The sequence below is a fragment of the Streptomyces tyrfis genome (assembly GCF_037034285.1).
Classification (GTDB): Bacteria; Actinomycetota; Actinomycetes; order Streptomycetales; family Streptomycetaceae; genus Streptomyces.
This window is the reverse complement of sequence record NZ_JBAGJZ010000014.1, coordinates 57,672-115,342: the sequence shown is the minus strand read 5'-3', so window position 1 is coordinate 115,342 and position 57,671 is coordinate 57,672. Positions and strand designations below refer to the sequence as shown.

Sequence of the window (57,671 nt, the reverse complement as noted above, 5' to 3'; positions counted from 1 at the left end):
AGGACGCGCCGGCTCAGGAGCCCGGTGAGTCCGGTGAGCGGGGCGTGCCCGTCGGGGCCCGCGGGGCCGTGGACCGGAAGGTAGAGCGGGAGCACGGCGTCCGGATCGTCGCCGCCGAAGATCTCGCCGCAGACCCGCGTCATCTCGTCGAACGAGGTGCGGGCCGTGTCCAGGTGGGTGACGACGATGGCGCGCGGCATGCCGACCGCCGCGCACTCGTCCCACGCGGCCCGGGCGGTGGCGGCCACGGCGTCGGCCTCCTGCGCGGCCGACACGACGAACAGGGCCCCGTCCGCCGCCCGCAGACCGGCCCTGAGCTCCCCGACGAAGTCGGCGTACCCGGGGGCGTCCAGCAGGTTGATCCGGTACCCGCCCCAGTCGACGGGGACCAGCGAGAGCTGCACGGAACGCTGCCGCCGGTGCTCGATCTCGTCGTAGTCGGAGACGGTCGCGCCGTCCTCGACCCGGCCCGGCCGGTTGACCGCGCCCGCCGTCTGCGCCAGGGCCTCGACGAGGGTGGTCTTGCCGGAGCCGCTGTGGCCGGCCAGCACCACGTTGCGGAGGGACGAGGGCCGGTCGGCCGTCGTCACCCCGCCCGCGGCCCCGGCGTGTGCGTGTGTCCTGTCGCCCATGATGGCCTGCCTCCCGGATCGATGACGCGGAGCGGGGGTGGGGAACCGGCGCCCTCTTCGGAGGAGCGGGACGCGGATCCGGCGCGTTCCCCCGGGAGCGGGGGCGTCCTCCGGGGCCGGGACGCCGCGGGGAGGGCCCTCGGCCGAGGGGGACGCGGGGGAGCGGGAAGGGCGCACCGGGCCCCCGTGGAGACGACGCGGCGGCCGCCGCGACGCCCGCGGTAATTCGAGCTTTCCACTCGCGCCGGGCCGCGTCCATCCGTCACATGCCCGGCGCGCGGCCGGGTGCCCGGAGGCCGACCTCCGCCCGGCGTGACTACGATGGGCCAGCCGGTGGCCGAAGGGGCCGCCCGGCCACAGACCCTCGGGAAGGCCATGCTGAACAAGTACGCGCGTGCCTTTTTCACGCGTGTCCTCACACCGTTCGCCGCACTGCTGCTCCGTCTCGGCGTGAGCCCTGACGCGGTCACCCTGATCGGGACGGCAGGGGTGGTGGCAGGTGCGCTGGTCTTCTTCCCGATGGGGGAGTTCTTCTGGGGCACGATCGTCATCACGGTCTTCGTCTTCTCCGACCTCGTCGACGGCAACATGGCCCGGCAGGCCGGCATCTCCAGCCGCTGGGGCGCGTTCCTCGACTCGACGCTCGACCGGGTCGCCGACGGGGCGATCTTCGGCGGATTCGCGCTCTGGTACGCGGGCCGGGGCGACGACAACCTGCTGTGCGCGGTCGCCATCTTCTGCCTGGCCAGCGGCCAGGTGGTCTCGTACACCAAGGCGCGCGGCGAGTCGATCGGGCTGCCGGTCGCGGTCAACGGGCTCGTGGAGCGCGCCGAGAGGCTGGTGATCTCGCTGGTCGCCGCCGGCCTCGCCGGTCTCCACGCGTTCGGCGTCCCCGGCATCCAGATCGTGCTGCCGATCGCGCTGTGGATCGTCGCCGCCGGCAGCCTGGTGACGCTGGTGCAGCGGGTCGTGACCGTGCGCCGCGAGTCCGCCGAGGCGGACGCCGCCGAGGCCGCCCGGGGGAGCGGGGCCGCGCGGTGAGCGAGGCGACGGGCGGTGAACGGACCGGCCTGCGGGACCGGCTGACCGACGGGCTGTACGGGCTCGGCTGGGCCGCGGTCAAGAAGCTGCCGGAACCGGTCGCCCGCGGTCTCTTCCGCACCCTCGCCGATCAGGTCTGGAAGCGGCGGGGCAAGGGCGTGCTGCGGTTGGAGGCGAATCTGGCCCGGGTCGTGCCCGGGGCGTCGTCGGCCCGGCTCGCCGCGCTCTCCCGGGCCGGGATGCGCTCCTACATGCGCTACTGGATGGAGTCGTTCCGGCTGCCCGCCTGGAGTCCGGACCGGATCCGGACCTCCGTCGAGGTCGCCGACGCGCACCGGCTGACCGAGGGACTGGACGCCGGGCGCGGGGTCGTCCTCGCCCTGCCCCACCTGGCGAACTGGGACCTGGCCGGCGCCTGGGTCACCACCGAGCTCAAGGTCCCCTTCACCACGGTCGCGGAGCGGCTGAAGCCGGAGACGCTGTACGACCGGTTCGTCGCCTACCGCGAGGGCCTCGGCATGGAGGTGCTGCCGCACAGCGGCGGCGCCGCCTTCGGCGCCCTGGCCCGGCGGCTGCGCGCGGGCGGCCTGGTCTGCCTGGTCGCCGACCGCGATCTGTCGGCCTCCGGGATCGAGGTGACGTTCTTCGGCGAGACCGCGCGGATGCCCGCGGGACCGGCGCTGCTCGCCCAGCAGACCGGCGCACTGCTGCTGCCGGTGACCCTCCGGTACGACGGCACGCCCGTGATGAAGGCCCGCGTCCATCCGGCCGTCGAGGTCCCCGAGTCGGGCAGCCGCCGGGAGAAGACGTCCTCGATGACCCAGGCGCTGGCCGACGCCTTCGCCGAGGGGATCGCCGAGCACCCGGAGGACTGGCACATGCTGCAACGACTGTGGCCCGCGGATCTGGCGGACCCGGCGGGCTCCGCCGCCGGTGCGGACCGGGAGGGGCGGCCGTGAAGATCGGCATCGTGTGCCCGTACTCCTGGGACGTGCCCGGCGGGGTGCAGTTCCACATCCGGGACCTGGCCGAGCACCTCATCCGCCTCGGCCACCGGGTGTCCGTGCTGGCGCCCGCCGACGACGAGACCCCGCTGCCGCCGTACGTGGTCTCGGCGGGCCGGGCCGTGCCCGTGCCCTACAACGGCTCCGTGGCCCGGCTGAACTTCGGCCTCCTCTCCGCCGCGCGGGTCCGCCGCTGGCTGCACGACGGCACCTTCGACGTCATCCACATCCACGAGCCGACCTCCCCGTCGCTGGGACTGCTCGCCTGCTGGGCCGCGCAGGGGCCGATCGTCGCCACCTTCCACACCTCCAACCCGCGCTCCCGGGCCATGATCGCCGCGTACCCGATCCTGCAGCCCGCGCTGGAGAAGATCAGCGCGCGCATCGCGGTGAGCGAGTACGCCCGCCGGACCCTGGTCGAACACCTCGGCGGCGACGCCGTCGTCATCCCGAACGGCGTCGACGTCGACTTCTTCGCCTCGGCCGAACCCCGGCCCGAATGGCAGTCCGAGCAGGCCCGAAACCCCGTCCAGGACGGCGACGACCGGAGGGGCGGCACCATCGGCTTCATCGGGCGCATCGACGAACCCCGCAAGGGGCTGCCCGTCCTGATGCGCGCGCTGCCCGCTATCCTCGCCGCCCGCCCGGACGCCCGGCTGCTGGTGGCGGGCCGGGGCGACGAGGAGGAGGCCGTCGCCTCGCTGCCCGAGGAGGCGCGCGGGCGGGTGGAGTTCCTCGGCATGGTGAGCGACGAGGACAAGGCACGGCTGCTGCGCAGCGTCGACGTGTACGTCGCCCCCAACACGGGCGGGGAGAGCTTCGGGATCATCCTCGTCGAGGCGATGTCGGCCGGGGCCCCCGTCCTGGCCAGCGATCTGGACGCGTTCGCCCAGGTGCTGGACCAGGGCGCGGCGGGCGAACTCTTCGCCAACGAGGACGCCGACGCGCTCGCGGCGGCCGCGGTCCGGCTGCTCGGCGACCCGCGGCGGCGTGCCGAACTGCGCGAGCGCGGCAGCGCGCACGTGCGGCGGTTCGACTGGTCGACGGTCGGCGCCGACATCCTCGCGGTGTACGAGACGGTGACGGACGGCGCGGCCTCGGTGGCGGCGGACGAACGCACCGGGCTGCGCGCCCGCCTCGGACTGGCGCGGGACTGAAGCGGGCCGGCGGCCGGCGGCCGGGCCCGGCCCGCGCCCCGGACCGCGCGGCCCCGCCGCGCACGCCCCGGCGGTAGCCTTGCCGCCCGTGATCGAAACCCTCATCTGGACCGTCGTCGCACTCGTCGCGATCGGGATGTACCTCAGCTGGACGGCGGGCCGGCTGGACCGGCTGCACACCCGCATCGACGCCGCCCGCGCCGCCCTCGACGCGCAGCTCCTGCGCCGCGCCTCGGTGACCCAGGAACTGGCCACCTCCGGAGTCCTCGACCCGGCCGCGTCCATCGTGCTCTACGAGGCCGCGCACGCCGCCCGCCAGGCCGAGGAGGAGCACCGCGAGGTCGCGGAGAGCGAACTGAGCGCCGCCCTGCGCGCGGTCTTCGGCGAGCCCGCCCAGGTGGAGGCCGTCAAGGAGATCCCCGGCGGCCAGGAGGCGGCCTCCGAGCTCGCCGCGGCCGTGCGCCGGGTCCCGATGGCCAGGCGGTTCCACAACGACGCGGTACGGGCGGCCCGCGCGCTGCGCCGGCACCGCACGGTGCGGTGGTTCCGGCTCGCCGGGCACGCCCCGTTCCCGCTCGCCTTCGAGATGGACGACGAACCGCCCGTCGCACTGGCGGACCGCGCCGTCGGCTGACCCCCGCGCGGACGCGACCGGCCCCCGGCCCGTGCCGGTACGCGCGCGGCCCGTGCCCGTACACGCGCGAACCGGGCCCACCACCCGTCCCGCACGCGTTCAAAACGATCCACCGGCCTCGCATTGGCCCTTGAAGTGGACCGGACCCGGAGAGTTTGCTCAGTGCTGCGCCAATCAGCGCTTTTCAGCGACTTTCTCCGAGTGAGGTCCATCCGTGTCCACGCTTCCCACCACCCCCGAGACCGCCGACTCCCCGGCCACCGGAACCGCCCGCGTCAAGCGCGGCATGGCCGAGCAGCTCAAGGGCGGCGTCATCATGGACGTCGTCGACGCGGAGCAGGCGAAGATCGCCGAGGACGCGGGCGCCGTCGCCGTCATGGCCCTGGAGCGGGTCCCGGCCGACATCCGCAAGGACGGCGGAGTGGCCCGGATGTCCGACCCGAACATGATCGAGGAGATCATGGAGGCCGTCTCCATCCCGGTGATGGCCAAGTCCCGCATCGGCCATTTCGTGGAGGCCCAGGTCCTCCAGGCCCTCGGCGTCGACTACATCGACGAGTCCGAGGTCCTCACGCCCGCCGACGAGGTCAACCACAGCGACAAGTTCGCGTTCACCACCCCGTTCGTGTGCGGCGCCACCAACCTCGGCGAGGCCCTGCGCCGCATCGCCGAGGGCGCGGCCATGATCCGCTCGAAGGGCGAGGCCGGCACCGGCAACGTCGTCGAGGCCGTCCGCCACCTGCGCCAGATCAAGAACGAGATCGCGCGGCTGCGCGGCTACGACAACCACGAGCTGTACGCCGCCGCCAAGGAGCTCCGCGCCCCCTACGAGCTGGTCAAGGAGGTCGCCGAGCTGGGCAGGCTGCCCGTCGTGCTCTTCTCCGCGGGCGGCGTCGCCACCCCCGCCGACGCGGCGCTGATGCGTCAGCTCGGCGCCGAGGGCGTCTTCGTCGGCTCCGGCATCTTCAAGTCCGGCGACCCGGCCAAGCGCGCCGCCGCCATCGTGAAGGCCACCACCTTCTACGACGACCCGAAGGTCATCGCGGACGCCTCCCGGAACCTGGGCGAGGCCATGGTCGGCATCAACTGCGACACCCTGCCCGAGTCCGAGCGCTACGCCACCCGCGGCTGGTAAGCACCGATGAGCCACACCCCTGTGATCGGCGTCCTGGCCCTCCAGGGCGACGTACGGGAGCACCTGATCGCCCTGGCCTCGGCGGACGCCCTGGCCAGGCCGGTCCGGCGCCCCGAGGAGCTCGCCGAGCTCGACGGCCTGGTCGTCCCCGGCGGCGAGTCCACCACGATGTCCAAGCTGGCCTCCCTGTTCGGCGTGCTGGAGCCGCTGCGCGAGCGGGTGCGCGACGGGCTTCCGGTCTACGGCACCTGCGCCGGGATGATCCTCCTCGCCGACAAGATCCTCGACCCGCGCTCCGGACAGGAGACCGTGGGCGGGATCGACATGATCGTGCGCCGCAACGCCTTCGGGCGCCAGAACGAGTCCTTCGAGGCGGCCGTGGAGGTCGCCGGGATCGACGGCGGCCCGGTCGAGGGCGTCTTCATCCGCGCCCCCTGGGTGGAGTCGGTCGGCGCCCGCGCCGAGGTCGTGGCCGAGCACGGCGGCCACATCGTCGGCGTACGCCAGGGAAATGCGCTGGCGACCTCGTTCCACCCGGAATTGACCGGGGACCACCGCGTTCACACGCTGTTCGTGAACATGGTGCGCGCGGTGGGCTGATTCGATCCCGGTAGGATCTCCCGGGTTCCGATCGATTTTTGGTGACGCGAAGGAGAAGGCAGATGTCCGGCCACTCTAAATGGGCTACGACGAAGCACAAGAAGGCCGTGATCGACGCCAAGCGCGGCAAGCTCTTCGCGAAGCTGATCAAGAACATCGAGGTCGCGTCCCGTACCGGTGGCGCGGACCCCGACGGGAACCCGACCCTCGTGGACGCGATCCAGAAGGCGAAGAAGAGCTCCGTACCGAACAAGAACATCGATTCCGCGGTCAAGCGGGGCGCCGGTCTCGAGGCGGGCGGCGTCGATTATCAGACGATCATGTACGAGGGTTATGGCCCGAACGGCGTCGCGGTGCTCATCGAGTGCCTCACCGACAACCGCAATCGCGCCGCCTCCGACGTGCGCGTCGCGATGACCCGCAACGGCGGTTCGATGGCCGACCCCGGCTCGGTCTCATACCTCTTCAACCGCAAGGGCGTCGTCATCGTCCCCAAGGGCGGGCTGACCGAGGACGACGTCCTCGGCGCGGTGCTCGACGCGGGCGCCGAGGAGGTCAACGACCTCGGCGAGACCTACGAGGTCGTCAGCGAGGCCACCGACCTGGTGGCGGTCCGCACCGCCCTCCAGGAGGCCGGCATCGACTACGACTCCGCGGACGCCAGCTTCCTGCCCACCATGCAGGTCGAGCTGGACGAGGAGGGCGCGCGGAAGATCTTCAAGCTGATCGACGCGCTGGAGGACAGCGACGACGTCCAGAACGTCTTCGCCAACTTCGACGTCTCGGACGAGGTCATGGAGAAGGTCGACGCCTGAGCCGGGCTCGGCGCGGCCGCCACGCACGGGCCGGCGGGGGACACACCCCGTCGGCCCGTCGCATTGCCCGGCACATTGTCGGTGCGAGCCGATAGCCTGCGGGAACAGTTGACCGATCGGTACGGAGGGGGACGACCCATGCGGGTACTCGGCGTCGACCCGGGACTGACCCGGTGCGGTGTCGGCGTCGTCGAGGGCGTGGCCGGCCGGACCCTGACCATGCGCGGGGTGGGCGTCGTCCGCACCCCGCCCGACGCGGAGCTCGGCCACCGGCTGGTCGCCATCGAGCGCGGCATCGAGGAGTGGCTCGACGAGCACCGGCCCGAGTTCGTCGCCGTCGAGCGGGTGTTCAGCCAGCACAACGTCCGCACGGTGATGGGCACCGCCCAGGCCAGCGCGGTCGCCATGCTCTGCGCGTCGCGCCGCGGCATACCCGTCGCCCTGCACACCCCGAGCGAGGTCAAGGCCGCCGTCACCGGCAGCGGCCGCGCCGACAAGGCGCAGGTCGGCGCCATGGTCACCCGGCTGCTGAGGCTCGATGCCCCGCCGAAGCCGGCCGACGCGGCCGACGCCCTCGCGCTCGCCATCTGCCACATCTGGCGCGCCCCCGCCGCCAACCGGCTCCAGCAGGCGCACGCGGCGGCCGCCGCGGCCCGCGCCCCGCGCACCCCCCGTACCCCCGCGGTCCGCGCGGCCGCGACCCCCGCCCGGAAGGTCCCCCGATGATCGCCTTCGTCCGCGGCCCCGTCGCCGCACTCGCCCCGACCACGGCCGTGATCGAGGTCGGCGGCGTCGGCATGGCCGTCCAGTGCACCCCGGACACCCTCGCCGGGCTCCGGATCGGCCAGGAGGCCCGGCTCGCCACCTCCCTCGTCGTACGGGAGGACTCGCTCACCCTCTACGGCTTCGCGGACGACGACGAACGGCAGGTCTTCGAACTGCTCCAGACCGCCAGCGGAGTCGGGCCCCGGCTGGCCCTGGCCATGCTCGCCACGCACAGCCCGGACGCCCTGCGGATCGCCGTCGCCACCGGCGACGAGAAGGCGCTCACGGCCGTCTCCGGCATCGGCAAGAAGGGGGCGCAGAAACTCCTCCTCGAACTGAAGGACAGGCTCGGCGAGCCGGTCGGCGCCCGGATCGGCCGGCAGGGCGTCGGCGCCGCGGTCACTCCCTCCTGGCGCGACCAGCTGCACGCCGCACTGATCGGCCTCGGCTACGCCACCCGGGAGGCCGACGAGGCGGTCGCCGCCGTCACCCCGCAGGCCGAGGAGGCGCTCGCCGAGCACGGACAGGCCCCCGTGCCGCAGCTGCTGCGCGCCGCGCTGCAGACCCTGAACCGCGCGCGCTGACCGGCGCGCCGCCCCCGAGGGGGCACCCGACGCCGGGCCGGGCACCGCACGGCACCGAGACACCCGAGGCGGGACGGACGGAATGAACTGGGACGAGACCGGATCCGACACCGGCGAGCGGCTCGACGCACGCCTGGACGAGCGGATCGTCGACGCCGGCGCGGACGGCGAGGACACCGCGGTCGAGGCCGCGCTGCGACCGAAGGACCTCGACGAGTTCGTCGGCCAGGAGAAGGTCCGCGAACAGCTGGACCTGGTCCTCAAGGCGGCCAGGGCCCGCGGCGCCACCGCCGACCACGTCCTGCTCTCCGGCGCCCCCGGCCTCGGCAAGACCACCCTCTCCATGATCATCGCGGCCGAGATGGGCGCCCCCATCCGGATCACCTCGGGCCCCGCCATCCAGCACGCGGGCGACCTCGCCGCGATCCTCTCCTCGCTCCAGGAGGGCGAGGTCCTCTTCCTCGACGAGATCCACCGCATGTCGCGGCCCGCCGAGGAGATGCTCTACATGGCGATGGAGGACTTCCGGGTCGACGTCATCGTCGGCAAGGGCCCCGGAGCCACCGCCATCCCGCTGGAACTCCCGCCCTTCACCCTGGTCGGCGCCACCACCAGGGCCGGGCTGCTGCCGCCCCCGCTGCGCGACCGCTTCGGCTTCACCGGCCACATGGAGTTCTACGCCCCCACCGAACTGGAACGCGTCATCCGGCGCTCGGCCCGCCTCCTCGACGTGGCGATAGACGAGGAGGGCGCCGCCGAGATCGCCGGCCGCTCCCGCGGCACCCCCCGCATCGCCAACCGGCTGCTGCGCCGCGTCCGCGACTACGCCCAGGTCAAGGCCGACGGACGGATCGACCGCCCGGTGGCCTCCGCCGCCCTCGGTGTGTACGAGGTCGACGCCCGCGGCCTCGACCGGCTGGACCGGGCGGTGCTCGGCGCCCTGCTCAAGCTGTTCGGCGGCGGCCCCGTGGGGCTGTCCACCCTGGCGGTCGCGGTGGGCGAGGAGCGCGAGACGGTCGAGGAGGTCGCCGAGCCGTTCCTGGTGCGGGAGGGGCTGCTGGCGAGGACCCCGCGCGGACGCGTCGCGACCCCCGCGGCCTGGGCACATCTCGGTCTCGTCCCCCCGCAGCACGGCGGAAACGGACAACAGGGTCTGTTCGGGGCGTGACGCGTCACAGGTTCACCCGGACAGGAACCAACCGGCGGCGTCGGGCGTTGTTCCAACGATGCGGACTCGCCTAGACTCCGCCGATGCCGCCCCTATGGGTCGGTGTGCCCACCCCCGAAGATCAGGCCGCTTCTCAGCGCGGTCGTGCGAAGGAAACCTCGTCCCGTGAATCCCGTGTCTTTCCTCCCTTTCATCGTGCTCATCGGGGCCATGTTCCTGATGACGCGGTCCGCCAAGAAGAAGCAGGCGGCCGCCGTCCAGATGCGTAACGAGATGCAGCCCGGCGCCGGCGTCCGGACGATCGGGGGCATGTACGCCACCGTCAAGGAGGTCCACGAGGAGACGGTTCTCCTGGAGGTCGCGCCCGGCGTCCACGCCATCTACGCGAAGAACGCCATCGGCGCCGTCCTCGACGACGCCGAGTACAACCGCATCGTCCACGGCGACGACGAGGACGACGAGAACGCCCTCGACGGCGCCGTCGTGCCGGACGACGCCTCCTCGCTGACCGAGACGGACGCCACCCCGGACACCTCGGACGACACCAGGATCGACCTGGGCAAGAAGCCCGGGGCGGACAAGGCCGACGCCGACGGCGCCGAGCCGAAGGACGACGAGTCCGGCAAGAAGTCCCAGGGCGGGACCGACGGCGAGGGCGACGCGAAGTAGCCGTACGAACCGGGGAGGCCGTGAGCCCACAGGCGTCCGGCGCTCCCCGGCCCGTGCGATCTTCTGCGGGGGTGGGTCCCCACTACACTTCGTGGCCGCTCGGGCGCGTACCCGGCGCGGGGCGGTTGGACAGGGAGAAACGAGAAGGTGGCAGCACCGAAGAAGAGCCGGGGACCGGCCGGCGGACAGGGCAGGCCGGGGCGCTCCCTGGCTCTGATCCTGATCGTCATGGCCGCGCTCACCGGCGGGATGTTCTTGTCGGGCAACACCACGCCCCGGCTTGGTATCGACCTCGCGGGCGGTACATCGATCACGCTCAAGGCGCAGAGCCAGCCGGGCAAGCCGGACGCGATCAACCAGACGAACATGGACACCGCGGTCGGCATCATCGAACGCCGTGTCAACGGTCTGGGCGTCTCCGAGGCCGAGGTCCAGACCCAGGGCCGCGACAACATCGTCGTCAACATCCCCAAGGGGACGAACTCGCAGCAGGCGAGGGAGCAGGTCGGCACGACCGCCCAGCTCTACTTCCGTCCGGTGCTGAGCATCGCCGCGGGCGCCCCCACTCCCGAGGGCTCCGCCAGCCCCTCGCCCTCCGGCGCGCCGAAGCCCAGCACCTCCGCCGACGGCGCGAAGGCGACCGGCTCCCCGACCACGCCGTCGGCCACCGCGACCACCCAGGGCCGCGCGGTCACCGGCGGGCTGACCAAGGACGCGTCGCCCACCCCCAAGGCCTCCGACGAGTCGAAGGCGTCCACGAACCCCACGGCCCCCGCCGAACAGCCCGACGGCGCGCTGGAGAAGAAGTTCGCCGCGCTGGACTGCTCCACCAAGGCCGGCCGGGCCGCGGCCGGCGCCAACGTGAAGCCCACCGACCCCACCGTCGCGTGCAGCTCCGAGGGTGACGCCAAGTACATCCTCGGCCCGGCCGAGGTCTCCGGCACGGACGTGGACAGTGCCAAGGGCGCGATCAACCAGCAGACCGGCCAGTGGATCGTCCAGATGGGATTCACCAAGGGCGGCGCGCACAAGTTCCAGAAGATCACCGGCCGGCTCGCGCAGCAGCAGTCGCCGCAGAACCAGTTCGCCATCGTGCTCGACGGCGAGGTCGTCTCCGCCCCCTACGTGCGCGAGGCGCTGAGCGCCAACGCCGAGATCTCCGGCAGCTTCGACCAGCAGTCCGCCGAGGACCTCGCCAACGTCCTCTCCTACGGCGCCCTGCCGCTCAGCTTCAAGGAGCAGACGGTCACCACCGTCACCGCCGCCCTCGGCGGCGAGCAGCTCCGGGCGGGTCTGATCGCCGGCGCCATCGGCCTGGCGCTGGTCATCATCTACCTGGTGAGCTACTACCGCGGCCTGGCGTTCATCGCGCTGCTGAGCCTGCTGGCCTCCGGCGTCCTGACCTACACGCTGATGGCGCTGCTGGGCCCGGCCATCGGATTCGCGCTGAACCTCCCCGCGGTCTGCGGCGCCATCGTGGCCATCGGCATCACCGCGGACTCCTTCATCGTGTACTTCGAGAGGATCCGTGACGAGATCCGCGAGGGCCGCACGCTCCGCCCCGCCGTCGAGCGGGCCTGGCCGCGCGCCCGGCGCACCATCCTGGTCTCCGACTTCGTCTCGTTCCTCGCCGCCGCGGTGCTCTTCGTCGTCACCGTCGGCAAGGTCCAGGGCTTCGCCTTCACCCTGGGCCTCACCACCCTGCTCGACGTGGTCGTGGTGTTCCTCTTCACCAAGCCGGTCATGACGATGCTGGCCCGCACGAAGTTCTTCTCCAGCGGACACCCGTGGTCCGGCCTGGATCCGAAGCGCCTCGGTGCCAAGCCGCCTCTCCGCCGCTCGCGGCGTGTCAACGCCCGTACCGACCACCCGAAGGAGGCGTGAGATGTCGCGACTCGGCACTCTCGGCGCCCGTCTCTACCGCGGCGAAGTCGGCTACGACTTCATCGGCAAGCGCAAGATCTGGTACGGGATCTCGATCCTGATCACCATCACGGCCATCGTCGGCCTGGCGGTCAGCGGCCTCAACATGGGCATCGAGTTCAAGGGCGGCGCCGTCTTCACCACTCCGAGGACGAGCGTGACCGTCGCCGAGGCCGAGGACATCGCGACGGAGGCCTCCGGTCACCAGGCGATCGTCCAGAAGCTCGGCAACGGCGGCATGCGCATCCAGATCACCGAGGTCGACACCGCCAAGTCCGACGAGATCAAGGCGCTGCTCTCCAAGGACCTCTCCGTCCCGGAGGAGAAGATCGCCGCCGACCTGGTCGGCCCCAGCTGGGGCGAGCAGATCGCCGGCAAGGCATGGACCGGCCTCGGCGTCTTCATGGTCCTCGTGGTGATCTACCTGGCCATCGCGTTCGAATGGCGCATGGCCATCGCGGCCCTGGTCGCGCTGATCCACGACATCACCATCACCGTCGGCGTCTACGCCCTGGTCGGCTTCGAGGTCACCCCGGGCACCGTGATCGGTCTGCTGACCATCCTCGGCTACTCCCTGTACGACACGGTCGTCGTCTTCGACAGCCTCAAGGAGAGCACCGTGGACGTCACCAAGCAGACCCGGTGGACGTACGGCGAGATCGCCAACCGCTCGATCAACGGCACCCTGGTCCGTTCGATCAACACCACCGTGGTGGCCCTGCTCCCGGTCGCCGGCCTGCTGTTCATCGGCGGCGGCGTCCTCGGCGCCGGCATGCTGAACGACATCTCGCTGTCGCTGTTCGTCGGCCTCGCCGCGGGCGCCTACTCCTCGATCTTCATCGCCACCCCGCTCGTCGCCGACCTCAAGGGGCGCGACCCGCAGATGAAGGCGCTGAAGAAGCGGGTCCTCGCCAAGCGCGCGGCGGCGGCCGCCAAGGACGAGTCCGCCGGGGACGAGCAGCCGGACGACGACATCCCGTCGGGCGCCGCCCCCGCCGCGGCGGTCGTCGGTCAGCGCCGACAGCCCCCCGGGGGCCGCGGCCGGGTCCAGGGGAAGCACTGATGACCAGCGGAACCACCGAGAGCGTCCGGGAGCTCCTGCTCGGCCGGATCCGCGACGTCCCCGACTACCCGCAGCCGGGCGTGGTGTTCAAGGACATCACGCCCCTGCTCGCGGATCCGGCGGCGTTCGCGGCCCTCACCGACACCCTCGCCGAGCTGTGCGCGCGGCACGGCGCCACCAAGATCGTCGGTCTCGAGGCGCGCGGCTTCATCCTGGCCGCGCCGGTCGCGGTCCGGGCCGGCCTCGGCTTCGTGCCCGTCCGCAAGGCGGGCAAGCTCCCCGGCGCCACGCTCAGCCAGGCGTACGCGCTGGAGTACGGCACCGCCGAGATCGAGATCCACGCGGAGGACCTGTCCGCCGACGACCGGATCATGGTCATCGACGACATCCTCGCGACCGGCGGCACCGCGCAGGCGTCGCTGGAGCTGATCCGGCGTGCCGGCGCCCAGGTCGCGGGCGTCGCGGTCCTCATGGAGCTCGGCTTCCTGGACGGGCGTGCCCGGCTGGAGCGGAGCCTGGCGGGAGCCCCTCTGGAGGCCCTCATCCGGGTGTGAGCGACACCCCTCCTCGTCGGGTGCCCGGGGTCTCCCCGGGCACCCGACGCGTATCCGGACCGCGCACCGGCCGGACGGCCCGAGGGGCGGCGCGGCGCCCGGGCCCGCCGGACGGAGGCGTTCCGCCGGGCTCCGGCGGCCCGGACGCGCTCCGGCGCGCGACGGGCCCGCGCCCGTCCGCGCGCCCGCAGGCCGGGCACCGGGAACATGCCGGCGCCCGTCCGGTGTTGTGAGGGGTCTCACGGTCCCCGGAGGAGGACCGGCCACCGGCTCGATACGATGGCCTTTCCGGGAGTCCGGACCCGCACGAGGAGCGCTCTTGCCAGACGAGGCCCAGCCAGTCGCCGCCCCGCAGCCCGACAAGCCCGCGGCGGCCTCAGCCGTGCCCGGGAAGGGGCAGCCCGCGCGGAAGCCGAAGCCCCCGGCCCCCGAGGCCGGACCGGGCCCGGACCGGGCCGCCGCTCCGGCGCTGCGGCCCGCCTCGCCCGTGCAGCCGGCCGCTCCCGCCACACCGGCCGGGTCCACCCAGAAACCCCCGGCGAAGCCCGCCGCCAGGCCCGCCGTCCCGGCCGTCACCTCCTCGCGCTCCGGCGGCTCCTCCAACCGCGTCCGGGCCAGGCTGGCGCGGCTCGGCGTGCAGCGCTCCAGCCCGTACAACCCGGTCCTCGAACCGCTGCTGCGCATCGTCCGGGGCAACGACCCCAAGATCGAGACCGCCACGCTGCGCCAGATCGAGCGCGCCTACCAGGTCGCGGAGCGCTGGCACCGCGGCCAGAAGCGCAAGAGCGGCGACCCGTACATCACCCACCCGCTCGCCGTCACCACGATCCTCGCCGAACTCGGCATGGACCCGGCGACGCTGATGGCCGGGCTGCTCCACGACACGGTCGAGGACACCGAGTACGGCCTGGACACCCTGCGCCAGGACTTCGGCGACCAGGTCGCCCTGCTCGTCGACGGCGTCACCAAGCTGGACAAGGTCAAGTTCGGCGAGGCCGCGCAGGCCGAGACCGTGCGCAAGATGGTCGTCGCCATGGCCAAGGACCCCCGGGTCCTGGTCATCAAGCTCGCGGACCGGCTCCACAACATGCGCACCATGCGCTACCTCAAGCGGGAGAAGCAGGAGAAGAAGGCCCGCGAGACGCTGGAGATCTACGCCCCCCTGGCACACCGCCTGGGCATGAACACCATCAAGTGGGAGCTGGAGGACCTCGCTTTCGCGATCCTCTACCCCAAGATGTACGACGAGATCGTCCGCCTCGTCGCCGAGCGGGCCCCCAAGCGCGACGAATACCTCGCCATAGTGACCGACGAGGTCCAGGCCGACCTGCGCGCCGCCCGGATCAAGGCCACCGTCACCGGCCGGCCGAAGCACTACTACAGCGTCTACCAGAAGATGATCGTGCGGGGCCGGGACTTCGCGGAGATCTACGACCTGGTGGGCATCCGGGTCCTCGTCGACACCGTCCGCGACTGCTACGCGGCCCTCGGCACCGTCCACGCGCGATGGAATCCGGTCCCCGGCCGGTTCAAGGACTACATCGCGATGCCCAAGTTCAACATGTACCAGTCGCTGCACACCACGGTGATCGGTCCCAGCGGAAAGCCCGTCGAGCTCCAGATCCGCACCTTCGACATGCACCGGCGCGCCGAGTACGGGATCGCCGCGCACTGGAAGTACAAGCAGGAGGCCGTCGCGGGCGCCTCCAAGGTGCGCACCGACGTCCCGAAGGCCACCGGCAAGGGGGCCAGGCAGGACACCGTCAACGACATGGCGTGGCTGCGCCAGCTCCTGGACTGGCAGAAGGAGACCGAGGACCCCGGCGAGTTCCTGGAGTCGCTGCGCTTCGACCTCTCCCGCAACGAGGTCTTCGTCTTCACGCCCAAGGGCGACGTCATAGCGCTCCCCGCGGGCGCGACCCCGGTCGACTTCGCGTACGCGGTGCACACCGAGGTCGGCCACCGGACCATAGGGGCGCGGGTCAACGGGCGGCTCGTCCCGCTGGAGTCGACCCTCGACAACGGGGACCTGGTGGAGGTCTTCACCTCCAAGGCGGCCGGCGCCGGCCCCTCCCGCGACTGGCTGGGCTTCGTCAAGTCGCCCCGCGCCCGCAACAAGATCCGCGCCTGGTTCTCCAAGGAGCGCCGCGACGAGGCGATCGAGCAGGGCAAGGACGCCATCGCGCGGGCCATGCGCAAGCAGAACCTGCCGATCCAGCGCATCCTGACCGGCGACTCCCTGGTCACCCTCGCGCACGAGATGCGCTACCCCGACATCTCCTCGCTGTACGCGGCGATCGGGGAGGGCCACGTCGCCGCGGCCGGGGTCGTGCAGAAGCTGGTCCAGGCGCTCGGCGGCGAGGACGCCGCCAACGAGGACATCGCGGAGAGCGCGCCGCCCTCCCGCGGCCGCGGCAAGCGCCGCGCCAAGGCCGACCCCGGAGTCGTGGTCAAGGGCGTCGAGGACGTCTGGGTCAAGCTGGCCCGCTGCTGCACACCCGTCCCCGGCGACCCGATCATCGGCTTCGTCACACGCGGCAGCGGCGTCTCCGTGCACCGCGCCGACTGCGTCAACGTCGACTCGCTCTCCCAGCAGCCCGAGCGCATCCTGGACGTCGCCTGGGCGCCGACCCAGTCCTCGGTCTTCCTGGTCGCCATCCAGGTCGAGGCCCTGGACCGGTCCCGGTTGCTGTCGGACGTCACCCGCGTCCTGTCCGACCAGCACGTCAACATCCTGTCGGCGGCCGTGCAGACCTCCCGGGACCGGGTGGCCACCTCGCGCTTCACCTTCGAGATGGGCGACCCCAAGCACCTCGGACACGTCCTCAAGGCGGTACGGGGCGTGGAGGGCGTCTACGACGTCTACCGGGTGACCTCGGCGCGCCGCCCCTGACTCCCGCGAGGTCCGGGGCGGCCGCCCCCGGGGCGGGGCCGGCCTCGCCGTGGCCGGGAGCAGGGCACAAGGGAAAGGCCCCCGCACGCGTCCCGGGGGACGCGCGCGGGGGCCTCGACGAAGGCGCGGGATCAGCCGCCGAACTCCTGCAGGCCCTTCAGCGCCTGGTCCAGCAGCGCCTGACGGCCCTCCAGCTCCCTGGCCAGCTTGTCGGCGCGGGCGTTGTTGCCCGAGGCGCGGGCGGCGTCGATCTGCGCGCGCAGCTTGTCGACGGCCGCCTGCAGCTGACCGGTCAGACCCTCGGCGCGGGCCCGCGCCTCCGGGTTCGTCCGGCGCCACTCGGCCTCCTCGGCCTCCTGGAGCGCCCGCTCCACCGCGTGCATCCGCCCCTCGACCTTCGGACGGGCGTCACGCGGCACATGACCGACGGCCTCCCAGCGCTCGTTGATGCCCCGGAACGCGGCACGGGCCGCCTTCAGGTCCTTCACCGGCACCAGCCGCTCGGCCTCGGTCGCGAGCTCCTCCTTGAGCTTGAGGTTCTCGCCCTGCTCCGCGTCCCGCTCGGCGAAGACCTCGCCGCGGGCGGCGAAGAAGACGTCCTGAGCGCCCCGGAAACGGTTCCACAGGTCGTCCTCGGCCTCGCGCTGGGCGCGCCCCGCCGCCTTCCACTCCGTCATCAGCTCCCGGTAACGGGCGGCCGTGCCCCCCCAGTCCGTGGAACCGGAGAGCGACTCGGCCTCCGCGACCAGCTTCTCCTTCGCCTTGCGGGCCTCCTCGCGCTGGGCGTCCAGCGAGGCGAAGTGGGCCTTGCGGCGCTTGGAGAACGCCGAGCGGGCGTGCGAGAAGCGGTGCCACAGCTCGTCGTCCGACTTGCGGTCGAGCCGCGGCAGGCCCTTCCACGTGTCGACGAGAGCGCGCAGCCGCTCGCCCGCGGCACGCCACTGCTCGCTGCGGGCCAGCTCCTCGGCCTCGGCGACCAGCTCCTCCTTGGCGCGCTTCGCCTCGTCGGCCTGCCGCGCCTTCTGGGCCCGGCGCTCCTCGCGGCGCGACTCGACCGTCGCTACCAGGGCGTCGAGCCGCTCGCGCAGCGCGGCGAGGTCGCCGACCGCGTGATGCTCGTCCACCTGCAGCCGCAGATGGTCGATGGCGGCGGTGGCGTCCTTCGCCGACAGGTCGGTGGTCCTCACCCGACGTTCGAGGAGGCCGATCTCGACCACCATGCCCTCGTACTTGCGCTCGAAGTAGGCCAGAGCCTCCTCGGGGGAACCCGCCTGCCACGATCCGACGACCTTCTCGCCGTCGGCCGTGCGCACGTACACGGTGCCCGTCTCATCGACGCGGCCCCACGGGTCGCTGCTCACAGCGCCTCCTCCACCTGATGCCCGCGAGAGGGTTCGCCCCCCTGGCATCGTCCACAGTTTCCTCGGGCGGGCCGTGCCCGCCCTGCACAACGCCAATCTAGGCGACCGGCCGCCCGGCTGTCCGCACTCGGCGGGGCCGAAAATTATCCGGTCCGTTCGAACCGCCGTCACCGGCCGCCCGGACGCGTCACGACTTGTCGACGGCGGCCTTCGAGATGTCCACGGCCTTCTTCGGCGCACCGTCCCCGCCCGCGCCGCCGGCCACGCCCGCCGCGCCGACGCCCTCGACCGTCTTCAGCGAGGCGGCGTCCATCGTGCCGAACGGCGTGTAGCTGGGCGGCAGCTTGCTGTCCTTGTACACCAGGAAGAACTGGCTGCCGCCGGTGTGCGGCTGGCCGGTGTTCGCCATCGCCACCGTGCCCGCCGGATACGTCACCGTGCCGTCCGCGCCGGCCTTGCCCAGCGCGGTCAGGTTCTCGTCCGGGATCGTGTAGCCGGGGCCGCCCGTGCCGTCGCCCTTCGGGTCGCCGCACTGGAGCACGAAGATGCCCTGGGTGGTCAGGCGGTGGCACTTCGTGCCGTTGAAGAAGCCCTTGTCGGCGAGCGCCTTGAACGAGTTCGTGGTGTGCGGGGTCTTCGCCGCCTCCATGGTGAACGCGATGTCGCCCGCGCTGGTCTTCAGCGACATCGTGTACTCGGCCTTCTTGTCGATCGTCATCGTGGGCTCGGGCTCGGCGTTCTCGCTCTCCGACGGCGAGGGGGAGGCGTTCGCCGCCGTGTCGCCCTTGTCCTTCTTGTCGTCGCCGTCGAGGGCGAGGTACGTGCCCACCCCGGCGACCGCCACCACGGCGACCGCCGCCGAGACGGCGATCGTCAGCCGCCTCGACTTGCGGCGGGCCTCCTCCCGGCGCTGCTGCTGCCGCTCGAACTTCTCCCTGGCGAGCTGCCGCCGCCGCTGATCGCTGCTGACCACCGGGTGATCTCCTTGTGCGTCGATGTGGGGTCTGGGCTGCCCGTACCGTATATGGGTTGGCTGTGTGATGAGGAGCGCCGGTAGGCTCTGGACTGCCGCGACCTTCTTTCGTCGCCATTCGCCGTCGGACGACCAGTAAGGACGATCGTGCTCATTGCCGGGTTCCCCGCAGGGGCCTGGGGGACCAACTGCTATCTGGTCGCCCCGGCCGCAGGCGAGGAGTGCGTGATCATCGACCCGGGCCACCAGGCCGCGCAGGGGGTCGAGGAGGCGCTGAGGAAGCACCGGCTGAAGCCCGTGGCCGTGGTGCTGACCCACGGACACATCGACCACGTCGCCTCGGTGGTCCCGGTGTGCGGCGCGCACGACGTCCCCGCCTGGATCCACCCCGAGGACCGCTACATGATGAGCGACCCCGAGAAGGCCCTCGGCCGCTCCATCGGGATGCCGCTCATGGGCGAGCTGACCGTGGGGGAGCCGGACGACGTCAGGGAGCTGAGCGACGGCGTCCCGCTGAAGCTGGCCGGCCTGGAGTTCCACGTCGCACACGCGCCCGGCCATACCAAGGGGTCGGTGACGTATCGGATGCCCGAGGCCGCGGACGTTCCGCAGGTTCTCTTCTCGGGCGACCTGATCTTCGCCGGCTCCGTCGGACGCACCGACCTGCCCGGCGGCGACCACGCCGAGCTCCTCGAGTCGCTGGCCCGTGTGTGCCTGCCGCTCGACGACTCGACGGTGGTGCTGTCGGGCCACGGCCCCCAGACGACCATCGGCCGCGAGCGCGCCGCCAACCCGTATCTGCGCGGGATGGACGCGCCCCGACGAGGAATGTGACGAGAGCGAAGACCGTGAGCACCTTCAAGGCCCCCAAGGGCACGTACGACCTGACACCGCCCGACTCCGCGAAGTACCTCGCGGTGCGCGAGGCCATCGCCGCTCCCCTGAAGAACTCCGGCTACGGATACATCGAGACGCCCGGCTTCGAGGACGTCGCCCTCTTCTCGCGCGGAGTCGGCGAGTCCACCGACATCGTGACCAAGGAGATGTACACCCTCACCACCAAGGGCGGCTCCGAGCTGGCGCTGCGCCCCGAGGGCACCGCCTCCGTGCTGCGCGCGGCGCTGGAGGCCAACCTCCACAAGGCGGGCAACCTCCCGGTGAAGCTGTGGTACTCGGGTTCGTACTATCGCTACGAGCGCCCGCAGAAGGGCCGCTACCGCCACTTCTCCCAGGTGGGCGCCGAGGCGATCGGCGCCGAGGACCCCGCGCTGGACGCCGAGCTGATCATCCTGGCCGACCAGGCGTACCGCGCGCTGGGCCTGCGGAACTTCCGCATCCTGCTCAACTCGCTGGGCGACCGCGAGTGCCGCCCCGTCTACCGGGACGCGCTCCAGGGCTTCCTGCGCGAGCTCGACCTGGACGAGGAGACCCGCCGCCGCATCGAGATCAACCCGCTCCGGGTCCTCGACGACAAGCGGCCGGAGGTGCAGAAGCAGCTGGCCGGAGTGCCGGTGCTGCGCGACTACCTGTGCGACGCCTGCAAGGCGTACCACGAGGAGGTCCGCGATCTGCTCACGGCGGCGGGCGTGGCGTTCGAGGACGACGAAAGGCTCGTCCGCGGCCTCGACTACTACACCCGCACCACCTTCGAGTTCGTCCACGACGGACTCGGCTCGCAGTCCGCGGTCGGCGGCGGCGGCCGCTACGACGGCCTGTCCGAGATGATCGGCGGCCCGGCGCTCCCGTCGGTCGGCTGGGCGCTCGGCGTGGACCGCACGGTGCTCGCGCTGGAGGCGGAGGGCGTCGACCTCGAACTCCCCGCGGCCACCGACGTCTTCGCGGTGCCGGTGGGCGAGGAGGCCCGGCGAGTGCTCTTCGGCGTCGTCACGGAGCTGCGCCGCGAGGGCGTCGCGGCGGACTTCGCGTACGGCAAGCGCGGCCTGAAGGGCGCCATGAAGAGTGCGCACCGGTCGGGCGCCCGGTTCACGGTCGTCGCGGGCGAGCGGGACCTGGCCGAGGGCGTCGTCCAGCTCAAGGACATGGAGTCCGGCGAGCAGACGGCCGTCCCGCTGGCGGACGCGGCCGGGGCGATCCGCGAGCGGCTCGCCTGAGACCCGTCCCGCCGGGCGGGGTCCGGAGACCTCCGGGCCCCGCCCGGGGCGGCCCGCGGCCGATCGGACGCCCGTAGTCAATCGGGCATGCGGAAATTCACCCCGAGAGGCGATTTCTGCCATAACCGCCGACGGTGGGCGGTGGGAGTCTGATCCACGGCGGGCGTGCTCGGCACGGGGCCGCCACGGCGCCGTTCCCGCCCCGCAGGCCGCCCGGCGGCCGCCCGGCCAGGGCTCCCCGGCCCCGCCCGTACGGACGGAGCCGCAGGTCGGAGCCGTCGGCCGGGCGCGGCTCCCCGGGACGGACCGCCGGAACGGAGCCCTCCGCCGCGTCGCCGTACGGGGCCCGGGGCGGCCCGCCGTCCGGGCGTCCCGCACCCGTCGTTCGCGGAATCCGGCGCACGCCTTTATGCCCATCGAACAGAAGAGCGGTACCGCGGTACGGCACAATGACCGTGCCCAGCGGGCCACTCACTGACGGAAGGGCGACATGACGACTCTGGCGGTTGACCAACCCTCCTCGGATCAGAACGAGGACGGCGGGAAGAGGACCATCGGCGGCAGCCGGGCGTTCGCGCTGCTGCTGGTGATCACGGGCGCCGCCGGGCTCCTCGCCGCCTGGGCGATCACGATCGACAAGTTCAAGCTGCTGGAGGACCCGAGCTTCACCCCGGGCTGCAGCCTCAACCCGGTCGTCGCCTGCGGCAACATCATGAAGAGCGAGCAGGCGTCCGCCTTCGGCTTCCCGAACCCGATGCTGGGCCTGGCCGCCTACCCGGTGATCATCGGCATCGGCCTGGCGCTGCTCGCGGGCGCCCGGTTCCGCGGCTGGTACTGGCTGGGGATGAACGCCGGCACGCTGTTCGGCGTCGGCTTCTGCACCTGGCTCCAGTACCAGTCCCTGTACAACATCAACTCGCTCTGCCTGTGGTGCTGCCTCGCCTGGGTCGCCACCATCTTCATGTTCTGCTACGTGACCAAGCACAACGTCGAGCACGGGATCATCCCCGCGCCGCGCTGGCTGCGCAGCGGACTGACCGAGTTCCACTGGGTGCTCCCGGTCCTCTGGATCGGCGTCATCGGCATGCTGATCCTGACCCGCTGGTGGGACTTCTGGACCGGCTGACCGGCTGACCGGTCCCCGGGCCGCCGGGCGGCCGGCCCGGCGGGGCTGTCGGCGGCGTGGCATAGGCTTCAAGGCGTGGAGCCCGACCTTTTCACCGCCGCCGCCGAAGACCGCCAGGAGAACGACCCGTCCAGCAGCCCCCTCGCTGTCCGGATGCGCCCCCGCACCCTCGACGAGGTCGTCGGCCAGCAGCACCTGCTGAAGCCGGGCTCCCCGCTGCGCCGCCTGGTCGGCGAGCGGAGCGGCGGGCCGGCGGGCCCGTCGTCGGTGCTCCTGTGGGGCCCGCCCGGCATCGGCAAGACGACGCTGGCGTACGTGGTCAGCAAGGCCACGAACAAGCGCTTCGTCGAGCTCTCCGCGATCACCGCGGGCGTCAAGGAGGTGCGGGCCGTCATCGACGGCGCCCGCCGCGCCACCGGGGGGTACGGCAAGGAGACCGTCCTCTTCCTCGACGAGATCCACCGCTTCTCCAAGGCGCAGCAGGACTCCCTGCTGCCGGCCGTGGAGAACCGCTGGGTGACGCTGATCGCCGCGACCACGGAGAACCCCTACTTCTCGGTCATCTCCCCGCTGCTGTCGCGCTCGCTGCTGCTCACCCTGGAACCGCTCACGGACGACGACCTGCGCGGTCTGCTCGCCCGTGCCCTGACCGACGAACGAGGGCTCGGCGGCGCGGTGACCCTGCCGGAGGACGCCGAGGAGCACCTGCTCCGGATCGCCGGCGGCGACGCCCGCCGGGCGCTCACCGCGCTGGAGGCGGCGGCCGGCGCGGCCCTGGACAAGCAGGAGAAGGAGATCACCCTCCGCACCCTGGAGGAGACCGTCGACCGCGCCGCCGTGACGTACGACCGGGACGGCGACCAGCACTACGACGTGGCGAGCGCGCTCATCAAGTCCATCCGGGGCTCCGACGTCGACGCCGCGCTGCACTACCTGGCCCGGATGATCGAGGCGGGGGAGGACCCCCGGTTCATCGCCCGGCGGCTGATGATCTCGGCCAGCGAGGACATCGGCCTCGCCGACCCCACGGCGCTGCCCACCGCGGTCGCGGCCGCGCAGGCGGTCGCCATGATCGGCTTCCCCGAGGCGGCGCTCACCCTGAGCCATGCCACCATCGCCCTGGCCCTGGCGCCCAAGTCCAACGCGGCGACGCTGGCGATCTTCGCCGCGCGGGAGGACGTGCGCAAAGGGCTCGCGGGCCCGGTCCCGGCCCATCTGCGCGACGGCCACTACAAGGGCGCCGCCAAGCTGGGCCACGCCCAGGGCTATGTGTACCCGCACGACGTCCCCGGCGGCATCGCCGCCCAGCAGTACGCCCCGGACGCCGTCCGCGATCGGCACTACTACCGCCCCACCCGCTACGGCGCGGAGGCGCGCTACGCGGACGTGGTGGAGCGGGTCCGCGAGCGGCTCGGCCGCCCAGGCCCCGACGGCGAGACGCCCCCGGCGGGCTGAGCGGAGGGGCCGGCGGGCCCGTCGTTCAGCCCGCCGCCGCCTCGAAGAGCGTGCGCATGGCCCGGCGCAGTTCCCCGATGTCGCGCACCGGCTCGGGGAACTCGAAGCGCGCGTCGAAACAGCGGACGCGGTCCTCGCACACCCGCACCCGCAGCCCGTGGCGGTCCAGCGCCAGCGGCACGACGGCCGGCCGGTGCGCCGCGCACCGGCCGGCCGTCCGCCCGTCCAGCAGGGTGCACAGCGTGTCCAGCTGCCGCCCGTGGGCGGCGTGCAGATGCTGGAGCAGTTCCGTCTCGTGCCCGACGAGGGGATCGGGCGCCGCGTCCCGGAAGTCCTCGGGGGTCACCGTCCCGGTGCCCCACAGGTCGTCGACGTACGCCTCGCCCGTCTCCAGCCGCAGCGTCGTGAGGCCGGGCCCCGAGAGGCCGGGCACGGTGGTCAGCCACCCGGCGACCCGGGCGCGGGCCCGGACGCGGTGCGGCACCGAGACCGGGGCGACGTCCGTCAGCTCCAGCACCGCGGCCGTCTCGTCGTCCTCGGCGTGCGTCGCGGCCCGCACGGCGGTGGAGGCGGTGGGCAGTTCGAGGAACACGTCGCCGTCGGGCCCCACGCTCCTGGGGGACGTCACCAGCCCGTCCCAGCCGGCCGTGCGCAGCCCGGGCACGAGCAGCACCGCGGAGCAGGTACTCTGTACGAGAGTTCGTGTGCGCTCGGCTGCTGACGGCATCCGAGTGGTTTCAAGCCCGCCGGGACGCGGCTGACCACGATCTGATCGGTCCTCCGTCATGTCGGCACCCCGTGAGGTGTCGAGATTGTCAGTGCTGTCCGTGATGTGACTGGTGTTCCCCGGGCGAGACATGCGATCTCCTCAACTAAGGTGAGCCTAACCTAACCTACAACGGAGGTCTGGAGAACGTGCCTAACCAGTCGCGTCCCAAGGTCAAGAAGAGCCGCGCGCTCGGCATCGCGCTGACGCCGAAGGCCGTCAAGTACTTCGAGGCCCGCCCCTACCCGCCGGGCGAGCACGGCCGTGGCCGCAAGCAGAACTCGGACTACAAGGTCCGTCTGCTGGAGAAGCAGCGCCTGCGTGCGCAGTACGACATCAGCGAGCGCCAGATGGTGCGCGCCTACGACCGCGCGAAGAAGGCCGAGGGCAAGACGGGCGAGGCGCTCGTCGTCGAGCTGGAGCGCCGTCTCGACGCCCTGGTGCTGCGTTCGGGCCTCGCCCGCACCATCTACCAGGCCCGTCAGATGGTCGTGCACGGCCACATCGAGGTCGACGGCCACAAGGTCGACAAGCCGTCCTACCGCGTCCGTCCCGACCAGGTCGTGACGGTCCGCGAGCGCAGCCGTGACAAGCACCCCTTCCAGGTGGCCCGCGAGGGTGGCTACGCCACCGACGGCGAGACCCCGCGCTACCTGCAGGTGAACCTGAAGGCCCTGGCCTTCCGCCTCGACCGGGACCCGAACCGCAAGGAGATCCCCGTCATCTGCGACGAGCAGCTCGTCGTCGAGTACTACGCCCGCTGATCCAGGCGTAGCCGCTCTCCGTCAGAGCTCGGGCCCGCCCGCCCCCGATGCGGGGGAGGGGGCGGGCCCGTTTGCTTTCCCGGGCCTGGACTCGGACGACGGCCCGGGGCCGTGGCCGGACGGTCGCGGCCCGTCCTCGGCCCCGCCCGCCAGCACCCTGGCCAGCACCGCGTCCAGATCCAGCCCGCCGCCGACGCGCAGCCCCGACTCGTACGGTCCGTCGCCCAGTTCCCGCCGGGCCAGCCTCTCGCACCGGGCGCGCGGCTGCCCGAAGTACACCGAGCCGAACAGCGGCGGCCCCACCGACGCCCAGATCCGGTCCGCGGCCCCCTGCAGCAGCGCCGCCTCAGCCGCGTCGCCCTCGACGACCGTGACCAGGGCGAGCAGTTCCAGGGCCAGCGCCGGCCCCAGCAGGTCGCGGAAGGCGTGCCCGGTGGTCAGGCACTCCACCAGCAGTTCCCGGGACCGGTCCGGCCGGCCCTCCTGCAGCGCCGCGAAGGCCAGCACGTACAGGGCGTACCCGAGGGCCCACCGCTCCCCGTGGTCCTCGCAGACCTCCCTGACCTCCTCGCACATCGCCGCCGCGGCGGCGATGTCGCCGAGGAACCCCACCGCCATCGCCAGCTCGACCCGCGCCATCAGCACGACGCTGTTCAGCTCGCCGAGCTCCCGGTAGCGGCCCAGGGCCTCGCCCAGCAGCCGCCGCGCCCTGACCATGTCGTCCGTGACGAGCGCCAGACACCCCAGCCGGTGCGCCGCGTACGCCAGCGCCGTGGCGTCGCCCGCCCGGTCCGCCTCCTCCCGGCACTCCTGCAGCGCGGAGATCGCGCCCGCCGGGTCGCCCTGCACCACGGCCACGCACCCCAGCACCCACAGCGCCTTGAGCCGCGAGGGGTCGTACGGGGTCTCCTCCTCCAGTACGTGGTCGAGCCAGCGCCTGCCCTCCGAGAGGCGTCCGCAGCCCACCCAGAGGAACCACAGGGTGCCCGCCAGATACTGCGCGAGATGGGCCTCGCCCGGAATCTCCAGCGAGCACTCCATCGCCCGCCGCAGGTTCGGCAGCTCGCTCTCCGCCCGGGCGGCCACCTGGCGCTGCCGGGGGCCGAACCAGTCGAGCTCGCACCAGGTGGCGAGCCCCAGGAACCAGTCCCGGTGGCGGCGGCGCAGCCGGTCCGTGTCGCCGGTGGCCGCCAGCCATTCGGCGCCGTACTCGCGCATGGTGTCCAGCATCCGGTAGCGGCTGCCGGCCGCCGACTCCTCGCGCACCACCACCGAGTGCGCCAGCAGTCCGGAGAGCGCGTCGAGCACCTCCTCGGGCGGCAGCCCGGAGCCGCCGCAGACGTACTCGGCCGCCTCCAGGTCGAACTGCCCGGCGAACACCGAGAGCCTCGCCCACAGCAGGCGCTGCTCCGGGGCGCACAGCTCGTGGCTCCAGCCGATGGCCGTGCGGAGCGTCCGGTGGCGCGGCAGCGCGCTGCGGCTGCAGCCGGTGAGCAGCCGGAACCGGTCGTCCAGGCGCTGCAGCACCTGTTCGACGGAGAGGACGCGCAGCCGGCCGGCGGCGAGCTCCAGGGCGAGCGGGATTCCGTCCAGGCGGCGGCACAGCTCCCGCGCGGCCGTGCGATTCCGGTCGGTCAGCCGGAACCCAGGCCGCACCGCGGCGGCCCGCTCCGCGAACAGCCGTATCGCGTCGTCCTCCGTCATCGGCGCCAGCGGGAACACGTGCTCGCCCGCCACCTCCAGCGGCAACCGTCCCGCCGCCAGCACCCGCAGCCGCGGATGGCGGCGCAGCAGCTCGCCCACCAGGCCCGCGCAGGCGTCGACCAGATGCTCGAAGCCGTCGAGCACCAGCAGGAGCCGTCGCCCGGCCAGCTGCTCCAGGAGGATCGCGCGCGGCGGTCTGCCGGTGTGATCGGTGAGGCCCAGCGCGTCGACCACGGCGTGGTCCAGCAGCTCGGGGTCGTGGACGGCGGACAGCTCCACCATCCGGACGTCGTCGCAGTACCGTTTCTTCAGACGTGTGGCGATCTTGACGGCGCAGCGGGTCTTGCCCACCCCGCCCGGTCCGACCACGGTGACCAGCCGCGCCTCGTCCATCCGGCGGCCGAGAGCGGCCAGTTCGTCCGCCCGCCCCACGAACGCGGAGAGTTCCGCAGGGAGTGCGCCGGGAGTGACGGGGGAGGCGTCCGGGGCGTGGGGAAACCCGTGGGGGCGCTGAGAGCGTCGCATGAAACACGCACGGTACTTGCCCGAGTGCTCTCCGTACAATCACTTGATGGCATTCCCCGCTTGTCCTCGGATTGTTCGCGCGGAACGCGGTAGGGGAGGCGCCCCCCGGCGCGATAGGCTCGGGAGACGACGCCCCGCTGTCGCGGCGGAGCGCGTCGCTGCCGAGCGGAGACAGATCGGCACAGAGACAGCGACTATCCAGAGAGCGGTGCACAGTGTCCGGTGGAGAGGTGGCCGGGATCCTGGTGGCCGTCTTCTGGGCGATCCTGGTTTCGTTCCTCGCCGTCGTGCTGGTGAGGCTGGCCCAGACGCTCAGGGCGACCACCAAGCTCGTGGCGGACGTGACCGAACAGGCCGTCCCCCTGCTCGCGGACGCCTCCGCCACCGTGCGCTCCGCGCAGACCCAGCTCGACCGGGTCGACGCGATCGCGACGGACGTGCAGGAGGTCACGTCGAACGCCTCGGCGCTCTCCACCACCGTCGCCTCGACCTTCGGCGGACCGCTCGTCAAGGTCGCCGCGTTCGGTTACGGGGTCCGGCAGGCCATCGGCCGCAGGTCCGGCGCCGGAACGGAACCCGCCCGCCGGCAGGCCCGCCGCACGGTGATCGTCGGCCGGGCCGTCCCGCCGGTGCGCGGCGGGAAGCGCAACGGCAGAAACTCCAGCGGACCGAAGGACTGACGCAGCGATGTTCCGCCGCACGTTCTGGTTCACCGCCGGCGCAGCAGCCGGCGTCTGGGCCACCACCAAGGTCAACCGCAAGCTCAGGCAGCTGACCCCGGAGAGCCTCGCCGCGCAGGCCGCCGACCGGGCCATCGAGACCGGCCACCGGATCAAGGACTTCGCGCTCGACGTCCGCGAGTCGATGGTGCGGCGCGAGGCCGAGCTCGGCGAGGCGCTGGGCCTGGAGGCGCCGGTCGATCCCGAGCTTCCCGCGCGCCCCCGCCTCGCGGTCGTCCAGGCGGCCGAGCCCGGGGGACCGGGCCGGTCCCCCGCGGCCCCCGAGCGGCGCACGCTTCCCCACCACTCGAACAACCGGAATGAGGACCACTGATGGAGTCGGCTGAAATTCGTCGCCGCTGGCTGAGCTTCTTCGAGGAGCGCGGTCACACCGCCGTCCCTTCGGCGTCGCTCATCGCGGACGACCCGACTCTGCTGCTGGTCCCCGCGGGCATGGTGCCCTTCAAGCCGTACTTCCTCGGCGAGGTCAAGCCGCCCGCCCCGCGCGTCACCAGCGTGCAGAAGTGCGTCCGCACGCCGGACATCGAGGAGGTCGGCAAGACCACCCGGCACGGCACGTTCTTCCAGATGTGCGGCAACTTCTCCTTCGGGGACTACTTCAAGGAAGGCGCCATCACGCTCGCCTGGGAGCTGCTCACCGGCTCCGTGGCGGACGGCGGCTACGGCCTCGACCCCGAGCGCCTCTGGATCACCGTCTACCTCGACGACGACGAGGCCGAGCAGATCTGGCGCGACAAGATCGGCGTGCCGGCCGAGCGCATCCAGCGCCTGGGCAAGAAGGACAACTTCTGGTCCATGGGCGTCCCCGGACCCTGCGGCCCCTGCTCCGAGATCAACTACGACCGCGGCCCCGAGTTCGGCCCCGAGGGCGGCCCGGCCGTCAACGACGAGCGCTACGTGGAGATCTGGAACCTGGTCTTCATGCAGTACGAGCGCGGCGCCGGCGACGGCAAGGAGGACTTCCCGATCCTCGGCGACCTGCCGTCGAAGAACATCGACACGGGCCTGGGCCTGGAACGCCTCGCGATGATCCTGCAGGGCGTCCAGAACATGTACGAGACGGACACGCTCAAGGTCGTCATCGACAAGGCCACCGAGCTCACCGGCGTCGCCTATGGCACGGCCCACGGCAGCGACGTCTCGCTGCGCGTGGTCGCCGACCACATCCGCACGTCCGTGATGCTCATCGGCGACGGCGTCACCCCCGGCAACGAGGGCCGCGGCTACGTGCTGCGCCGCATCATGCGCCGCGCCATCCGCAACATGCGGCTGCTGGGCGCCACCGGGCCGGTCGTCAAGGACCTGGTCGACGTCGTGGTCGACACCATGGGGCGGCAGTACCCGGAGCTGGTCACCGACCGCAAGCGCATCGAGACCGTCGCCCTCGCCGAGGAGGCCGCCTTCCTCAAGGCCCTCAAGGGCGGCACCAACATCCTCGACACCGCCGTCACCGAGACCAAGGCCGCCGGCGGCAAGGTCCTCCCGGGCGACAAGGCGTTCCTGCTCCACGACACCTGGGGCTTCCCGATCGACCTCACCCTGGAGATGGCCGCCGAACAGGGCCTGACCGTGGACGAGGACGGCTTCCGCCGCCTGATGAAGGAGCAGCGGGAGCGGGCCAAGGCCGACGCCAAGGCCAAGAAGACCGGTCACGCCGACCTGTCCGCCTACCGCGCGGTCGCGGACGAGTCCGGCGCCACCGAGTTCACCGGCTACACCACCACCGAGGGCGAGTCGACCGTCGTCGGCCTGCTCGTCGACGGCGTCCCCTCGCCCGCCGCCTCCGAGGGCGACGAGGTCGAGGTCGTCCTCGACCGCACCCCCTTCTACGCCGAGGGCGGCGGCCAGCTGGCCGACCAGGGCCGGATCCGGCTCGACAGCGGGGCCGTCATCCAGGTCCGCGACGTCCAGCAGCCGGTGCCCGGCGTCTCCGTGCACAAGGGCTCGGTCCAGGTCGGCGAGGTGACCGTGGGCGCCTCCGCCTACGCCGTCATCGACACCAAGCGCCGCCGCGCCATCGCCCGGGCCCACAGCGCCACCCACCTCACGCACCAGGCGCTGCGCGACGCGCTGGGCCCGACGGCCGCCCAGGCCGGTTCGGAGAACTCGCCGGGTCGCTTCCGCTTCGACTTCGGCTCCCCGGCCGCCGTGCCCGGCACGGTCCTCACCGACGTCGAGCAGAAGATCAACGAGGTCCTCGGCCGCGAGCTCGACGTGCACGCCGAGGTCATGCCGATCGACGAGGCCAAGAAGCAGGGCGCCATCGCGGAGTTCGGCGAGAAGTACGGCGAGCAGGTCCGGGTCGTCACCATCGGGGACTTCTCCAAGGAGCTGTGCGGCGGCACGCACGTCCACAACACCGCCCAGCTCGGCCTGGTGAAGCTGCTGGGCGAATCGTCCATCGGTTCCGGCGTGCGCCGCATCGAGGCCCTCGTCGGCGTCGACGCGTACAACTTCCTGGCCCGGGAGCACACGGTCGTCGCACAGCTCCAGGAGCTGGTCAAGGGCCGTCCCGAGGAGCTGCCGGAGAAGATCGCCGGCATGCTCGGCAAGCTGAAGGACGCCGAGAAGGAGATCGAGAAGTTCCGCGCGGAGAAGGTCCTCCAGGCCGCCGGCGGGCTCGCCGACTCCGCGAAGGACGTACGGGGCGTCGCCCTCGTCACCGGGCAGGTCCCGGACGGCACCTCGGCCGACGACCTGCGCAAGCTGGTGCTCGACGTGCGCGGCCGCGTCCAGGGTGGCCGGCCGGCTGTCGTGGCCCTGTTCACCACCGCCAACGGCCGCCCGCTGACCGTGATCGCCACCAACGAGGCCGCCCGCGAGCGCGGCCTGAAGGCCGGCGACCTGGTCCGCGCGGCCGCCAAGACCCTCGGCGGCGGTGGCGGCGGCAAGCCGGACGTCGCCCAGGGCGGCGGCCAGGACCCCGAGGCCGTCGGCGCCGCCATGACCGCGGTCGAACGCCTCGTCACCGAGACGGCGTGACGGCGGGAATGACAGGGATGCGCCGCGGTCGCCGTCTCGCGATCGACGTCGGGGACGCCCGGATCGGGGTCGCCTCGTGCGACCCCGACGGGATCCTCGCCACGCCGGTGGAGACCGTACCGGGACGTGACGTCCCGGCGGCCCACCGGCGGCTGAGGCAGATCGTCGAGGAGTACGAGCCGATCGAGATCGTCGTCGGTCTGCCGCGCTCCCTCGGCGGCGGCGAGGGCCCGGCCGCCGCCAAGGTCCGGGTCTTCGCCCAGGAGATCGCCCGCTCGGTGGCGCCCCTTCCGGTGCGTCTGGTGGACGAGCGGATGACGACGGTGACGGCCGGACAGGGACTGCGCGCCTCGGGCGTGAAGTCGAAGAAGGGCCGTTCCGTCATCGACCAGGCGGCCGCCGTGGTGATCCTGCAGAGCGCGCTGGAGTCCGAACGGGCGTCGGGCCGGGCCCCCGGAGAAAGCGTCGAGGTGGCTCCCTGATCGCGATACGGTAACGTTCCGCGCGATGCGGTGGCGTTCGAACAAGCGCCGCACAGCGAAGAGACGGAACGCCGTCTCGCGGCTCTAGGGGATCGATGACTGAGTATGGCCGGGGTCCCGGCTCCGAACCATGGCATCCCGAGGACCCGTTGTACGGGGACCGGGGACGGGGAGGACAGCAGCCCGCCCACGGCCAGGGCCAGGGCCAGCACGGAGGCGGACAGCAGCCCTACCCCCAGGATCCGTACCAGCAGGATCCGTACCAGCAGGACCCGTACCAGCAGGGCTCGTACTCCCAGGACCCGTACGGCCAGGACCCCTACGCGCAGCACGCCTCGTATCCGCAGGACCCGTACCAGCAGGCTTCGTACCAGCAGGATCCGTACGCGCAGCAGTACCAGCAGCAGCCCGGCTACGGCGTCCCCCAGGACCCGTACGGGCAGCAGCAGGCCCAGGCGCACCAGCAGCCGCATCAGCCGGAGCAGCCCCACCAGCCGCAACAGCCCCAGCCGTACGACAACGGCGGCTGGGACATGGGGCAGCAGCCCGCCGCCGCCCCGTACGACGCCCACGCGGCGGGTCCGTACGCCGGCGGGCAGCCCGACTACGGCGAGACGCCCGAGCCCTACGCCGCCCAGGACGCCTATCCGCCGCCCCGGCCCCCGGGCCATCGCGGCGCCGCCCCCGAGCAGGCCCCTGAACGGGTCCCCGCGAAGGACCCCGACTGGGAACCGGAGGACCGGCCCGAGGAGACCCACCCCTTCTTCACCGGGGCCGACGGCCCGGGCGGCAAGGACGACCACGAGGACGGGGACGAGGAGAACGACGACCCGCCCGCGTCGCGCCGGGCCGGGCGCGGCGGGAGCGAGCGCCGGGGCAAGGGCAAGAAGAAGAGCCGCAACGGCTGCGCCTGCCTGGGCGTCGCCGTGGTGCTGGTCGGCGGCGTCGGCGGACTGGGCTACCTCGGCTACTCCTTCTGGCAGGACAAGTTCGGCGCGCCGCCGGACTACACGGGACAGGGCACCGGCCAGGTCGAGATCGAGATCGCGAAGGGTCTCTACGGCTACGACATCGGCAACATCCTGAAGAAGAAGGGCGTCGTCAAGAGCGTCGACGCCTTCGTCGCCGCCCAGAAGGAGAACCCGAAGGGCGGGCAGATCCAGGCCGGCGTCTATCTGCTCCACGAGAAGATGTCCGCGGCCGAGGCCGTCAAGATGATGGTCGATCCGAAGAACCAGAACCTGCTGATCATCCCCGAGGGCACCCGCAACGGCGCGGTCTACGCGATGATCGACAAACGGCTCGGCGTCAAGGCCGGAACGACCAAGGGCGTCGCCGCGGCCGACATCGGGAAGCTCGGACTGCCCGCCTGGGCGCAGGGACATCAGAAGCTCAAGGACCCGCTGGAGGGCTTCCTCTACCCGGCGGGGTATCCGGTCACGAAGGGGATGAAGCCGGAGGCCGTCCTCAAGATGATGGTCAGCCGGGCGAACTCCGAGTACCAGAAACTCGATCTCGAGGGCAACGCCAGGAAGCACGATCTGGACGGCGCCTGGGAACTGCTCACCACGGCCAGCCTGGTCCAGGCCGAGGGCAAGACGCACGACGACTTCCGGAAGATGGCCGAGGTCGTCTACAACCGCCTCAAGCCGACGAACACCGAGACGAACCATCTCCTGCAGTTCGACTCGTCGTACAACTACCTCAAGGGCCAGAGCGAGATCAAGATCAGCGAGCGGGAGATCAAGAAGGACCAGGACCCGTACAACACGTATACGCAAAAGGGCCTGACGCCCGGCCCGATCGGCAACCCGGGCGCGGAGGCGCTGGCCGCCGTGCTGAAACCGACCTCGGACGGCTGGCTCTACTTCGTGGCGACCGACGGCAACGACAAGACCGAGTTCGCCAAGAACTACGACGACTTCCTGAAGCTCAAGGACAAGTTCAATGCCCTCGACTGACGGGCGCCACCGGGCCGCCGTCCTCGGCTCGCCCATCGCCCACTCGCTCTCCCCGGTCCTGCACCGGGCCGCCTACGCCGAACTCGGCCTGACCGGCTGGTCGTACGACCGCTTCGAGGTCGACGAGGCGGGGCTGCCCGCCTTCCTGGAGGGCCTCGACGCCTCCTGGGCCGGACTGTCCCTGACCATGCCGCTCAAGCGCGCGGTCATCCCGCTGCTGGACTCCGTCAGCGGGACCGCCTCGTCGGTGGAGGCCGTCAACACGGTCGTGTTCACCGAGGACGGCCGGCGGACCGGGGACAACACCGACGTCCCCGGCATGATCGCCGCCCTGCGGGAACGCGGCGTCGAGAAGGTCGAGTCGGCCGCCGTGCTCGGCGCCGGGGCGACCGCGTCCTCGGCGCTCGCCGCGCTCTTTGAGATCTGCGCGGGGCCGGTCACCGCCTACGTCCGCAGCGCGGACCGCGCCCGGGAGATGCGCGGCTGGGGCGAACGCCTCGGCGTCGAGGTCAGGACCGCCGACTGGGCGCGGGCCGGGGAGGCGCTGCACGCCCCCCTGGTGATCGCCACCACCCCGGCCGGCTCCACCGACGCGCTCACCGGCGCCGTCCCGGAGCGGCCCGGCACCCTCTTCGACGTCCTCTACGAGCCCTGGCCGACCGCCCTGGCCGCCGCGTGGACGGCCCGCTCCGGCGCGGTCGTCGGAGGTCTCGACCTGCTGGTGCACCAGGCGGTGCTCCAGGTCGAGCGGATGACCGGCCGCGCGCCCGCGCCGCTCGCGGCCATGCGAAGGGCCGGCGAAACGGCGCTCGCCGCCCGCTGACCTCGCGTTCCGGCGGCCGGGAGACGTCCGCCTGCTGGACCGGCGGCCGATTCACGCCCCCGTCCGTGGGAGGATCGAGGACGGCGGGCCAGGGCCGCGCACCCGGTCGCGCCGTCGCAGTTCGAGGCGCGAGCATGAGGAGCACCGTTGAGCAGGTTGCGCTGGCTGACCGCGGGGGAGTCGCACGGCCCCGCACTCGTGGCGACGCTGGAGGGTCTTCCCGCCGGTGTCCCGATCACCACGGAGATGGTGGCGGACCACCTCGCCCGGCGGCGGCTCGGCTACGGCCGCGGTGCGCGGATGAAGTTCGAGCGGGACGAGGTCACCTTCCTCGGCGGGGTCCGCCACGGCCTCACCATGGGCTCGCCCGTCGCCGTGATGGTGGGCAACACCGAGTGGCCCAAGTGGGAGCAGGTCATGTCGGCCGACCCGGTCGACCCCGAGGTGCTGGCCGACCTGGCCCGCAACGCCCCGCTCACCCGCCCCCGCCCCGGCCACGCCGACCTCGCGGGCATGCAGAAGTACGACTTCGACGAGGCCCGGCCGATCCTGGAGCGCGCCAGCGCCCGCGAGACCGCGGCCCGGGTCGCGCTCGGCGCCGTCGCCCGGTCGTACCTCAAGGAGACGGCCGGCATCGAGATCGTCAGCCATGTCGTCGAGCTCGCCGCGGCCAAGGCGCCCCGCGGCGTCCTTCCCACCCCCGCCGACGTCGAGAGGCTCGACGCCGACCCGGTGCGGTGCCTCGACGCCGACGCGAGCAAGGCGATGGTCGCCGAGATCGACCAGGCCCACAAGGACGGCGACACCCTCGGCGGCGTGGTCGAGGTGCTGGCCTACGGGGTGCCCGTCGGCCTCGGCTCGCACGTCCACTGGGACCGCCGCCTCGACGCCCGGCTCGCCGCCGCGCTGATGGGCATCCAGGCCATCAAGGGCGTCGAGGTCGGGGACGGCTTCGAGCTGGCCCGCGTCCCCGGCTCCAAGGCGCACGACGAGATCCTGGTCACCGAGGACGGCATCCGGCGCGCCTCCGACCGCTCCGGCGGCACCGAGGGCGGGCTCACCACCGGCGAACCGCTGCGGGTCCGCGCCGCGATGAAGCCCATCGCGACCGTGCCGCGCGCGCTCGCCACCGTCGACGTCGCCACCGGCGAACCCGCCAAGGCCCACCACCAGCGCTCCGACGTCTGCGCCGTCCCGGCCGCGGGCATCGTCGCCGAGGCGATGGTCGCGCTGGTCCTGGCCGACGCCGTCGCGGAGAAGTTCGGCGGGGACAGCGTCGCCGAGACCCGCCGCAACGTGCGCTCCTACCTCGACCACCTGCGGATCCGATGAGCGGCCCGCTGATCGTCCTGGTCGGACCGATGGGCGTCGGCAAGTCCACCGTCGGGCGGCTGCTCGCCGAACGGCTCGGCGCCGCCTACCGGGACACCGACGCGGACATCGTGGCGGCCGAGGGCCGGGAGATCTCCGACATCTTCGTCGACGACGGCGAGCCCCGCTTCCGGGAGCTGGAGCGGGACGCCGTACGGACCGCGGTCGCCGAGCACGAGGGCGTCCTCGCCCTCGGCGGCGGCGCGATCCTCGACGCGGGGACGCGGGAGCTGCTGTCCTCCCTGCCGGTCGTCTATCTCTCGATGGACGTCGAGGAGGCGGTCCGGCGCACCGGCCTCAACGTCGCCCGCCCGCTGCTGGCCGTCAACCCGCGCAAGCAGTGGCGCGAGCTGATGGAGGCCCGCCGCCCGCTCTACACCGAGGTCGCCCGGGCGGTCGTCGCCACCGACGGCCGCACCCCCGAAGAGGTCGCCCAGGCGGTCCTCGACGCACTGGAGTTGAAGAAGGAGACATGACGGACGCACTGACCCGCATCCACGTCGGCGGCAGCGCGGGCACCGACCCGTACGACGTGCTGATCGGCCGGCGGCTGCTCGGCGAGCTGCCCGCGCTGATCGGGGGCCGGGCCCGGCGCGTCGCGGTCCTGCACCCCGAGGCGCTCGCCGAGACCGGGGAGGCCGTCCGCCAGGACCTCGCCGAGCAGGGCTACGAGGCCATCGCGATCCAGCTGCCCAACGCCGAGGAGGCCAAGACCGCCGAGGTCGCGGCCTACTGCTGGAAGGCGCTGGGACAGACCGGATTCACCCGTACCGACGTCGTCGTCGGCATCGGCGGCGGGGCCACCACCGACCTCGCCGGGTTCGTCGCGGCGACCTGGCTGCGCGGGGTGCGCTGGATCGCCGTGCCCACCACCGTGCTCGCCATGGTCGACGCGGCGGTCGGCGGCAAGACCGGCATCAACACCGCCGAGGGCAAGAACCTCGTCGGCGCCTTCCACCCGCCCGCCGGCGTCCTCTGCGACCTCGCCGCCCTGGACTCGCTGCCCGTCCACGACTACGTCAGCGGGCTGGCCGAGATCATCAAGGCCGGGTTCATCGCCGACCCCGCGATCCTCGACCTGATCGAGGCCGACCCCGAGGGCGCCCGCACGCCCGCCGGACCGCACACCGCCGAGCTGATCGAACGCTCCGTCCGGGTCAAGGCGGAGGTCGTCTCCAGCGACCTCAAGGAGTCCGGACTGCGCGAGATCCTCAACTACGGCCACACCCTGGGCCACGCCATCGAGAAGAACGAGCGCTACAAGTGGCGGCACGGCGCGGCCGTCTCGGTCGGCATGGTCTTCGCCGCCGAGCTGGGCCGGCTGGCCGGGCGTCTCGACGACGCCACCGCCGACCGCCACCGCGCGGTCCTGGAGTCCGTCGGGCTGCCGCTCACCTACCGCGGCGACCAGTGGCCCCGGCTGCTGGAGAACATGCGGGTCGACAAGAAGTCCCGCGGCGACCTGCTGCGCTTCGTCGTCCTCGACGGGCTCGGCAGGCCCGCCGTGCTGGAGGGCCCCGACCCGGCCGTGCTGCTCGCCGCCTACGGGGAGGTGTCCGCGTGAGCCGCCGGGTTCTCGTCCTCAACGGGCCGAACCTCGGCCGGCTCGGCTCCCGGGAACCCGACGTGTACGGCTCCACCTCGTACGCCGGGCTCGTCGAGGCCTGCCGGACGCTGGGGGAGGAGCTGGGCCTCGACGTCGACGTCCGGGAGACCAATGACGAGGGGGAGCTGATCCGCTGGCTCCACGAGGCCGCCGACGGCGAGCTCCCGGTCGTGCTCAACCCGGGCGCCTTCACGCACTACTCGTACGGGATGCGGGACGCGGCCGCCCAGCGCACCGCCCCGCTGATCGAGGTGCACATCTCGAACCCGTACGCGCGGGAGGAGTTCCGCCACACCTCCGTGGTCGCGCCGGTCGCCACCGGGACCGTGGCCGGATTCGGGATCGGCTCCTACCGTCTCGCCCTGCGCGCCCTCGCGGACGAGCTGTCCGGCTGACCGCGGTCCCGGACCGGCGCCCGGCACACCGGGGCGCCGGTCCGGGCACCACGGGCCCCGCCCGTCCGTTCACCGCGTGGCGGCCGCGGACGGTACCGTTGCCGTCCACCAGCCCCAGTTGCCTGTACGAGACGGAGTGGCACCGGATGCAGCACGCAGTGGGGGGCCCGCTGCCGCCGCCCCAGGGCCCGGCGAACGGACCCGCCGACGGGACGCACCAGGCCCGGCACCCCGGCCCTCCGGGGCCGCCGCCCGCCGCCCCGCCGACCGCCCACGGCTGGACCGGGCCGCCTCCGCGGCACGCCCCGGGCCCGCCGCCCAGGGAGTCCACCGGGCATGTCCAGCTGCCGCCCGGCGGGCCCGTGCCGCTGCCCGCGCCCCCCGCCGGGGCGGGCACCGGCACGGCCACGCTCGCGGTGCTGCTCATCGGCCCGGCGGGCGCCGGGAAGACCACCGTGGCCAGGCTCTGGGCCGGCCGCCGGCGGACCCCCACGGCCCATGTCAGCCTCGACGACGTGCGCGAATGGGTCCGCTCCGGCTTCGCCGACCCGCAGTCCGGGTGGAACGACCACTCCGAGGCCCAGTACCGCCTGGCCCGCCGCACCTGCGGCTTCGCCGCGCGCAACTTCCTCGCCAACGGCATCTCCTGCATCCTGGACGACGCCGTCTTCCCGGACCGGCCGGTCATCGGCCTGGGCGGCTGGAAGCGCCATGTCGGCCCCGGACTGCTGCCCGTGGTCCTGCTGCCCGGCCTGGAGGTCGTGCTGGAGCGCAACGCCGCCCGCAGCGGCAACCGCCGCCTCTCGGACGAGGAGGTCGCCCGCATCCACGGCCGGATGGCCGGATGGTACGGCTCCGGGCTGCCGATCATCGACAACTCCACGTACGACGTGGAGACCACCGCCCGGGTCCTGGACGACGTTCTCGCCCGGGCGATAGCCAGCCCGCCCTCCTGGTGACCGGATCCGGGCGGCGGGCCGTCCGGGCGGCGGGCACAGGCGGTCGTCCCGGGGCGGCGACCGGCGGCCCCGGCGCGGTCCCCGGTCGGACGCGCTGACCGAGCGGGGCCGGGCCACCCCTCGTAGGCTCGTGACATGTCAGACGTGTACGCCGTCCGCCGCGGGCTGCTCCGCGACCGGTGCGCCGCCGTCGGATCCGCGGCCGCCCTGGTCTCCCGCCCCGCCAACGTCCGCTATCTCGCGGGCGGGGCGCCGCCCGGGGCCGTGCTGCTGTTGGGTCCCGGCGAGGACGTGCTGCTGCGCCCCCGCGACCCGGCCGGCGAACCCGCCGACGACCGGCTGCGGGTCTCGGAGCTGCCGGTCGCCGACGGCGATCCGGTGGTCGCCGCCGCGGAACTGGCCGCCTCGTCGGGCGCGGAGTCGCTGGCCGTCGAGGAACACCATCTGACGGTCTCCCGGCACCGGGCCATGGGGTCGGTCGCCCCCCGGCTGCGGCTCGCCGGCCTCGGTCCCACCGTCGAACAGCTGCGGGTGGTCAAGGACGAGGAGGAGATCGCCTGTCTGCGGATCGCCGCCGAGATCACCGACCAGGCCCTGGGCGAACTCCTGGAGTCCATCCTGGTCGGCCGCACCGAGCGGCACCTCGCCCTGGAGCTGGAGCGCCGGCTGGTGGACCACGGGGCCGACGGCCCGGCGTTCCCCACCTCCGTGGCCACCGGGCCGAACTCCGGCCGGGGCCGCCACCGCCCCACCGACCGGCGGGTCGAGGAGGGGGACTTCCTCTCCGTCTGCCTGGGCGCGAACTACCGCGGCTACCGCTGCGAGATCGGCCGCACCTTCGTCATCGGGACCACGCCCGCCGACTGGCAGGTGGAGCTCTACGACCTGGTCTTCGCGGCCCAGCGGGCCGGACGCGAGGCCCTCGTCCCCGGCGCCTCCTGCCGCGACGTGGACCGCGCGGCCCGCTGCGTGCTGGACTCCGCGGGCCACGGCGGCGGTCTCGCGCCCGCCACCGGCCACGGGGTCGGACTCGAAATCGACGAGGACCCGCGACTGGCACCCGCGGCCATGGGTAAACTGGACGCTTGCGTGCCGGTCACCGTCGAACCGGGGGTCCACCTCCCGGGCCGGGGCGGTGTCCGGATCGATGACACGCTCGTCGTGCGCCCCGAGGCGGACGGCGGACCCGAGCTACTCACCATCACGACCAAGGAGCTGCTCGCGCTCTGACGCGTTTCCTCGGTCGTTCCACCAGCTTCAGTCCAGGAGATTCCGCAACCGTGGCTTCCACGAACGACCTCAAGAACGGCCTGGTGCTCAAGCTCGACGGAGGCCAGCTCTGGTCCGTCGTCGAGTTCCAGCACGTCAAGCCCGGCAAGGGCCCGGCCTTCGTGCGCACCAAGCTCAAGAACGTGCTCTCCGGCAAGGTCGTCGACAAGACGTTCAACGCCGGCGTGAAGGTCGAAACGGCCACCATCGACCGTCGCGACATGCAGTTCTCGTACATGGACGGCGAGTACTTCGTCTTCATGGACATGGACACCTACGACCAGCTCATGGTCGATCGCAAGACCGTCGGCGACGCCGCCAACTTCCTGATCGAGGGCTTCACCGCCTCCGTCGCCCAGCACGAGGGCGAGGTGCTCTACGTGGAGCTGCCCGCCGCCGTCGAGCTGACCGTCCAGCACACCGACCCGGGCGTCCAGGGCGACCGCTCCACCGGCGGCACCAAGCCCGCCACGCTGGAGACCGGCCACGAGATCGGTGTCCCGCTCTTCATCACCACGGGTGAGAAGATCAAGGTCGACACCCGCACGGGCGACTACCTCGGCCGGGTGAACAGCTAACCGTGGCTGCCCGCAACACGGCCCGCAAGCGCGCCTTCCAGATCCTCTTCGAGGCCGACCAGCGCGGCGCGTCCGTGCAGACGGTCCTCGCGGACTGGGTGCGGCACTCGCGGTCCGACAGCCGCCAGCCGCCCGTCACCGAGTACACGATGGAGCTCGTCGAGGGCTACGCGCGGCACGCGGACCGCATCGACGAACTCATCGCCACCTACGCGGTGGACTGGGAGATCGACCGGATGCCGGTCGTCGACCGGAGCATCCTGCGGCTCGGCGCCTACGAGCTGATCTGGGTCGACGAGACCCCGGACGCGGTGGTGATCGACGAGGCGGTCCAGCTCGCCAAGGAGTTCTCCACCGACGACTCCCCGTCCTTCGTGAACGGGCTGCTGGCCCGCTTCAAGGACCTCAAGCCGAACCTCCGCCGGGAGCAGTAACCCGGGGACCGTTCGGCCATTCGTGGAGCCCGCGGCGCCTCGGCCGCGGGCTCCACGACGTCCACGGCGCCTCTCGCGTCGTCGTCTCTCGCGTCGTCACGCCCCCGCCGCGGCGCACGCGGTTTCACCACGGCGCACCGTTCCTCCGGGGCGCACGGGGCGGGGCCCGACGCGGCGCGGGCGCGGGTCACCGCCCCGCCCACCCGCCGCAGCAAAGAGAAACGCCGTGCCGACGGGGCGCCCGGGAGAGGGAGACCCGCGCCGGCACGGCGCCACCTGGGGGACCGGGAAGGGGGCTCAGCCCTCCTCGTGGGCGACGGCCCGGCGGGCCTCCGCGTCCAGCACACCCCAGCTGATCAGCTGCTCCGTGAGCACGGACGGCGACTGGTCGTAGATCACGGCGAGCGTGCGCAGGTCGTCCTGGCGGATCGAGAGCACCTTGCCGTTGTAGTCGCCGCGCTGGCTCTGGATCGTCGCGGCGTAACGCTGGAGCGGACCGGCCTTCTCCTGCGGGACGTGGGCCAGACGCTCCAGGTCGAGCACGAGCTTCGGCGGCGGCTCGGCGGCTCCGCCGGGCGTCGTGCCGGGCAGGAGCTCCTGCACCGGGACCCCGTAGAAGTCCGCGAGCTCGGCGAGGCGCTGCACGGTCACGGCGCGGTCGCCGCGCTCGTACGAGCCGACCACGACGGCCTTCCAGCGGCCCTGCGACTTCTCCTCCACGCCGTGGAGGGAGAGGCCCTGCTGGGTGCGGATGGCGCGGAGCTTGGCCCCGAGCTGTTTTGCGTATTCGCTGGACATAAGGCTCCCCGGACGCTGGAACTTTTCGCGGCTCCGCCGCGTTGCTGGTAACTCACTGTGAGGTTACGCAGCGTTACTTGGCTGCGTCAAGCCGAATGGTCCGCACCGACACTTCCGGGGGTGCGATCCGAGCCCCGCACAAGCCCTGCTACCGTGGATGACGCAATTTCGACGTCCTTTAAAGTCCGTCCCGTGAGGCGGAGAAGGAGGTCCGTTTCTTATGGACGCACAGCTTGAAGCCACCGGCAATGCGGCACGCCCCGTCCTCGAGGCCCCCGACATCGCCCGTGCGCTGACCCGGATCGCCCACGAGATCGTCGAGCGCGCCAAGGGCGCCGACGACGTGGTGCTCCTCGGCATTCCGACGCGCGGCGTCTTCATCGCCCGCCGCCTCGCCGAAAAGCTCCAGGAGATCACCGGCCGGAAGATGCCGGTCGGCTCCCTGGACATCACCATGTACCGCGACGACCTGCGGCTGCGCCCGGCGCGCGCCCTGGCCCGCACCGAGATCCCCGGCGAGGGCATCGAGGGCCGCCTGGTCGTCCTGGTGGACGACGTCCTCTTCTCCGGCCGCACGATCCGCGCCGCGCTGGACGCCCTGGGCGACATCGGCCGCCCGCGCGCGGTCCAGCTCGCGGTCCTCGTCGACCGCGGCCACCGCGAACTGCCGATCCGCGCCGACTACGTCGGCAAGAACCTCCCCACGTCGCTGCGGGAGACGGTCAAGGTCCAGCTCACCGAGGAGGACGGCCGCGACGCCGTGCTGCTCGGCGTCCAAGGGACCGCCCCGGCCGGCGAGCAGTAGCCGCATTCACCCGTACGGCGTACCACCGAGCCCGTACGGGCCGCTTCCGCACGCCCGCATGCCTGCACCCCTCCCTCCACCGGAGAACACCCAGATGAAGCGTCACCTCATCTCGGCCGCCGACCTCACCCGCGACGACGCCGTCCTGATCCTCGACACCGCCGAGGAGATGGCCCGGGTCGCGGACCGGCCGATCAAGAAGCTCCCCACCCTGCGCGGACGCACCGTCGTCAACCTCTTCTTCGAGGACTCGACGCGCACCCGCATCTCCTTCGAGGCCGCCGCCAAGCGCCTGTCCGCGGACGTCATCAACTTCTCCGCGAAGGGCTCGTCCGTCTCCAAGGGCGAGTCGCTCAAGGACACCGCGCTGACGCTGGAGGCGATGGGCGCCGACGCCGTCGTCATCCGGCACGGCGCCTCCGGCGCCCCGTACCGCCTCGCCACCTCCGGCTGGATCGACGGCGCCGTCGTCAACGCCGGCGACGGCACCCACGAGCACCCCACCCAGGCCCTGCTGGACGCCTTCACCATGCGCCGCCGCCTGGTCGGCGCCGACAGCGGCCTCGGCCGGGACCTGGAGGGCCGCCGGATCACGATCGTCGGCGACATCCTGCACAGCCGGGTCGCCCGCTCCAACGTCCACCTGCTGAACACCCTCGGCGCGCACGTCACGCTGGTGGCCCCGCCGACGCTCGTCCCGGTCGGCGTCGAGCAGTGGCCCTGCGAGGTCAGCTACGGCCTCGACGAGGTGCTGGCGAAGTCCGACGCGGTGATGATGCTGCGGGTGCAGCGCGAACGGATGAACGCCGCCTACTTCCCGACCGAGCGCGAGTACTCCCGCCGCTACGGGCTGGACGCCGACCGGATGGCGAAGATGCCCGAGCACGCCGTCGTCATGCATCCCGGCCCGATGGTCCGCGGCATGGAGATCACCGCCGAGGTCGCGGACTCCGACCGGTGCACGGCCGTCGAGCAGGTCGCCAACGGCGTCTCGATCCGCATGGCCGTCCTCTACCTGCTGCTCGGCGGCGCCGAGCACGCCGCCCCGGCCCAGCCCTCGCCCGCCGCCCCTTCCCGTACCGAGGAGAACCAGTGACCACCAGCAAGACCCTGATCCGCGGCGCGAGGATCCTCGGAGGCGAGGCCCAGGACGTCCTGATCGACGGCGAGACCGTCGCCGCCGTCGGCGCCGGCCTCGACGCCGGCGACGCGACCGTCGTCGAGGCGGCCGGGCGGATCCTGCTGCCCGGCCTGGTCGACCTCCACACCCACCTGCGCGAGCCCGGCCGCGAGGACTCCGAGACCGTCCTCACCGGGACGAAGGCGGCGGCGGTCGGCGGTTTCACCGCCGTGCACGCCATGGCGAACACCTTCCCGGTCGCGGACACCGCGGGCGTCGTCGAGCAGGTCTGGCGGCTGGGCCGGGAGTCCGGCTACTGCGACGTGCAGCCCGTCGGCGCCGTCACCGTCGGCCTGGAGGGCAGGAAGCTCGCCGAGCTCGGCGCCATGCACGACTCGGCCGCCGGGGTGAAGGTCTTCTCCGACGACGGCAAGTGCGTCGACGACGCGGTCATCATGCGCCGCGCGCTGGAGTACGTGAAGGCGTTCGACGGGGTCGTCGCCCAGCACGCCCAGGAGCCCCGCCTCACCGAGGGCGCCCAGATGAACGAGGGCGTCGTCTCCGCGGAACTCGGCCTCGGCGGCTGGCCCGCCGTCGCGGAGGAGTCGATCATCGCCCGCGACGTCCTGCTCGCCGCCCACGTCGGCTCCCGGGTGCACATCTGCCACCTGTCGACCGCCGGCTCCGTCGAGATCGTCCGCTGGGCCAAGTCCAAGGGCTGGAACGTGACCGCCGAGGTCACCCCGCACCACCTGCTCCTCACCGACGAGCTCGTGCGGACCTACGACCCGGTCTACAAGGTGAACCCGCCACTGCGCACCGAGGCCGACGTCATGGCCCTGCGCGAGGCGCTCGCCGACGGCACCATCGACTGCGTCGCCACCGACCACGCCCCGCACCCCCACGAGGACAAGGACTGCGAGTGGGCCGCCGCTGCCATGGGCATGGTCGGCCTGGAGACCGCGCTCTCCGTCGTCCAGCACACGATGGTGGACACCGGCCTGATCGACTGGGCGGGCGTCGCGGACCGGATGTCGTTCCGCCCGGCCGCCATCGGACGGCTCGACGGGCACGGCCGCCCCGTCTCGGTCGGTGAGCCCGCCAACCTCACCCTGGTCGATCCGGCATACCGTGGTGTCGTGGACCCCGCGGGCTTCGCCTCCCGCAGCCGCAACACCCCCTACGAGGGGCGCGAGCTGCCGGGCCGAGTCACCCACACCTTCCTGCGGGGCCGTGCCACGGTCGTCGACGGGAAGCTCGCGTGACATCTCTCACCCCCCTGTACCTCCGGCTCGCCGCCGAACAGAAGTCGGCCGAGGTGACCGACTGGCCCGCTCGCATCAGCTGGGTCGTCGGACTCCTCGTCCTCATCGCCTTCGTCTACTGGCTGATGCGCCAGGGATGGAAGTGGCGCGGCAGCCTCCAGTCCGATCTGCCGGAACTCCCCACCGCACCGGAAGGGTTCGCGGACGGCGAGAAGCGGCTGACCCTGACCGGCCGCTACCACGCCTCGACGACCGCCGGGCAGTGGCTCGACCGGATCGTCGCCCGCGGCCTCGGCACCCGCAGCCGGGCCGAGCTCACCCTGACCGACCAGGGCCTGGACGTCGTACGCCCCGGCGCCGCCGACTTCTTCGTGCCCGCCTCCGCACTGCGCGGGGCCCGGCTCGACAAGGGCATCGCGGGCAAGGTCCTCCCCGAGGGCGGCCTGCTGATCATCACCTGGGCGCACGGCGACCGGCTGATCGACTCCGGATTCCGCTCCGACCGCTCGGCCGAGCACGCCGCCTGGGTCGAGGCCGTCGAACAACTCACCAGCACTACGGAAGGCACCGCACGATGACGATCTCCGCCCGGGGAGCAGGCAGGGCTCCCGCCGTACTCGTCCTGGAGGACGGCCGCGCCTTCCGCGGCCGCGCCTACGGGGCCGTGGGGGAGACCTTCGGCGAGGCGGTGTTCTCCACCGGCATGACCGGCTACCAGGAGACGCTGACCGACCCCTCCTACCACCGCCAGGTCGTCGTGATGACCGCCCCGCACGTCGGCAACACCGGCGTGAACGACGAGGACCCCGAGTCGAAGCGGATCTGGGTCTCCGGCTACGTCGTCCGCGACCCCGCCCGGGTGCCGTCCAACTGGCGCGCCCGGCGCTCGCTCGACGAGGAGCTGGAGAGCCAGGGCGTCGTCGGCATCAGCGGCGTCGACACCCGCGCCCTCACCCGCCACCTGCGCGAGCGCGGCGCCATGCGGGTCGGCATCTTCTCCGGCGACGCGCTGGCCGACGAGGCCGCCCTGCTGGCCCGCGTCCGGCAGGCGCCGCAGATGGTCGGCGCCGACCTCTCCGCCGAGGTCGCCACCGAGGAGGCGTACATCGTCCCCGCGATCGGCGCCAAGAAGTTCACCGTCGCCGCGATCGACCTCGGCATCAAGGGCATGACCCCGCACCGGATGGCCGAGCGCGGCATCGAGGTGCACGTGCTGCCCGCCACCGCCACCCTGGAGGACGTGTACGCGGTCGGGCCCGACGGCGTGTTCTTCTCCAACGGCCCCGGCGACCCGGCCACCGCCGACCACCCGGTCTCCGTCATGCGCGGCGTCCTGGAGCGCTCCACCCCGCTCTTCGGGATCTGCTTCGGCAACCAGATCCTGGGCCGCGCCCTCGGCTTCGGCACCTACAAGCTGAAGTACGGTCACCGCGGCATCAACCAGCCGGTGCAGGACCGCACGACGGGCAAGGTGGAGATCACCGCGCACAACCACGGCTTCGCCGTCGACGCCCCCCTCGACAAGGTCTCCGACACCCCGTTCGGCCGCGCCGAGGTCTCCCACGTCTGCCTGAACGACCAGGTCGTCGAGGGGCTGCGGCTCCTGGACCGGCCCGCCTTCAGCGTCCAGTACCACCCCGAGGCGGCAGCGGGCCCGCACGACGCCGCGTACCTCTTCGACCGTTTCGTCTCCCTGATGGAGGACCGGCGTGCCTAAGCGCTCCGACATCCAGTCCGTCCTGGTCATCGGCTCCGGGCCGATCGTCATCGGACAGGCCGCCGAGTTCGACTACTCCGGCACCCAGGCGTGCCGCGTCCTCAGGGCCGAGGGCCTGCGGGTCGTCCTGGTCAACTCCAACCCGGCCACGATCATGACCGACCCGGAGATCGCCGACGCGACCTATGTCGAGCCGATCACCCCCGAGTTCGTCGAGAAGATCATCGCCAAGGAGCGCCCCGACGCGCTGCTGCCGACCCTGGGCGGCCAGACCGCGCTCAACACCGCGATCTCCATGCACGAGAACGGCGTCCTGGAGAAGTACGGCGTCGAGCTGATCGGCGCCAACGTCGAGGCCATCCACAAGGGCGAGGACCGCGACCTGTTCAAGGGCGTCGTCGAGGCCGTCCGCGCCAGGACCGGCCACGGCGAGTCCGCCCGCTCGGTCATCTGCCACTCCATGGACGAGGTCCTGGCGGGCGTCGAGACGCTCGGCGGCTACCCCGTGGTCGTCCGGCCCTCCTTCACCATGGGCGGCGCCGGCTCCGGCTTCGCCCACGACGAGGAGGAGCTGCGCCGCATCGCCGGCCAGGGCCTGACGCTCTCCCCGACCACCGAGGTGCTCCTGGAGGAGTCCATCCTCGGCTGGAAGGAGTACGAGCTGGAGCTGATGCGCGACAGGAACGACAACGTCGTGGTCGTCTGCTCCATCGAGAACTTCGACCCGATGGGCGTCCACACCGGCGACTCGATCACCGTCGCCCCGGCGATGACGCTCACCGACCGCGAGTACCAGCGGCTGCGCGACATCGGCATCGCGATCATCCGCGAGGTCGGCGTCGACACCGGCGGCTGCAACATCCAGTTCGCCGTGAACCCGGTCGACGGCCGGATCATCGTCATCGAGATGAACCCCCGGGTCTCCCGCTCCTCGGCCCTCGCCTCCAAGGCCACCGGCTTCCCGATCGCCAAGATCGCCGCCAAGCTGGCCGTCGGCTACACGCTCGACGAGATCCCCAACGACATCACCGAGCAGACCCCGGCCTCCTTCGAGCCGACGCTCGACTACGTCGTGGTCAAGGCCCCCCGGTTCGCCTTCGAGAAGTTCCCCTCCGCCGACTCCACCCTCACCACCACCATGAAGTCGGTCGGCGAGGCCATGGCGATCGGCCGGAACTTCACCGAGGCGCTCCAGAAGGCGCTGCGCTCCCTGGAGAAGAAGGGCTCGCAGTTCTCCTTCACCGGCGACCCCGGCGACAAGGACGAACTGCTCGCCGCGGCGGTCCGCCCGACCGACGGCCGGATCAACACCGTCATGCGCGCGATCCGGGCCGGCGCCACCCAGGAGGAGGTCTTCGAGTCCACCAGGATCGACCCCTGGTTCGTCGACCAGCTCTTCCTGATCAAGGAGATCGCGGACGAACTGGCCGCCGCCGACGAGCTCGTCCCCGAACTCCTCGCCGAGGCCAAGCGGCACGGCTTCTCCGACCAGCAGATCGGCGAGATCCGCGGGCTGCGCGAGGACGTCGTCCGGGAGGTGCGGCACGCGCTGGGCGTGCGCCCGGTGTACAAGACGGTCGACACCTGCGCCGCCGAGTTCGCGGCGCGGACGCCGTACTTCTACTCGTCCTACGACGAGGAGACCGAGGTCGCCCCGCGCGAGAAGCCCGCGGTCGTCATCCTCGGCTCCGGCCCCAACCGCATCGGCCAGGGCATCGAGTTCGACTACTCCTGCGTCCACGCCTCCTTCGCGCTGAGCGACGCGGGCTACGAGACCGTGATGGTCAACTGCAACCCGGAGACCGTCTCCACCGACTACGACACCTCCGACCGGCTGTACTTCGAGCCGCTGACGCTGGAGGACGTGCTGGAGATCGTGCACGCGGAGAGCCTCGCGGGCCCGGTCGCCGGCGTCGTCGTCCAGCTCGGCGGACAGACCCCGCTCGGCCTGTCCCAGGCGCTCAAGGACAACGGCGTCCCGGTCGTCGGCACGCCCCCGGAGGCCATCCACGCCGCCGAGGACCGCGGTGCCTTCGGCCGCGTCCTGGCCGAGGCCGGGCTGCCCGCGCCGAAGCACGGCACCGCCACCACGTTCGAGGAGGCCAAGGCCATCGCGGACGAGATCGGCTACCCCGTCCTCGTCCGCCCCTCCTACGTGCTCGGCGGGCGCGGCATGGAGATCGTCTACGACGAGGTCCGGCTCTCCTCGTACATCGCCGAGTCCACCGAGATCAGCCCGACCCGGCCGGTCCTGGTCGACCGCTTCCTCGACGACGCGATCGAGATCGACGTCGACGCGCTCTACGACGGCGTCGAGCTCTACCTCGGCGGCGTCATGGAGCACATCGAGGAGGCCGGCATCCACTCCGGCGACTCCGCCTGCGCGCTGCCCCCGATCACCCTCGGCGGCTTCGACATCAAGCGGCTGCGGGCCTCCACCGAGGGCATCGCCAAGGGCGTCGGCGTCCGCGGACTGATCAACATCCAGTTCGCGCTCTCCGGCGACATCCTGTACGTCCTGGAGGCCAACCCGCGCGCCTCGCGGACCGTCCCCTTCACCTCCAAGGCGACCGCCGTCCCGCTCGCCAAGGCCGCCGCCCGGATCTCGCTGGGCGCGACCATCGCCGAGCTGCGCGCGGAGGGCCTGCTGCCGGCGCACGGCGACGGCGGCACCCTGCCGCTGGACGCCCCGATCTCCGTCAAGGAGGCCGTCATGCCGTGGTCGCGCTTCCGCGACATCCACGGCCGCGGCGTCGACACCGTCCTCGGCCCGGAGATGCGCTCCACCGGCGAGGTCATGGGCATCGACTCGGTCTTCGGCACGGCGTACGCCAAGTCGCAGTCCGGCGCCTACGGGCCGCTGCCCACCAAGGGCCGCGCGTTCATCTCGGTGGCCAACCGCGACAAGCGCTCGATGATCTTCCCGGCCCGGGAGCTCGTCGCCCACGGCTTCGAGCTGCTCGCCACCTCGGGCACCGCCGAGGTCCTCAGGCGCAATGGCATCAACGCCACGGTCGTGCGCAAGCAGTCCGAGGGCCCCGGCCCGCAGGGCGAGCGGACCATCGTCCAGCTGATCCACGACGGCGAGGTCGACCTGATCGTCAACACGCCGTACGGCACCGGCGGGCGGCTCGACGGCTACGAGATCCGCACCGCCGCCGTGGCCCGGTCCGTGCCGTGCCTGACGACGGTCCAGGCGCTCGCCGCCGCCGTCCAGGGCATCGACGCTCTCACCCACGGGGGCGTCGGCGTCCGCTCCCTCCAGGAACACGCGGAACGCCTGATCGCGGCCCGCGACTAGCGGCCCTCCCGGCGGCGCCCGCCCCGGAAGGACGGGCGCCGCCGGACACGGCACTGCCGGCACAGGGGGACACCGGGGACGGTGTCCCCCTCTCCATGAGGACACCCCGATGTACACACTCTTCTTCCAGCTCTTCTTCAAGCGGATGGACGCCGAGCGGGCGCACCACCTGGCCTTCCGCTGGATCCGCCTCGCGGCCCGCGTACCGGTGCTGCGCACCTTCGTCGCCGCCGTGCTCGCCCCCCGGTACGAGGAGCTGCGCACCGAGGCGTTCGGCCTGCGGATGCACGGCCCGTTCGGCCTCGCCGCCGGCTTCGACAAGAACGCCGTCGGAATCGACGGCATGGCGATGCTCGGCTTCGACCACGTCGAGATCGGCACGGTCACCGGCGAGCCGCAGCCCGGCAACCCCAAGAAGCGCCTCTTCCGCCTCGTCGCGGACCGCGCCCTGATCAACCGCATGGGCTTCAACAACGAGGGCTCGGCCGCCGTGGCCCGGCGCCTCGCCGCCCGCACCCCGGTCCTGCGCACCACCGTCGGCGTCAACATCGGCAAGACCAAGACCGTGCCGGAGGCCGAGGCGGTCGGCGACTACGTGAAGTCCACCGAGCGGCTGGCCCCGCACGCCGACTACCTCGTCGTCAACGTCTCCTCGCCCAACACGCCCGGCCTGCGCGACCTCCAGGCCACCGAGGCGCTGCGCCCGCTGCTCACCGCCGTGCGCGAGGCCGCCGACCGCACCGTCACCGCTCGGCGCGTCCCGCTGCTGGTCAAGATCGCCCCGGACCTGGCGGACGAGGACGTCGACGCCGTCGCGGACCTCGCGGTCGAGCTGGGACTCGACGGGATCATCGCCACCAACACCACCATCGCCCGGGACGGCCTGGGCCTGGCGTCCCCGCGCGCCCTGACCGGCGAGACCGGCGGACTGTCCGGGGCGCCCCTCAAGGCTCGCTCCCTGGAGGTCCTGAGCCGCCTCTACGCACGGGTGGGGGACCGGATCGCCCTGGTCGGCGTCGGCGGCGTCGAGAACGCCGAGGACGCCTGGCAGCGCATCCTCGCCGGCGCCACCCTGGTCCAGGGCTACAGCGCCTTCATCTACCGGGGCCCGTTCTACGCCCGGGCGATCCACAAGGGCCTGGCCGCGCGCCTGGCCGCATCCCCGTACGCCACCCTCGCCGAGGCCGTCGGCGCGGAGACCAGGAAGGCCACCGCATGACCACCCCGGAACCGTTCGGCGCCCGTCTGCGCCGCGCCATGGACACCCGCGGGCCGCTCTGCGTCGGCATCGACCCGCACGCCTCGCTGCTCACCGCCTGGGGGCTGGACGACGACGTCGCGGGCCTGGAGCGGTTCACGCGCACGGTCGTCGAGGCGCTGGCCGATCGGGTCGCCGTGCTCAAGCCGCAGTCCGCGTTCTTCGAGCGCTTCGGCTCGCGCGGCATCGCGGTGCTGGAGGAGGCCGTCGCGGAGGCGCGCGCGGCGGGCGCGCTGGTGCTGATGGACGCCAAGCGCGGCGACATCGGCTCGACCATGGGCGCCTACGCGGCCACGTATCTGGAGCCCGGCTCGCCGTTGTTCTCGGACGCCGTCACCGTCTCGCCGTACCTGGGCTTCGGCTCGCTGCGCCCGGCGCTGGACGCGGCGGTGCTCTCCGGCTCGGGGGTCTTCGTGCTCGCCCTCACCTCCAACCCGGAGGGGGCCGAGGTGCAGCGCGCCACCGCCGCCGACGGCCGTTCGCTGGCCCAGGTGATGCTCGACCACCTGGCCGCGGAGAACGAGGGGGCCGAGCCGCTGGGCTCCGTCGGCGCGGTGGTCGGCGCCACGCTCGGGGACGCGGGGGCGGACCTCGCCGTCAACGGGCCGCTGCTGGCGCCGGGCATCGGGGCGCAGGGCGCGACCCCCGCGGATCTGCCCGGGGTCTTCGGCGACGCGGTGGGCAACGTGCTGCCCAGCGTGAGCCGCGGCGTGCTGAGCCGGGGACCGGACGCGGCGGGGCTGCGCGCGGCCGCCGACCGGCTCACGGACGAGGTCCGCGCGGCCGTCTCGGGTGCTTGACCATGCCACGGAATCGGCTGTTGACCGAATTCTGACCCAAAAACTCGGTTGTTATGCCTGAAATGTCCTGGTCGGTTGAGGCTGACCAGGACTTTTCGTTGGTTCTCGCTGACTCGGGCGGCCCAGGCCGCTAGTCTCCGTCGAGAGCCGACGTGCACGCGGTGTTCGTCGCTCACCTGGTGTGGGGCGTACAACCTCTCACCGGTCCGTATCCGACAGATCGACATCCGAGGTGACGTAGGCGTGGCTCTTCCGCCCCTTACCCCTGAACAGCGCGCAGCCGCGCTCGAAAAGGCCGCCGCGGCTCGCCGGGAGCGGGCCGAGGTCAAGAATCGACTCAAGCACTCCGGCGCCTCCCTCCACGAGGTCATCAAGCAGGGCCGGGAGAACGAAGTCATCGGGAAGATGAAGGTCTCCGCCCTGCTGGAGTCCCTGCCCGGCGTGGGCAAGGTCCGCGCCAAGCAGATCATGGAGCGGCTCGGCATCTCCGAGAGCCGCCGGGTCCGGGGCCTCGGCTCCAACCAGATCGCGTCCCTGGAGCGCGAGTTCGGCGGCACCGCGGCCTGAGTTCCCGGGGACCCCCGGGAACCTGGATAATCGCTCCATGGCTGCAACATCCCGGGGGACCTCCCCCGTGCCCCCGGACGTACGTCCGCGGCTGACCGTGCTCTCCGGCCCCTCCGGGGTCGGCAAGAGCACGGTCGTCGCCCATATGCGCAAGGCCCACCCCGAGGTATGGCTCTCGGTGTCGGCGACGACCCGCAAGCCGCGCCCCGGCGAGCGCGACGGGGTCCACTACTTCTTCGTGGACAACGACGAGTTCGACAAGCTGATCGCCAACGGCGAGCTGCTGGAGTGGGCCGAGTTCGCCGGCAACCGGTACGGCACGCCGCGCCGGGCGGTCCTCGACCGCCTGGACGCGGGCGAGCCGGTGCTGCTGGAGATCGACCTCCAGGGCGCCCGGCTGGTCCGCCAGTCGATGCCGGACGCCCGGCTCGTCTTCCTGGCCCCGCCCGGCTGGGACGAGCTGGTCCGCCGGCTCACCGGCCGCGGGACCGAGTCGGCCGAGGTCATCGAGCGCCGGCTCGCCGCCGCCAAGGTGGAACTGGCCGCCGAGTCCGAGTTCGACACCACCCTGGTCAACACCTCCGTCCAGGACGTGGCACGTGAGCTGCTAGCCTTGATGCTGGAGGCTTCCGGCCGCAGCGACGGCGACGAAGGCGACGACCGACCCGGCGCAGACGACTGACGCCGACGCGGCCGGTTCATTCGCCCTCGGGTAGCCCCGCGCCGTCAAAGGTTTCTTTGATCCTCACCCCCTTCGGAAGGCAGAGAGTGTCCTCTTCCATCACCACGCCCGAGGGCATCATCAACCCGCCGATTGATGAGCTCCTCGAGGCCACCGACTCGAAGTACAGCCTCGTGATCTACGCCGCCAAGCGCGCGCGCCAGATCAACGCGTACTACTCGCAGCTCGGCGAGGGCCTCCTGGAGTACGTCGGCCCGCTCGTGGACACCCACGTGCACGAGAAGCCGCTCTCGATCGCGCTCCGCGAGATCAACGCGGGCCTGCTCACCTCCGAGGCCGTCGAGGGCCCCGCGCAGTAAGCAGGAACCGCACCTTCACCACAGGCCCGGCGGCCGCGTCCGCCGGGCCTGTGGTGTGCCCGGGGGCGGCGGCCCCCGACCGGTCGCGGTGCGGCAGCATGGGGGTGTCCGAATCCGAGTGCGGGGAGACGCAGTGGACAAGCCGAAGGTCGTTCTTGGGGTCAGCGGAGGCATCGCCGCGTACAAGGCGTGCGAACTCCTGCGCCGGTTGACCGAGTCCGGTCACGACGTACGGGTCGTCCCGACCGGGTCGGCGCTGAAGTTCGTCGGGGAGGCCACCTGGTCCGCGCTCTCCGGCCACCCGGTCGCCACCGAGGTCTGGGACGACGTCCACGAGGTCCCGCACGTACGGATCGGGCAGGGCGCCGACCTGGTCGTCGTCGCCCCCGCCACCGCAGACACCCTCGCCCGGGCCGCCCACGGCCTCGCCGACGACCTGCTCACCAACACCCTGCTCACCGCCCGCTGCCCGGTCGTCTTCGCGCCCGCCATGCACACCGAGATGTGGGAGCACCCCGCCACCCGCGAGAACGTCGCCACGCTGCGCCGGCGCGGGGCCGTCGTCGTCGAGCCCGCCGTCGGCCGGCTCACCGGCGCCGACACCGGCAAGGGCCGACTGCCCGACCCCGGGGAGATCTTCGAGGTCTGCCGCCGGGTGCTGGCCCGCGGGCCCGTCGGACCGGACCTGGCCGGGCGGCACGTGGTGATCAGCGCCGGCGGCACCCGCGAGCCGCTCGACCCGGTGCGCTACCTCGGCAACCGCTCCTCCGGCAAGCAGGGCTACGCCCTGGCCCGCACCGCCGTCGCCCGGGGCGCCCGGGTCACCCTCGTCGAGGCCAACACCCAGCTGCCCGACCCGGCGGGCGCCGACGTCGTGCATGTCGGGACCGCCGTGCAGCTGCGCGAGGCGGTCCTGAAGGCCGCCGCGGACGCCGACGCGGTCGTGATGGCCGCCGCGGTCGCCGACTTCCGCCCCGCCGCGTACGCGACGGGGAAGATCAAGAAGAAGGACGGCGAGGAGCCGGCGCCCGTCGCGCTGGTCCGTAATCCGGACATCCTCGCCGAGGTCGCCGCCGAGCGCGCCCGCCCCGGCCAGATCGTCGTCGGCTTCGCCGCCGAGACCGACGACGTCCTCGCCCACGGCCGCGAGAAGCTCCGCCGCAAGGGGTGCGACCTCCTCGTCGTCAACGAGGTGGGAGAGCGCAGGACCTTCGGTTCCGAGGACAACGAGGCGGTGGTGCTCGCCGCCGACGGCACCGAGACCCCGGTGCCCCACGGACCGAAGGAAGCGCTTGCCGACACGGTCTGGGACCTCGTGTCGCCGCGTTTGGGATGAAGATCTCGTTTCGTCTTCCGCCACTCCCCGAAACCCCGGAAAACCGGGCACGGAACGCATTTCGGGGAGGCCGATTCGCGGTCTTGACGGCTCCTTTCGGCGGCCTCGCGACTCCCAAGGAGCGAGACGCGCTGTCCGCCGGACGAAAGTGACCGATAAACTGTCCGCGGACCGCGCCGGGCGCAGCTCCCGGCCGTCCGCCAAATGATCAGCCAGCAGCCGCTGCAACCCCAGGGAGCGATGTGTCCCGCCGTCTCTTCACCTCGGAGTCCGTCACCGAGGGCCACCCCGACAAGATCGCTGACCAGATCAGCGACACGATCCTCGACGCGCTCCTCCGCGAGGACCCCACCTCGCGCGTCGCCGTCGAGACCCTGATCACCACCGGTCTGGTGCATGTCGCGGGTGAGGTCACGACCAAGGCCTACGCCGACATCCCGACCCTTGTGCGCAACAAGGTCCTGGAGATCGGCTACGACTCCTCCAAGAAGGGCTTCGACGGCGCCTCCTGCGGCGTCTCGGTCTCCATCGGCGCGCAGTCGCCGGACATCGCACAGGGCGTCGACACCGCGTACGAGGCGCGGGTCGAGGGCTCCGCCGCGGGCTCCGAGGGCGACGACCTCGACCAGCAGGGCGCCGGTGACCAGGGCCTGATGTTCGGCTACGCGTGCGACGAGACGCCCGAGCTCATGCCGCTCCCCATCTACCTCGCGCACCGGCTCTCGCGCAGGCTCACCGAGGTCCGCAAGAACGGCACCATCCCCTACCTGCGCCCCGACGGCAAGACCCAGGTCACCATCGAGTACGACGGCGACAAGGCCGTCCGCCTCGACACGGTCGTCGTCTCCTCGCAGCACGCCAGCGACATCGACCTGGACTCGCTGCTCGCGCCCGACATCCGCGAGTTCGTCGTCGAGCACGTGCTGACGCAGCTCGTCGAGGACGGCATCAAGCTGGACACCGACGGCTACCGTCTGCTGGTGAACCCCACCGGCCGCTTCGAGATCGGCGGCCCGATGGGCGACGCCGGGCTGACCGGCCGCAAGATCATCATCGACACGTACGGCGGCATGGCCCGCCACGGCGGCGGCGCCTTCTCCGGCAAGGACCCGTCGAAGGTCGACCGCTCCGCCGCGTACGCCATGCGCTGGGTCGCCAAGAACGTCGTCGCCGCGGGCCTCGCCGCCCGCTGCGAGGTGCAGGTCGCGTACGCGATCGGCAAGGCCGAGCCGGTCGGTCTCTTCGTCGAGACCTTCGGCACCGCCACGATCGAGACCGAGAAGATCGAGAACGCCATCGGCGAGGTCTTCGACCTCCGCCCGGCCGCGATCATCCGCGACCTCAACCTGCTGCGCCCGATCTACGCCCAGACCGCGGCGTACGGCCACTTCGGCCGCGAGCTCCCCGACTTCACCTGGGAGCGCACGGACCGCGTGGAGGCGCTGCGCAAGGCCGCCGGCCTGTAACGGCCACGCGTGCACCCACACCGGGGCCCGGCCACCGCACGCGGTGGCCGGGCCCCGGCGCATGCGCGCCCGGCCCTTCCTCCGCCGGAGGCCCGCTGTCCGTGGCGTCTGCTAGGAATGGGGCTGTGAGCAGCGAGAACAAGCGGTCCGACGACCCCGGCCCCGGGGCCCCGGAGCAGCTCGCGCTGATCCGCGAGACGGTGCGCAAGGCGAAGGTCCCGCGGGCCAAGCCGCGCACCTGGCGCGGCGCCGCGCTCGCCAGGGAGCTGCCCGTCGCCCGGGTCCTGGTCAACCGGGGCGCTCTCCACCTCGACCAGTACTTCGACTACGCCGTGCCGGAGGAGCTGGACGCGGAGGCCCGGCCCGGGGTGCGGGTGCGGGTGCGGTTCGGCGCGGGCTCCCGGCACGTCCGCGGCGGCCGCCGCGAGGGCGGCGGACTGGTCGACGGGTTCCTCGTCGAGCGGCTCGCGGAGTCCGACTACACCGGGGCGCTCGCCGCGCTCGCCTATGTGGTGTCGCCCGAACCGGTGCTGGGCCCGGAGCTGCTCGCCCTCGCCCGGGCCGTCGCCGACCGGTACGCGGGCAGCCTCGCCGACGTGCTGCAGCTGGCCGTGCCGCCCCGCAACGGCAGGGCCGAGTCCCGGCCGTCGCCCGCGCCCCTGCCCCCGCCGCCCCCGCCGGCCCCGGGGAGCTGGGAGCGATACCCGCAGGGCCCCGCCTTCCTGCGGGCCCTGGCCGGGGGCGGCGCGCCCCGGGCCGTGTGGACGGCGCTGCCCGGACCGCACTGGCCGCGCGAGCTCGCCGCGGCCATGGCCGCGGCGCTCGCCTCCGGCCGGGGCGCGCTCGCCGTGATGCCGGACGGCCGGAGCGCCGCCCGGGTGGACGCGGCCCTGACCGACCTGCTCGGCGAGGGCCGCCACGCCCTGCTGACCGCCGAGTCCGGGCCGGAGAAGCGGTACCGGGAGTGGCTGGCGGTGCGGCGCGGCTCGGTCCGGGCGGTCGTCGGGACGCGGGCCGCGATGTTCGCCCCCGTGGCCGACCTGGGGCTGGTCGCCGTCTGGGACGACGGCGACTCCAGCCACAGCGACGACAACGCCCCCTTCCCGCACGTCCGCGAGGTGCTCGAACTCCGGGCGACGCACGCCCGGTGCGCGTTCCTCCTCGGCTCCACCAGC

At 72.5% G+C, this 57,671-nt stretch carries 54 protein-coding genes (2 of these 54 cut by a window edge); 48 read left to right on the top strand and 6 right to left on the bottom strand.

The genetic code is table 11. The features are described 5' to 3' along the window. Positions 1-632, bottom strand: partial view of an elongation factor G-like protein EF-G2 gene (locus WA762_RS13555; RefSeq protein ID WP_335935816.1) — the 5' portion only. The gene continues 1,594 nt to the left of window position 1, outside the view; only the first 632 of its 2,226 coding nucleotides appear in the window; its start codon is at positions 630-632; the stop codon falls past the left edge of the window. Between the two features lie 375 nt (positions 633-1,007). Here WA762_RS13555 and pgsA point away from each other — a divergent pair, with 375 nt between their 5' ends. The 15 genes from pgsA to WA762_RS13480 all read left to right on the top strand — a co-directional run bounded on the left by pgsA (position 1,008) and on the right by WA762_RS13480 (position 16,637). Beyond that, positions 1,008-1,673 carry a phosphatidylinositol phosphate synthase gene (gene pgsA, locus WA762_RS13550; protein ID WP_335935919.1) on the top strand — a complete coding sequence of 222 codons (666 nt, stop codon included), beginning with the start codon at positions 1,008-1,010 and terminating at the stop codon, positions 1,671-1,673. Next, positions 1,670-2,632, top strand: a complete 963-nt coding sequence (locus tag WA762_RS13545; RefSeq protein ID WP_335935814.1) for a phosphatidylinositol mannoside acyltransferase — start codon at positions 1,670-1,672, stop codon at positions 2,630-2,632. Before pgsA ends, WA762_RS13545 begins: the two co-directional genes overlap by 4 nt. Next, positions 2,629-3,834 (top strand): glycosyltransferase family 4 protein, encoded by a 1,206-nt coding sequence (locus WA762_RS13540; protein WP_335935812.1) that lies wholly within the window; start codon positions 2,629-2,631, stop codon positions 3,832-3,834. Before WA762_RS13545 ends, WA762_RS13540 begins: the two co-directional genes overlap by 4 nt. Before the next feature lie 136 nt (positions 3,835-3,970). Then, positions 3,971-4,468 carry a hypothetical protein gene (locus WA762_RS13535; RefSeq protein ID WP_335935918.1) on the top strand — a complete coding sequence of 166 codons (498 nt, stop codon included), beginning with the start codon at positions 3,971-3,973 and terminating at the stop codon, positions 4,466-4,468. A 214-nt stretch (positions 4,469-4,682) separates the two neighbouring features. After that, positions 4,683-5,603, top strand: a complete 921-nt coding sequence (pdxS, locus tag WA762_RS13530; protein ID WP_335935811.1) for a pyridoxal 5'-phosphate synthase lyase subunit PdxS — start codon at positions 4,683-4,685, stop codon at positions 5,601-5,603. Positions 5,604-5,609: 6 nt separating this feature from the next. Then, positions 5,610-6,203: a pyridoxal 5'-phosphate synthase glutaminase subunit PdxT gene (gene pdxT, locus WA762_RS13525; RefSeq protein ID WP_335935809.1), complete on the top strand. Its 594-nt coding sequence runs from the start codon at positions 5,610-5,612 to the stop codon at positions 6,201-6,203. 62 nt (positions 6,204-6,265) lie between these two features. After that, positions 6,266-7,018 (top strand): YebC/PmpR family DNA-binding transcriptional regulator, encoded by a 753-nt coding sequence (locus tag WA762_RS13520; protein ID WP_335935808.1) that lies wholly within the window; start codon positions 6,266-6,268, stop codon positions 7,016-7,018. Between the two features lie 138 nt (positions 7,019-7,156). Next, positions 7,157-7,744: a crossover junction endodeoxyribonuclease RuvC gene (gene ruvC / locus WA762_RS13515; RefSeq protein WP_335935807.1), complete on the top strand. Its 588-nt coding sequence runs from the start codon at positions 7,157-7,159 to the stop codon at positions 7,742-7,744. Further along, the gene (gene ruvA, locus WA762_RS13510) at positions 7,741-8,367 is read left to right on the top strand and encodes a Holliday junction branch migration protein RuvA (RefSeq protein WP_335935806.1); all 627 of its coding nucleotides are present in this window, start codon (positions 7,741-7,743) and stop codon (positions 8,365-8,367) included. The genes ruvC and ruvA overlap by 4 nt, the downstream gene beginning before the upstream one ends. An 82-nt stretch (positions 8,368-8,449) precedes the next feature. Next, complete coding sequence (gene ruvB, locus WA762_RS13505) at positions 8,450-9,535, top strand: Holliday junction branch migration DNA helicase RuvB (protein WP_335935804.1); 1,086 nt, start codon at positions 8,450-8,452, stop codon at positions 9,533-9,535. A 165-nt stretch (positions 9,536-9,700) separates the two neighbouring features. Further along, complete coding sequence (yajC, locus tag WA762_RS13500; RefSeq protein WP_335935803.1) at positions 9,701-10,204, top strand: preprotein translocase subunit YajC; 504 nt, start codon at positions 9,701-9,703, stop codon at positions 10,202-10,204. A gap of 147 nt (positions 10,205-10,351) precedes the next feature. Next, positions 10,352-12,088: a protein translocase subunit SecD gene (gene secD / locus WA762_RS13495; protein WP_335935802.1), complete on the top strand. Its 1,737-nt coding sequence runs from the start codon at positions 10,352-10,354 to the stop codon at positions 12,086-12,088. Position 12,089: 1 nt separating this feature from the next. Further along, the gene (secF, locus tag WA762_RS13490) at positions 12,090-13,190 is read left to right on the top strand and encodes a protein translocase subunit SecF (protein ID WP_335935801.1); all 1,101 of its coding nucleotides are present in this window, start codon (positions 12,090-12,092) and stop codon (positions 13,188-13,190) included. Continuing rightward, entirely contained in the window at positions 13,190-13,744 is a 555-nt protein-coding gene (locus tag WA762_RS13485) for an adenine phosphoribosyltransferase (protein WP_335935800.1), read from the top strand. Before secF ends, WA762_RS13485 begins: the two co-directional genes overlap by 1 nt. Positions 13,745-14,063: 319 nt before the next feature. Then, positions 14,064-16,637, top strand: coding sequence for a RelA/SpoT family protein (locus WA762_RS13480; protein WP_335935799.1), 2,574 nt, complete (start codon positions 14,064-14,066; stop codon positions 16,635-16,637). Between the two features lie 131 nt (positions 16,638-16,768). On the opposite strand, the gene WA762_RS13475 is transcribed toward WA762_RS13480, so the two are convergent. Both WA762_RS13475 and WA762_RS13470 read right to left on the bottom strand, forming a co-directional pair. After that, on the bottom strand, positions 16,769-17,998 hold the full coding sequence (locus WA762_RS13475) for a DUF349 domain-containing protein (RefSeq protein ID WP_335935798.1): 1,230 nt from the start codon (positions 17,996-17,998) through the stop codon (positions 16,769-16,771). A gap of 187 nt (positions 17,999-18,185) precedes the next feature. Further along, positions 18,186-18,971 carry a peptidylprolyl isomerase gene (locus WA762_RS13470; RefSeq protein ID WP_335935797.1) on the bottom strand — a complete coding sequence of 262 codons (786 nt, stop codon included), beginning with the start codon at positions 18,969-18,971 and terminating at the stop codon, positions 18,186-18,188. Positions 18,972-19,118: 147 nt separating this feature from the next. Between WA762_RS13470 and WA762_RS13465 the strand changes: the two genes are divergently transcribed. From WA762_RS13465 to WA762_RS13450, 4 genes are all read left to right on the top strand, one after another. Continuing rightward, on the top strand, positions 19,119-19,805 hold the full coding sequence (locus WA762_RS13465; RefSeq protein WP_335935796.1) for an MBL fold metallo-hydrolase: 687 nt from the start codon (positions 19,119-19,121) through the stop codon (positions 19,803-19,805). A 14-nt stretch (positions 19,806-19,819) separates the two neighbouring features. Next, the gene (gene hisS / locus WA762_RS13460; protein ID WP_335935795.1) at positions 19,820-21,082 is read left to right on the top strand and encodes a histidine--tRNA ligase; all 1,263 of its coding nucleotides are present in this window, start codon (positions 19,820-19,822) and stop codon (positions 21,080-21,082) included. 490 nt (positions 21,083-21,572) lie between these two features. Then, on the top strand, positions 21,573-22,208 hold the full coding sequence (locus tag WA762_RS13455) for a vitamin K epoxide reductase family protein (RefSeq protein ID WP_335935794.1): 636 nt from the start codon (positions 21,573-21,575) through the stop codon (positions 22,206-22,208). A gap of 75 nt (positions 22,209-22,283) precedes the next feature. Then, positions 22,284-23,663, top strand: coding sequence for a replication-associated recombination protein A (locus tag WA762_RS13450; protein ID WP_335935793.1), 1,380 nt, complete (start codon positions 22,284-22,286; stop codon positions 23,661-23,663). 25 nt (positions 23,664-23,688) lie between these two features. Here WA762_RS13450 and WA762_RS13445 read toward each other — a convergent pair whose 3' ends face one another. Then, positions 23,689-24,390, bottom strand: coding sequence for a DUF2470 domain-containing protein (locus WA762_RS13445; protein WP_335935792.1), 702 nt, complete (start codon positions 24,388-24,390; stop codon positions 23,689-23,691). Between the two features lie 188 nt (positions 24,391-24,578). Here WA762_RS13445 and rpsD point away from each other — a divergent pair, with 188 nt between their 5' ends. Next, the gene (gene rpsD, locus WA762_RS13440; protein ID WP_335935791.1) at positions 24,579-25,193 is read left to right on the top strand and encodes a 30S ribosomal protein S4; all 615 of its coding nucleotides are present in this window, start codon (positions 24,579-24,581) and stop codon (positions 25,191-25,193) included. A 21-nt stretch (positions 25,194-25,214) separates the two neighbouring features. On the opposite strand, the gene WA762_RS13435 is transcribed toward rpsD, so the two are convergent. Next, positions 25,215-27,422: an ATP-binding protein gene (locus WA762_RS13435; RefSeq protein WP_335935790.1), complete on the bottom strand. Its 2,208-nt coding sequence runs from the start codon at positions 27,420-27,422 to the stop codon at positions 25,215-25,217. A 230-nt stretch (positions 27,423-27,652) separates the two neighbouring features. Here WA762_RS13435 and WA762_RS13430 point away from each other — a divergent pair, with 230 nt between their 5' ends. From WA762_RS13430 to nusB, 14 genes are all read left to right on the top strand, one after another. Next, positions 27,653-28,102, top strand: coding sequence for a DUF948 domain-containing protein (locus WA762_RS13430; protein ID WP_335935788.1), 450 nt, complete (start codon positions 27,653-27,655; stop codon positions 28,100-28,102). A 7-nt stretch (positions 28,103-28,109) separates the two neighbouring features. Continuing rightward, positions 28,110-28,475, top strand: coding sequence for a hypothetical protein (locus WA762_RS13425; RefSeq protein WP_335935787.1), 366 nt, complete (start codon positions 28,110-28,112; stop codon positions 28,473-28,475). Continuing rightward, entirely contained in the window at positions 28,475-31,144 is a 2,670-nt protein-coding gene (gene alaS, locus WA762_RS13420) for an alanine--tRNA ligase (RefSeq protein ID WP_335935786.1), read from the top strand. Before WA762_RS13425 ends, alaS begins: the two co-directional genes overlap by 1 nt. An 8-nt stretch (positions 31,145-31,152) precedes the next feature. Beyond that, positions 31,153-31,626 carry a Holliday junction resolvase RuvX gene (ruvX, locus tag WA762_RS13415; protein ID WP_335935785.1) on the top strand — a complete coding sequence of 158 codons (474 nt, stop codon included), beginning with the start codon at positions 31,153-31,155 and terminating at the stop codon, positions 31,624-31,626. 95 nt (positions 31,627-31,721) lie between these two features. Further along, positions 31,722-33,587: an endolytic transglycosylase MltG gene (gene mltG, locus WA762_RS13410; protein ID WP_335935783.1), complete on the top strand. Its 1,866-nt coding sequence runs from the start codon at positions 31,722-31,724 to the stop codon at positions 33,585-33,587. After that, on the top strand, positions 33,574-34,410 hold the full coding sequence (locus WA762_RS13405) for a shikimate dehydrogenase (protein WP_335935782.1): 837 nt from the start codon (positions 33,574-33,576) through the stop codon (positions 34,408-34,410). Before mltG ends, WA762_RS13405 begins: the two co-directional genes overlap by 14 nt. Positions 34,411-34,557: 147 nt before the next feature. Then, positions 34,558-35,742: a chorismate synthase gene (gene aroC / locus WA762_RS13400; protein ID WP_335935781.1), complete on the top strand. Its 1,185-nt coding sequence runs from the start codon at positions 34,558-34,560 to the stop codon at positions 35,740-35,742. After that, on the top strand, positions 35,739-36,257 hold the full coding sequence (locus WA762_RS13395) for a shikimate kinase (RefSeq protein ID WP_335935780.1): 519 nt from the start codon (positions 35,739-35,741) through the stop codon (positions 36,255-36,257). The genes aroC and WA762_RS13395 overlap by 4 nt, the downstream gene beginning before the upstream one ends. Beyond that, complete coding sequence (gene aroB / locus WA762_RS13390; RefSeq protein ID WP_335935779.1) at positions 36,254-37,345, top strand: 3-dehydroquinate synthase; 1,092 nt, start codon at positions 36,254-36,256, stop codon at positions 37,343-37,345. Before WA762_RS13395 ends, aroB begins: the two co-directional genes overlap by 4 nt. Continuing rightward, the gene (gene aroQ / locus WA762_RS13385; RefSeq protein WP_335935778.1) at positions 37,342-37,782 is read left to right on the top strand and encodes a type II 3-dehydroquinate dehydratase; all 441 of its coding nucleotides are present in this window, start codon (positions 37,342-37,344) and stop codon (positions 37,780-37,782) included. The genes aroB and aroQ overlap by 4 nt, the downstream gene beginning before the upstream one ends. A gap of 146 nt (positions 37,783-37,928) precedes the next feature. Then, positions 37,929-38,741, top strand: a complete 813-nt coding sequence (locus tag WA762_RS13380; RefSeq protein WP_335935777.1) for a Pro-rich N-terminal domain-containing protein — start codon at positions 37,929-37,931, stop codon at positions 38,739-38,741. 135 nt (positions 38,742-38,876) lie between these two features. Continuing rightward, entirely contained in the window at positions 38,877-39,971 is a 1,095-nt protein-coding gene (locus WA762_RS13375; RefSeq protein WP_335935776.1) for an aminopeptidase P family protein, read from the top strand. Positions 39,972-40,021: 50 nt separating this feature from the next. Continuing rightward, complete coding sequence (efp, locus tag WA762_RS13370) at positions 40,022-40,588, top strand: elongation factor P (RefSeq protein WP_335935775.1); 567 nt, start codon at positions 40,022-40,024, stop codon at positions 40,586-40,588. A 2-nt stretch (positions 40,589-40,590) separates the two neighbouring features. Continuing rightward, a complete protein-coding gene (gene nusB / locus WA762_RS13365; protein ID WP_335935774.1) occupies positions 40,591-41,022 on the top strand; it encodes a transcription antitermination factor NusB in 432 nt (143 codons plus the stop codon). A 297-nt stretch (positions 41,023-41,319) separates the two neighbouring features. On the opposite strand, the gene bldD is transcribed toward nusB, so the two are convergent. Continuing rightward, positions 41,320-41,820 carry a transcriptional regulator BldD gene (bldD, locus tag WA762_RS13360; protein ID WP_250337029.1) on the bottom strand — a complete coding sequence of 167 codons (501 nt, stop codon included), beginning with the start codon at positions 41,818-41,820 and terminating at the stop codon, positions 41,320-41,322. Between the two features lie 220 nt (positions 41,821-42,040). Between bldD and pyrR the strand changes: the two genes are divergently transcribed. From pyrR to WA762_RS13290, 14 genes are all read left to right on the top strand, one after another. After that, positions 42,041-42,625 carry a bifunctional pyr operon transcriptional regulator/uracil phosphoribosyltransferase PyrR gene (gene pyrR / locus WA762_RS13355; RefSeq protein WP_335935773.1) on the top strand — a complete coding sequence of 195 codons (585 nt, stop codon included), beginning with the start codon at positions 42,041-42,043 and terminating at the stop codon, positions 42,623-42,625. Positions 42,626-42,719: 94 nt separating this feature from the next. After that, on the top strand, positions 42,720-43,721 hold the full coding sequence (locus WA762_RS13350) for an aspartate carbamoyltransferase catalytic subunit (RefSeq protein ID WP_335935772.1): 1,002 nt from the start codon (positions 42,720-42,722) through the stop codon (positions 43,719-43,721). Continuing rightward, positions 43,718-45,010, top strand: a complete 1,293-nt coding sequence (locus WA762_RS13345; RefSeq protein ID WP_335935771.1) for a dihydroorotase — start codon at positions 43,718-43,720, stop codon at positions 45,008-45,010. Before WA762_RS13350 ends, WA762_RS13345 begins: the two co-directional genes overlap by 4 nt. Then, positions 45,007-45,588 carry a PH-like domain-containing protein gene (locus WA762_RS13340; protein ID WP_335935770.1) on the top strand — a complete coding sequence of 194 codons (582 nt, stop codon included), beginning with the start codon at positions 45,007-45,009 and terminating at the stop codon, positions 45,586-45,588. The genes WA762_RS13345 and WA762_RS13340 overlap by 4 nt, the downstream gene beginning before the upstream one ends. Beyond that, positions 45,585-46,727, top strand: coding sequence for a glutamine-hydrolyzing carbamoyl-phosphate synthase small subunit (gene carA, locus WA762_RS13335; RefSeq protein WP_335935769.1), 1,143 nt, complete (start codon positions 45,585-45,587; stop codon positions 46,725-46,727). Before WA762_RS13340 ends, carA begins: the two co-directional genes overlap by 4 nt. Continuing rightward, entirely contained in the window at positions 46,720-50,028 is a 3,309-nt protein-coding gene (carB, locus tag WA762_RS13330) for a carbamoyl-phosphate synthase large subunit (protein ID WP_335935768.1), read from the top strand. Before carA ends, carB begins: the two co-directional genes overlap by 8 nt. 109 nt (positions 50,029-50,137) lie before the next feature. Next, positions 50,138-51,247, top strand: a complete 1,110-nt coding sequence (locus WA762_RS13325; protein ID WP_335935766.1) for a quinone-dependent dihydroorotate dehydrogenase — start codon at positions 50,138-50,140, stop codon at positions 51,245-51,247. Next, positions 51,244-52,086: an orotidine-5'-phosphate decarboxylase gene (gene pyrF / locus WA762_RS13320; RefSeq protein WP_335935765.1), complete on the top strand. Its 843-nt coding sequence runs from the start codon at positions 51,244-51,246 to the stop codon at positions 52,084-52,086. Before WA762_RS13325 ends, pyrF begins: the two co-directional genes overlap by 4 nt. A gap of 243 nt (positions 52,087-52,329) precedes the next feature. Next, positions 52,330-52,653 carry an integration host factor gene (locus WA762_RS13315; protein WP_335935764.1) on the top strand — a complete coding sequence of 108 codons (324 nt, stop codon included), beginning with the start codon at positions 52,330-52,332 and terminating at the stop codon, positions 52,651-52,653. A gap of 37 nt (positions 52,654-52,690) precedes the next feature. After that, complete coding sequence (gene gmk, locus WA762_RS13310) at positions 52,691-53,335, top strand: guanylate kinase (RefSeq protein WP_335935763.1); 645 nt, start codon at positions 52,691-52,693, stop codon at positions 53,333-53,335. 86 nt (positions 53,336-53,421) lie between these two features. Beyond that, a complete protein-coding gene (gene rpoZ / locus WA762_RS13305; RefSeq protein WP_030610454.1) occupies positions 53,422-53,694 on the top strand; it encodes a DNA-directed RNA polymerase subunit omega in 273 nt (90 codons plus the stop codon). Between the two features lie 133 nt (positions 53,695-53,827). Further along, complete coding sequence (gene coaBC, locus WA762_RS13300) at positions 53,828-55,030, top strand: bifunctional phosphopantothenoylcysteine decarboxylase/phosphopantothenate--cysteine ligase CoaBC (RefSeq protein WP_335935762.1); 1,203 nt, start codon at positions 53,828-53,830, stop codon at positions 55,028-55,030. 242 nt (positions 55,031-55,272) lie between these two features. Then, the gene (gene metK / locus WA762_RS13295; protein ID WP_335935761.1) at positions 55,273-56,496 is read left to right on the top strand and encodes a methionine adenosyltransferase; all 1,224 of its coding nucleotides are present in this window, start codon (positions 55,273-55,275) and stop codon (positions 56,494-56,496) included. Between the two features lie 125 nt (positions 56,497-56,621). Then, on the top strand, positions 56,622-57,671 hold the beginning of the coding sequence (locus WA762_RS13290) for a primosomal protein N' (RefSeq protein ID WP_335935760.1). 1,095 nt of this gene lie beyond the right edge of the window; 1,050 of the gene's 2,145 nt are visible here — the first part of the coding sequence; it begins with the start codon at positions 56,622-56,624; the stop codon falls past the right edge of the window.

Coding starts and splice junctions, on each gene's coding strand:
- carA (WP_335935769.1), top strand. CDS start 45,585: ATGACGATCTCCGCCCGGGGAGCAGGCAGGGCTCCCGCCGTACTCGTC.
- WA762_RS13325 (WP_335935766.1), top strand. CDS start 50,138: ATGTACACACTCTTCTTCCAGCTCTTCTTCAAGCGGATGGACGCCGAG.
- WA762_RS13380 (WP_335935777.1), top strand. CDS start 37,929: ATGCAGCACGCAGTGGGGGGCCCGCTGCCGCCGCCCCAGGGCCCGGCG.
- WA762_RS13485 (WP_335935800.1), top strand. CDS start 13,190: ATGACCAGCGGAACCACCGAGAGCGTCCGGGAGCTCCTGCTCGGCCGG.
- WA762_RS13395 (WP_335935780.1), top strand. CDS start 35,739: ATGAGCGGCCCGCTGATCGTCCTGGTCGGACCGATGGGCGTCGGCAAG.
- pyrF (WP_335935765.1), top strand. CDS start 51,244: ATGACCACCCCGGAACCGTTCGGCGCCCGTCTGCGCCGCGCCATGGAC.
- aroB (WP_335935779.1), top strand. CDS start 36,254: ATGACGGACGCACTGACCCGCATCCACGTCGGCGGCAGCGCGGGCACC.
- WA762_RS13350 (WP_335935772.1), top strand. CDS start 42,720: ATGAAGCGTCACCTCATCTCGGCCGCCGACCTCACCCGCGACGACGCC.
- ruvB (WP_335935804.1), top strand. CDS start 8,450: ATGAACTGGGACGAGACCGGATCCGACACCGGCGAGCGGCTCGACGCA.
- pdxT (WP_335935809.1), top strand. CDS start 5,610: ATGAGCCACACCCCTGTGATCGGCGTCCTGGCCCTCCAGGGCGACGTA.
- bldD (WP_250337029.1), bottom strand. CDS start 41,820: ATGTCCAGCGAATACGCAAAACAGCTCGGGGCCAAGCTCCGCGCCATC.
- WA762_RS13535 (WP_335935918.1), top strand. CDS start 3,971: ATGTACCTCAGCTGGACGGCGGGCCGGCTGGACCGGCTGCACACCCGC.
- pyrR (WP_335935773.1), top strand. CDS start 42,041: ATGGACGCACAGCTTGAAGCCACCGGCAATGCGGCACGCCCCGTCCTC.
- WA762_RS13520 (WP_335935808.1), top strand. CDS start 6,266: ATGTCCGGCCACTCTAAATGGGCTACGACGAAGCACAAGAAGGCCGTG.
- secF (WP_335935801.1), top strand. CDS start 12,090: ATGTCGCGACTCGGCACTCTCGGCGCCCGTCTCTACCGCGGCGAAGTC.
- ruvX (WP_335935785.1), top strand. CDS start 31,153: ATGACAGGGATGCGCCGCGGTCGCCGTCTCGCGATCGACGTCGGGGAC.
- WA762_RS13455 (WP_335935794.1), top strand. CDS start 21,573: ATGACGACTCTGGCGGTTGACCAACCCTCCTCGGATCAGAACGAGGAC.
- WA762_RS13435 (WP_335935790.1), bottom strand. CDS start 27,422: ATGCGACGCTCTCAGCGCCCCCACGGGTTTCCCCACGCCCCGGACGCC.
- WA762_RS13425 (WP_335935787.1), top strand. CDS start 28,110: ATGTTCCGCCGCACGTTCTGGTTCACCGCCGGCGCAGCAGCCGGCGTC.
- WA762_RS13405 (WP_335935782.1), top strand. CDS start 33,574: ATGCCCTCGACTGACGGGCGCCACCGGGCCGCCGTCCTCGGCTCGCCC.
- pgsA (WP_335935919.1), top strand. CDS start 1,008: ATGCTGAACAAGTACGCGCGTGCCTTTTTCACGCGTGTCCTCACACCG.
- mltG (WP_335935783.1), top strand. CDS start 31,722: ATGACTGAGTATGGCCGGGGTCCCGGCTCCGAACCATGGCATCCCGAG.
- ruvC (WP_335935807.1), top strand. CDS start 7,157: ATGCGGGTACTCGGCGTCGACCCGGGACTGACCCGGTGCGGTGTCGGC.
- WA762_RS13445 (WP_335935792.1), bottom strand. CDS start 24,390: ATGCCGTCAGCAGCCGAGCGCACACGAACTCTCGTACAGAGTACCTGC.
- ruvA (WP_335935806.1), top strand. CDS start 7,741: ATGATCGCCTTCGTCCGCGGCCCCGTCGCCGCACTCGCCCCGACCACG.
- WA762_RS13375 (WP_335935776.1), top strand. CDS start 38,877: ATGTCAGACGTGTACGCCGTCCGCCGCGGGCTGCTCCGCGACCGGTGC.
- alaS (WP_335935786.1), top strand. CDS start 28,475: ATGGAGTCGGCTGAAATTCGTCGCCGCTGGCTGAGCTTCTTCGAGGAG.
- gmk (WP_335935763.1), top strand. CDS start 52,691: ATGGCTGCAACATCCCGGGGGACCTCCCCCGTGCCCCCGGACGTACGT.